A 50,692-nucleotide genomic window follows, 5' to 3' on the forward strand; every position below is an offset into this window, starting at 1 on the left:
TCATTTTACCCCTAACTCGCTGTAACGGTGGCTGATTGTTTTTCCGCAGGAGGCCTTTCCGCACCCCGAAAATTTCCATTCAATCGCCTATGGGAAACATTAATCATAACCCAAGGACAAGTTATGCCTTTAGTTAGGGTTTAGTTAGGGTTTGTTTAGGTTTAGTTTAGGTTTTCATTAGGTAAAGCTAAACTAAACCTAATGGATTGCTAACTTAAATCTAACTTATTGCTAAATTAAAATCGAACTTGTCCATAAATAAGGGTAAAAAAGGGGCGATCATAAACAGTATTTGTGATTTTAGGGCTTGTGATCTACCAGGATAAGCAATTAGATAAAGTATGATCAGCCATTATATCGACAGAGTCCAAGAATCAAAAGGAATATAACGGCGGCCAATCCTTGTTATACCCATCTATATTACTTGGGCATCTGAACGAAAATTCTTTTAAGAAAACAAATAGCTTTCCCTCCCGGGAGATAAATGGGATTCAATCAGAGGAAAACACTAAATATATGGAGAATGAATTTATTAAAAACAGAATAAACGTGGCGCAGCCATCGTCTTTTTCTCAAAAACGATGGCTGCGCCACGTGAATTAAATACTATATCAGAGACAACAACACGAAATCTTAAACAAAACATCATGTTGTTATCATCAATTTGAACAATATGATGTTCCCCTATTTGATTTGCATTCAGATTTAAGAAAATGCATTAAGCCCTGTGATATCCTGGCCAGTAATCAATAAATGAATATCGTGAGTTCCTTCATACGTAATAACAGACTCAAGATTCATCATATGTCTCATTATTGGAAAATCTCCAACAATGCCCATTCCTCCCAAGATCTGTCGGGATTCACGCGCAATCTGTAAAGCCATATGCACATTATTCCTTTTGGCCATCGAAATCTGTTGTGGAGTTGCCTTACCTTCGTTTTTCAAGACACCCAAGCGCCACGACAATAATTGCGCTTTCGTAATTTCTGTCAGAAATTCGGCTAATTTCTTCTGTTGTAATTGGAATCCACCAATTGGTCGGTCAAATTGCTCCCGTTCTAAAGCATATTGAACAGCAGTTTCATAACAGTCGATCGCTGCGCCTATCACGCCCCAAGATATTCCATACCGTGCTGAATTCAAACAAGACAGCGGCCCACGCATTGAGCTTACCTCAGGTAATACATTTTCCGCGGGAATAAAAACATCATGAAAAACTAACTCACCCGTTTTAGAGGCCCTTAACGACCACTTATGTAATGTTTCCGGCGTTTCGAAACCATCCATTCCACGCTCAACAATTACCCCCCGTACTTTTCCAGCCTCATCGCGTGCCCAGACCACGGCAAGATCGCATATCGGCGAATTTGTGATCCACATCTTTGCTCCATTTAATAGAAAACCACCGTTCTTAGCGGTCAGTCGTGTTTCCATACCTCCCGGATCAGATCCATGATTCGGCTCGGTCAAACCAAAGGATCCTATAAGCTCTCCCGAAGCAAGTCGCGGCAGATATTTCCGTCGTTGCTCCTCACTACCATAGGTATATATCGGATACATCACCAAAGAAGATTGCACCGAGGCAGCCGAACGGACAGCAGAATCACCAGCCTCCAATTCCTGCATGATCAAACCATAAGAAATCTGATCCAATCCGGCACCACCATACTCTACAGGAATATAAGGCCCTAAAGCCCCTATTGCACCAAGTTTAGGCATTAACCCCGGTATTGCCTGATGTGCCTGTGCCGCATCTTCTATGACAGGTTTTATTTCTGACCGGACAAAATCACGCACGGCACCACGAACAAGCTTTTGCTCCTCGGATAACAGGTCATCTACTTGAAAATAATCAACATTTATTTGTTTCATCATCGTATAGTCTACATTAGCTTATCTAAGATAATAAAATATTTTCAAACTGAACAATATTCATTCAAAACTTGTTTAACAGAATTTTATTCCTTACATTTAACGTAATACACGAATAAAATAAACCATTATGATAAAAAAGGAACTTAAAATACTTGGCATAACCTCCCTGAATTTAGGCTCGTCAACAGGCGAGAACTGGTTTTCTGGAGGCGAAGCATTCGAATCCTTATCTCCAGTCGACGGAAAACTCATTGCGAAAGTATCAGGGAGCAGCCAGAAAGATTATGAAACCATTATCCATACCGCCGAAAACACATTCAAAGAATGGCGACTTATCCCCGCTCCAAAGAGAGGAGACATTATCCGTCAATTAGGCGATAAATTACGAGAATTGAAACCGACACTCGGAAAATTAGTCTCCTATGAAATGGGTAAATCTTACCAGGAAGGCATGGGGGAAGTACAAGAAATGATCGACATTTGTGATTTTGCCCTTGGTTTATCCAGACAGCTCTACGGAAATACTATCCATTCCGAACGTCCGGGCCATCGCATGTATGACCAATATCATCCACTGGGCGTCGTCGGAATTATTACTGCATTTAATTTCCCCGTTGCCGTATGGGCATGGAATACGGCCATCGCTTTGGTTTGCGGAAACACAGTGGTATGGAAGCCCAGTGAGAAAACACCACTATGTGCGATCGCCTGTCAGAAAATATTAGCTGATATCCTTCACAATAACGGATTACCAGAAGGTATCTCCAATCTGGTCATGGGTGATAAAGAAGTCGGTGAATGGCTTGCTGCTGACAGCCGCATTGCCTTAATTTCAGCAACTGGATCAACAAGAATGGGAAAAGAGGTCGCTGTTACTGTTGCGCAGCGTTTAGGCAAAACGCTGCTGGAACTCGGCGGTAACAACGCAATTATTGTTACTCCCGATGCCGATCTCAACATGACGATCATCGGTGCCGTATTTGGTGCCGTAGGTACCGCGGGACAACGTTGCACCAGCACACGAAGACTTATTATCCATGAAAGCATATATGACAAAGTAAAGAAACAACTGACCAAAGCTTATGGACAACTAAAAATTGGTGACCCTCTGGACACCAAAAATCATGTAGGACCATTGATCGACAAAGCCGCCGTAAAATCATATTTAAACGCACTGGACAAAATTAAAACACAAGGAGGAAAACTTCTCATTAAGGGAAAAGTACTGGAGGGAAAAGGTTATGAAAGCGGCTGCTATGTGCAACCCGTTATTGCGGAAGTTGAAAATCACTATGAAATCGTACAGCATGAAACCTTCGCCCCAATTTTATACTTAATAAAATATCAGGGTAACATAAGAGATGCGATTGCCCTCCAAAATGGCGTTACTCAAGGGCTATCCTCGGCCGTCATGACAAACAACCTGAGAGAAGCTGAACTATTTCTCAGTGCTGCCGGATCGGATTGCGGCATCGCAAACGTCAATATCGGTACCTCAGGCGCAGAAATCGGTGGAGCATTTGGCGGAGAAAAAGATACTGGAGGAGGTAGAGAATCCGGCTCTGATGCATGGAAAGCATATATGCGTCGCCAGACGAATACCATTAATTATACGACAGACTTACCATTAGCACAGGGTATAAAATTCGATTTATAAACCATTCAGATTCGAAAATATGAGCAACGTACATGAAAGACTAAGTAAACATATATTGGCGGACGGATTTCCACTGGTCATGGATATGGAAAAATCGCACGGCTCTTATGTTGTCGATGAAAATGGAGATGAATATTTGGATATGTTTAGCATGTTTGCCTCCATGGCTGTTGGCTACAACCATCCTCATTTAATTAAACATCGCGATTTTCTCGGCAAAATGGCAGTCAACAAACCAGCAATGTCAGATATCTACCCAAAAGAATTTGCAGATTTTGTGGATACCTTCGACCGTGTGGCCATACCCAAAGAACTCGCTTACACATTCTTCATCTCGGGTGGAACATTGGCTGTGGAAAACGCCTTAAAAGCAGCATTTGACTGGAAAACAAGACTTAATTTCGCACGAGGGATACAAAAAGAAGCCAGTCAGGTCATCCATTTTAAACAGGCTTTTCATGGTCGATCAGGCTATACGCTTTCCCTAACAAACACACAGGATCCCAGAAAGTATATGTATTTTCCAAAGTTTAACTGGCCTCGGATAATTAATCCCAAGCTTACTTACCCTTTAACACCGGAGCGCATAAGCCAAACAGTAAACCTGGAAGAAAAAGCAATCGCCGAGATCAATCAAGCCATTGAGAACAATCCCAATGATATTGCATGCATTATCATTGAACCCATACAAGGTGAGGGGGGTGACAATCACTTCCGGAAAGAATTCTTTCAACAACTGCGTCAGATCTGCGATGAAAATGAAGTGCTGCTCATCTTTGACGAAGTACAGACAGGCTTGGGTATTACTGGAAAAATGTGGGCTTATCAACATTACGGCGTTATCCCTGATGTCCTGGCTTTTGGCAAAAAGGCTCAAGTCTGCGGGATATTGGCGAATAAGGAAAAATTTGATCAGGTCGAGCATCATGTATTCAAAGAATCCAGTCGGATCAACTCAACCTTCGGTGGAGATTTTGTAGACATGCTCCGTTTTAAATTAATTTTGGAAGTCATTGAACAGGAGAATCTATTGGCAAATGCCGCCGAGAAGGGAATATATCTTAAAAATAAGCTGCAGGAACTGATAAACGATAAACCGCAGCTCAGTAACTTAAGGGGGGAAGGCTTATTTGTTGCGCTGGATTTTGATACTGCAGATTCCCGTAACGAATTTATCAAACGGGCTTATGCCAATAAATTGATTATGTTGGGCTGTGGCGAGAAAAGCATCCGCTTCAGACCGCACCTTAATGTCAGTAAGCAAGATATCGACAAAACAATAGCGATCATTGAAAACAGCCTATAAGACAAAATGCAGTATTGCCGAGGATTATCCCCTAACAATACTGCATTTTTGAACGGAATGTCTCAGATCACTAGTTCCTACACACATTTGGACGATCTATGTCGACCAGTTCTGAGATCCCATATTCGTCAAAACGATCCAATAAAGCGTCTGTTCCTTCTTCCAGTTTGAAATCCATCTCTTCCTTGTAGACCGGAATCATCGCATAGAAATTGATGATATTACCATCCTTCGTTTGAAGTTCCAAAAATTCCTCATCAAAACTCAACATGGGAGGCAATAAAAGCATACAACCAAAACCGGTATTTGCTATTTCCTCAGCTTCCATCCCGTTAGGGATCGTGTGCCCATAACCTAACCAGGTTTTATACTCATGCGGAAAACGTGCGAGTCTCTTCAAAAAATAGACCGGCCAATAATTGTTATCATCCTGAAACTCCTCCTCACCTATCTTCCAGTCCGCAGGAAGGACAACCATCAATTCGGCACGTTCATAAGCTTGCTTATCATCTATTTCATCCGGAACACTCATCGGCAGGTCACTCATACCGGATGTTACCAAGATATTGTACGGATAATTCGCGCTAGGTTTGATCCAATGCACATCAATATGCACCAACTCAGATATAATTTCGTGAAAAACCCAATCCGGCTCAGCGATGTATTTCGCCAAATGCTCTTCAATCTCTTCCAAATAAACACATTGTACCTCGGGGAATAGGTCTTTTGGATCTTTTTCCTCAGGTTGATTTTCATAACGATACACAGTCGAACCCCCGGCGGTAATTTCAACATCTTTCTTTCCAGTGGAGGATTCATCCTCTTCCCCACTCATGATTTTTTTGACTTTATCCCAAAATGACATACTATGCGAATAAATGGTTAAATTTTCAGATTACAGCTTGTATTTTATTTATTCAATAACAGCAACTACAGGTTGCCTAAATCTTGTTTTGACCGGCTTTCCTTTGACTAAGGCTGGCATCCATTGCGGTGATTTGCGCATTGTTGACAGTACTGCTTTAGCAAATTCAGGACTTATCTTTTCTGGATTCTCAATTTCGATATTACAAATCGCGCCATCCTCACAAACGATAAAATTAAGAATCGCTGTTTGCTTGGAGCCATATTTTACATAGGCAATGCTATCCATAGCAACTGCTGTACGCGTTAGATCGAGGTTATTTTGTAAGAACTTTGACCATGCCGTTATCCCGCCCTTAAAATAAGGAAAATCATCCACATTTTGAACTAGACTATCTGTAGGAATGTTACGAACAACGCCAGTCTGTGCCTTTGAGGTCAAACAAACGATAAAAAATAGGACTGATAAAACAGTCATTTTAAAATTTGGTGAATACATACCTGATCCTATCCATAATCATACCATTTTAACGCGTATTTGGAACAACTTATTACACTACTTTCTTCAGATTTAATTTAGAGGCATATCAACATCCCCGATAAAAGCACCTTGATCATCCAGCAAAAAGCTAATTGGTTGTTCTGGATTTTTGATAATTTCAAATAAGGTCAGCCCCCAAGGCTTCCAGAAGTTTTCCAATACCTGCCCATACGTCTTGTTCTGCCAATGATCAAATATTGGTTTCATCGACATATCTGCTAAAGGCATTGGTTCAACATAAACTTTCTGCGGTGTATTTAAATAGGTATAATCGGGCAAACGATTGAATAAATAGGCTGAATAGAAATAGCGGGCACATAATTCTTCAAACTGTATCGGGTGAAGCTTTTTGCCAGCAATCACTTTCAGTATGTCTTCGTGATAGATATTGTTTGTCGCATTATCCTGAAGGCAAGCAATGACCGCAAAGTCTTTCATTCGAATCGAAAAAATCAGGGTATTTATTTCATCACGATACATGAAGGTATCCGGTGCATTTTCTACGGGTACAACAACGAGGGAAAATGGGAATGTATTTTCAAATTCCATTGGAACAACCAACGACTGCAACATGGCATGCAGGTTGGTAAAACGCTGCGCCAAAGCCTGTGAAAAATTCATGTCCTCACCTGAAGCTTTCTGTTGGCGGATTCCTGCAAGAATTTCGTTATAAACAACTCCATAAATGATCTTTGTCATCCATTGAAAAAGTAGCAAAGGATCCAATTGGCGGACCGCTTCATAGCCTTGCTCGAATGATTGCTCAACGGCACGTTCCATCTGCTCTATTGCTTCAGCAGCAAGGATAGAACATGGAAGTTTTAAGGACTTATAGGTCACTAAATTCTCATCTAACATTTTGAACGGCTTATCTTCCAATTGAAAAGATTTCATCATCCAGACAGGAAAGACATGGATACTCTCCTCCTCAGACTGAAGTTGATTGCCCGTTAAAAAACAAATAGCCGGATCAAACTGAAATTGTTTGAATGGATTATACAAAGTTGTTGCCATAATGCCAGCAAAGTTAATACAAATCAAAAAGGACACAAGAAAAGCAAAACCTTATTACGATATGGTGACTTGCAGGTCCAAGACTTTAAATTAATTTATGGAAACCGACAATGAAAAGAATCTTATTATAAACACTAAATTATGGAAACAACAAAAGAGGAAAAATTCCAAACACTTCTTGTCTTGTCCATCAGGATATTGTTAGCACTCATTTTTCTAAGTTACGGAATGAGCAAAATCTCTGGTGGACAATTTGGAGGTTTAACCCAAGCCGAACTCAATACCCCCATAAAAGATTTGAGCTTATTCAAAATCGGCTGGTACCTTTTTGACCACCAACCATTCAAAGCTTTCATTGGAATTTCACAGGTCATGGCCGCCGCATTCCTGTTGTTCAACCGTACAGTTATTTTGGGGCTACTGATGCTCATACCTATTATTTTCAATATTTTAGTAATCGATCTGACCATTATGGGTTATGGTCTCAAAGTGGGTTTCTTTTTCAGGTTGACAGGCTATCTATTTTATATAGCATTACTACTTTTTTATTACAAGCAATCCACTTTCCCCGCTCTTCGATCGATAACGCAGACACATTCCACGCCCACTAATCTCAAAAATAAATGGACTTATCTGTGGATTCTATTAATTATTCCTTTACTAGAGATTATTCCCGCAGCGCCCAAGATGCTATTTCTGATAGCAACGCATCCGAAAGAAGTTTGGGTACAAATCATGCACTGGTTTACGTGACAACTGCGATTCCAGTGTTGGCTGATTTCAGCTTACCCCACGTTGACTTTAAAGTTTTCAAATACAAGGGGAGCATTTACGATGGCGCCCTCGCTATTTTTAACACCTTTAAACTCCGAAGTTTTCCCTTTTTCCAACAGATTCTTCATCTCCTTTTCCTCCAGAAAAATACCATTCAAGGTTCGCCAAATCTTAAAATCACAACCGCGGGCGTAGTGATCACATTGTGCCACCCGATCATAGAGCAGGATTAAGCCCTTCTCACATTTGGGGCACTTGATTTTCCCCTTCTGCTGTGGTTTGACTTCCTCTTGCGCCAATGAAATACGCAATGTCAATAACTCTTTGGTAATTTTCGCCGTATAATCCTTAATATGCTTCATAAAAACATCATAAGAAACCTTATTAGCCCGCATTTCTTCCAACTTCTGCTCCCATTTTCCAGTCAGTGTTACTTTAGCGATCGAGCGATCTTTGACAAGGTTATATACGGCTAGCCCTTTTTCTGTTGGAATCAATTTTTTCTTATCCCGTTTAATATAATCCCGTTGAAAAAGCGTCTCTATCGTTGCCGCACGGGTAGCTGGTGTTCCCAGTCCACAGTCTTTCATCGCCTGACGCATTTCATCATCCTCAATTTCTTTACCTGAAGTTTCCATTGCTTTTAAGAGGGAAGCCTCGGTATGAATCGGACGTGCCTTGGTAAAACGCTCAGCAAGTTCCAAAGTCAATATTTGCAGAAATTCCTCGGCCAGCAGTTTAGGCAGCTGGGCATTTTCGTTATCTTGGTCATCGCTGTTCTTATCCTCATCCGGAGCTTCTATCTGCTCGGCAGAAAGGCGCCACCCGTACTGTTTGATGACCGTTCCCTTTGCGATCAGCTCTACCCCCTGTGCATCTATCGTGACCGTAGTGATATCCTTTATACAGACTTCAGAGAAACTCTCGACCATACGCTTGGCAATCATGTTGTAAATATTTTGCTGTTCTTTCAACATGTGGCCCGGCTTTTCATCAGTAACCAACAACGCATGGTGATCAGTTACCTTTTTGTCATCAACAGAACGCTTATTTAACTTTGCCCCAATTAAATTCTTCGCGATGGAAGCAATAGATTCCTCCGCATGATCCGAAAGATGCTGGAAAAGTTCCTCGATATGTTCGAAAACATCCTCACCGATATAACGGGATCCCGTACGTGGATAGGTAATAACCTTTTTCTCGTAAAGTGTCTGCGCAATACCCAGGGTTTGGTCGGCCGAGTAGCCGTATTTTTTGTTTGCATCCTGTTGCAGGGAAGTCAAGTCAAACAATAAAGGGGGTTGTTCCTTTGTCTCTTTGGCTTCAACCTTAGCAACGCGGGCATTTGTTCCAACAGTCAATCGGGCGATGGTCTGTTCGGCAACATCTTTTTTGTCTATTTTGTTTGAAGTGGCTTTAAAGCTAATATTATCTTTCTCAAAGCCCGCCTGAATTTTATAAAATGCCTGCGGCTTAAAATCTTTATTTTCGAGGTAACGCGAGCAGATCATCGCCAAGGTTGGCGTCTGAACTCTTCCCAAAGAAAGAAGCCCTTTGTTGCCTGCTGCCAAGGTGATCGCCTGTGTGGCATTGATCCCGATCAGCCAATCTGATTCCGATCTTGAGCGGGCAGACATGTATAAACTATCGTATTCAGTGCCTTCTTTTAAATTAGCAAAACCTTCTTTGATTGCTTTATCCGTCTGACTCGAAATCCACAGCCGTTTAAACGGCACCTTCGAACCCAGAAAGTAATAGATATTACGAAAGATGAGCTCACCTTCCCGTCCGGCATCCGTCGCTACAATAATTTCTTCGGCCTGTTCTAATAGTGATTTTATCGTATTGAGCTGTTTGACCGCACCTGTGTCATCCATCTGCTTTCCATCCCGCTTAACTTTTTTCGATTCCAGTTTAAAATTTGCAGGTATAATAGGAAGATTGGAAATGGTCCAGCTATTATAACCGTAAGCCTGAGGCGTGCATAGTTGAACCAAATGACCAAAAGCATAGGTAAAGGCATAGCCGTTTCCGGCGATATAGCCATCTTTGACTTCCTTCGCTCCCATCACACGGGCCAGATCACGAGCCACGGAGGGCTTTTCAGCTATTACAACCTTCATTTTAGAGTATTGAGATTTGAATATTGAGATTTGAAACGCAACATGTACATGCTCTTAGCTTATCGAGTACTTTCATTTTTGCTTTGACAAGATAGCTTACAAAAGTAAGCCTGATCTTAATAAATCGATCACTGGGATCACTCGCTAACAAAATAAATTGTTCGCAAACTTATTCGATACTCGGAATTGTTATTCCTTTAATCTTACGATAGAGTTCGATGGCATATACATCGGTCATTCCAGAAACAAAATCCAGTACACAACGGATTTTGGAATAGGAGTCCTGTTTGTCTGTATAAAACTGCTCCGGAATCAAAGCGACTAATTTCTTGTCGTAATTATTTTTGTTCTTTTTAAGGTATGCTGGTACAAACTCTTTCAACAGGGCATCCATAACACGATAGCCTGCAATCTCAATCTGGACTACAGTTGGCGCATTATAGATCTTCGCTATAGAAATTTTTGAGATCTTGTTCATTTGCTTTACAATACTGTCATCCAGTGCATCCATCAATGCGGATGAAAAAGTTCCAGATAAAAACTGTTCTTGCTCACGAACAAATACATCGACACAACCTTTGATCAGGGTATTAATTGCCTTAGCCCGTAAGAGCGCTACACGACTCGGTGTATCAAGCAAACCGTCCAATCGGTCACGAAGATTTTCGGAACCACATAATGGCAATAAAAGTTCCTCGACCTCTTGGTAAGATAATATTTTTAAATGATGTGCATCCTCCAGATCAATGATATTATAACAGATATCGTCGGCAGCTTCTACAAGATACACCAAGGGATGTCTCAAATAACCCTTGGGATTGGAAGGATCTCTTAATAGCCCCAATTCATTGGCTACTTTCTCGAATGCTTTTTGCTCTTCTGTAAAAAATCCATATTTTTTGCGATGGTGGCTTTTTTTGACATGCCCATCAATAGCTAAACACGGATATTTCACAATAGATGCCAATGAGGTATAGGTCAAAGCAAATCCTTTTGGATCTTTTCCTTGAAAAGCGTGGGTCAGAATCCGCAGGGCATTGGCATTACCTTCAAAATGGGTCAGATCTGCCCATTCTTCGGCAGTCACCTGTTCCTGATACTTACGCCCTTCTCCATCTGTGAAGTAGGTGGATATCGCAGACTCCCCGGAATGTCCAAATGCTGGATTACCTAAATCATGGGACAGACAGGCCGCTGAGATAATATTTCCGACTTCCTGAAGAAATGGGTATTCGGTATCTATATTGGAATTTTCCTCCTTTAACTGTGCATAAAACATACGGCCAAGTGAACGGCCTACGCTGGCAACCTCCAAGCTATGCGTTAGCCTATTGTGTACGAAAACAGCTCCCGGAAGCGGAAAAACCTGTGTTTTATTCTGTAATCTTCGAAATGGGGAAGAAAACATCAACCGGTCATAATCCCGTTGAAATTCCGACCTAGCCACAAGGTAGCTGTCAGCTGTTCTATCTTCATAGCCCCAGCGTTTTGCAGAAAGCAAATCTTTCCAGTTCATTTTTTCAGACATAGCGCAAATATATAAAAAATAAAAATTTAGGCACCTATTAGATCAACCCGAAAAAACCGCCTAACCGGAGTCTCCCCTCTCAATTCTCATATCTCACGACTTATATGTATCTTTAACCTAAATACCAATGGGAATCAATCATGACAAAATATCAAACACTTATTCCAAAACATTTTGAAACCAATATTGAGGGGAAAAACACCCATTTACTTTTATTAAAAAATGAGGGCGGTATGCAGGTGCTTTTAACGGATTACGGCGCCCGTATTGTCAGTATCCTAGTCCCCGACAACAAGGGCAACCTAGTTGATGTTGCTCTCGGCTTTGATTCCATTCAGGGTTACCTGGAATCCGATGAAAAATACCATGGCTGTACCGCTGGCCGATTTGCAAACCGCATCGCAAACGGAAAATTTGAAATAGACGGGAAACAGTATACACTTCCGCAGAACAATGGCACAAATTGTCTGCATGGTGGAATATCGGGCTTCCATGATAAAGTTTGGGACCGTAGAGTAACCTATCAGTCTCATGTAGAATTTTACTACGTTTCTAAAGATGGCGAGGAGGGTTTCCCGGGAAACTTAAAAATAATGGTTTCCTACACGCTAACGAGAAACAACGAAATCATTATCAAATACCACGCAGAGTCCGATGCTGACACGCATATTAATTTAACAAATCATACCTATTTCAATCTTGATGGCGAGGGAAGCGGAGATGTATTGCAACAAGTGCTTCAAATAAATTCAGACGAAGTGCTGTTTGTGGATGAGAATCAAGTACCCAATGCGATCGTACCGGTAGAAGGGACGGCTTTTGACTTCAGAACCCCTAAAAAAATTGTTCAGGACATCACGGAAAATGATGAGCAGCTCATTGCAGCCAAAGGCTATGACCATTGTTATGTCAATAATAAACCAATCTCCCAGCCCTGCGCAACAGCTTACTCAAAAAACACAGGCATTCAGCTGGATGTATTCACTACCGAGCCCGGAGTACAACTGTATACCGGAAATTGGATGACGGGAAATGATATCGGCAAAAGAGGGTATAAATATCTACCTTATGCCGGATTCTGTCTGGAGACACAACATTTTCCTGATAGCCCCAATCAAGCAGAATTTCCCTCCACGCTATTAAGGGCCGGTGAATCGTTTGATTCAGAGACACACTTTAAGTTTTCAATTAAGAAATAACAAAAAAGAGCTGTGATAACATAAATATATCACAGCTCTTTTTCTTCAAGCATGTCTCAATCAGCAACTATTGTTGCCAAGTGTTACGGACTGAGTAGGATAATTGGCCTTATTTCACCAATTCTTCCAAGGCCTTTTCTACTTGTTCAAATCCGAAAGTCGCTTTTACCTGCTGAAACATTCGTTGAATCTGATCGTTACAAAGATTTCCGATACTACCTTCATGTGTATGGTTAACCTCTTTCGATGGTTTGAAACGTCCTTCGTCAATATCAATACCAATAGTCCGGTAAGCCTCACGGAAAGGCACGCCTTTAAGCACCTCATTGTTTACCACCTCAACGGAGAAAAGGTAATCGTATTTTGGGTCATCAAGGATATTGTCTTTTACAGAAATATTTTCTAGCATGAAGGTCGCTATTTCAAGACATTCATTCAGCGATTTAAACGCTGGGAATAGATTTTCCTTTAACAATTGGAGATCCCTATGGTAACCCGAAGGAAGATTCGTTGTCATCAATGCAATTTCATTCGGCAATGCCTGAATTTTATTACAACGTGAACGGATCAATTCAAAAACGTCTGGATTTTTCTTGTGTGGCATAATACTCGAGCCTGTTGTCAAATGGGCCGGGAATGAAATAAAGCCAAAATTCTGATTGATATATAAGCACACGTCCATCGCGAACTTTGCTAATGTAGCCGCGATCGAACTCATCCCCTGTGCTAAAATCCGTTCGGTCTTACCCCTACCCATCTGCGCATAGACCACATTATAGTTCAGATCTTCAAATCCCAATAACTGTGTGGTCATTGTTCTATTTAACGGAAAAGAAGAACCATAACCTGCAGCCGAACCCAATGGATTTTTATTGCAGACCTTCCAGGCCGCTTTCATCATTTCCAGATCATCAACCAGACTTTCCGCATAAGCTCCAAACCATAAACCAAAAGATGATGGCATCGCAATCTGAAGATGTGTGTAGCCTGGGATCAAAATATGTTTATAACGTTCACTAAGCTGGATCAGTTCATTGAAGAAAGCTTCGGTATTCTGAATAATATGTTGGATCTCTGTACGGAAGTACAGTTTTAAGTCCACAAGCACTTGATCATTTCGGGATCGGCCTGAATGAATTTTTTTACCAGCCTCGCCGATGCGTTGTGTGAGTAACATCTCAACCTGTGAATGCACATCTTCTACCGAATCTTCAATCTGAAAATCCCCCGCTAAAATTTCCTTATAGATATTTTTCAGTTCCTTCTGTACCAAAGCAAGATCCTCATCAGTCATCAGGCTGATGCTATTTAGCATCCGTGTATGGGCCAAAGAGCCCAAAACATCCGCTGCAGCAAGCTGTAGGTCCATCACACGGTCATTACCTACGGTAAAAGATTCTACAAACGAATCAACATCTATATTTTTTTGCCAGATTTTCATTGATATATATTGTTTTATGGTAACGAAATTATGATGAGCCAATATTCATTTCGGTTTAGCAGCTGATCATAGCTCATCAGAATATTTATTTGTATGTCATTTTTTGTCTTAGGGCCATTCGCCTATCCTCAGCAAATAGTTATTTGTCAATTGGCGCAACCTCGCATTTACAACTCAGCTTTTTTACGCATAAAACGATCTCTGTTCATTATTTATGATCTCTCTTAAACAGATTGAAGTTATTGATCAAAATGCACCCGATTTTTTAACAATGCAAAAATACCAATTGCAAATGGTTATATCAATGCCAAGCTGTGCAAGGAGAAACAATAATCAAAAGAGGGGCAAAAAGGAGAATTTTGGAATCAAAAAATATATGTTACAAAAAAAAAAAATGTTAAAAGTTTGTTAAATCGCAATAAACACATTTTATAAGTAACCACTCACTTTATTTTTAAAAGTTATTTTGTCAGTTTTTTAAGTATTCCTATGTTTGTAGTGTAAGGGAGATGAAAAAATAAAAGCCGGTAAGGTTAGTAAATACTTACCACTTTAAATACACCGAGATTAAAAACCAAATATGATAGACCCCAACGTCTTAAAACTTGCAAGAAATTACCTAACCAATTGTGAATCGAAATTTAAAGGCACGTCAAACCAAGATGTGCCTTTTTTCGTATACACGGGTGTTAAAGCCAGTCAATAGGTATGCATGTGATTCTAGCCTAAAATACTTATCTTTGTGTATCATATTGAGCATATTCAACATAAAACGTATACGATGGGAACAGAAAGCAAGAGACAGCAACGTTTTGCTGGAGTCATTCAACAAGATTTAGCAGCATTATTTCAACGGGAAGGTAAAGCGTGGGCTCCGGGAGCATTCATTACAGTTACACGTGTTCGAGTTACTCCTGATTTGGCTATCGCACGTGTTTATTTGAGCTTTTTAAACACGAAGACTGCGCAGGAAGACATGAAAGCTATACGTACCAAAACATCCGAGATACGTTATAAGTTGGGATCAAAAATTAAAAACCAAGTCAAAATTGTCCCGCAATTGGAATTTTTCCTGGATGACACCAATGAGTACGTGGAGCACATGGAAAAATTGTTTGAAGAAATAAGTAAAGAGCCTCGTCAACCAGAAGAATAACGCAATTTAAATTGGCCTATCTAAAGGATCGATGGTATTTGAACTGGATAACAAAAAGCTGGAGTTTCCACATCCGAGCTACGCTGATGAAGATGGTTTATTGGCTGTCGGGGGTGACCTTTCGGCTGACCGATTGCTTTTGGCCTATAGCAATGGTATATTTCCCTGGTTTAGTGAGGATACACCGATATTATGGTACGCACCTCATCCACGCTTCGTCATCTATCCTTCCAAGATCAAGATCAGCAAAAGCATGGCTGCCTGTATCCGGAAAAAGACCTTTTCCATTTCGGTAGACCGCAGTTTTCATACGGTCATCCAGAATTGCTCCACTATCAATAGAAAGGATCAAGATGGAACATGGATCACAGAAGACATGATCCGGGCTTATACAGCATTGCATGAAATGGGATATGCACATTCAGTGGAAGTATGGCAAGATGGATTACTTGTAGGTGGGCTCTATGGTATGCTGATCAATGGTGTATTTTGTGGAGAGAGCATGTTTTCCAAAGTACCTAATGCTTCGAAAGCTGCACTGATTTACCTCGCGCAAGAAATAGACCTACAATTGATAGACTGTCAATTTCATACGTCCCATTTGGAAAGCATGGGCGGTGAATACCTTTCCTTACCTGATTATTTAGCAATATTAACAAAAGACCCAAGATATGAACAGTCCATATAGTAAATATTTTGACATTGATGAAGCGACAACTTACTTGACCACCCCCGGCTCAGGTCTACTTTCACGTGAAACAAAGCAATGGCGCACGCAACGCGATCAAGCGTTTCATGAGTCAAACACATCGCTTCGTGAACAACAGGGCGCCATGTTGGATTCTTGCAGAAATACACTTGGACAATTCTTCAATTGTCCGGGAACCAATGTATTTTTGTCAAGCTGCTTTTCTTTTGGATTCAATGCATTACTAGCGGGCCTTCCCAAACATTATAAGGTGCTGCTTTTGGACAATGATTATCCCTCGGTAAATTTCCCAACTATAGTTAGTGGGTTTGAGCATAGCTTTGTCAATATGGACGAACAGCTTGAGGCTAATATTCTGGATGCCATAGCAACTTTTAGACCTAACGTACTTATTCTATCCATTGTTCAGTACATCTCCGGTTTAAAAATAGACCTTTCTTTTATACAGGAATTAAAACATCAGCATCCTGATTTGTTAATCATTGGCGATGGAACGCAATTTTTAGGAACTGATTTATTTGACTTTAATACCTCGGGCTTTGACGCCGTATTGAGCAGCGGATACAAATGGCTAATGGCCGGATTCGGAAATGGCTTTATCCTGCTGAACGATCGACTTAAAGAAATCCTTTATGCTGATATCCAGAAAAACTACAGTTACCTCAACAACCAATGGATGAATAAATCCGTAGTACAGTTATGCTTTGAACCAGGGCATCTGGACACCCTAGCTCATGGAACCTTACAACAGTCTCTATTGCAGTTTGAACAATGGGGATATGCTGAAACAGTCTTGTATACACAGGATCTGGTGGCACAGGCCCGGGCTGAACTGGCTAGTAGAGGGCTACTCCTGGATCGTATTATAAATAGACGTCCGCAAAGCAATATTTTCAATATACAGATCGACCCCAAAAATTTTCAGCTTCTGATGGATGAAGGTATAAAATGTTTCCCCCGTGGTTCCGGTATTCGGGTCGGATTCCACCTCTACAATGACCATTCAGATCTTGAAAAACTATTATATATTATAGATACAAAAGTAAATTAATCATGAAATTTAGAATAGGCGACTTAGTCAGGTTTGTGGATGAGCCCATTGAAGGACATATCACTTCCATGCAAGCGAACAATATTGTCGGAGTAACAGATGAAACAGGATTTGAAATTCCTGTTCCCATGGACAAGATCACGCTCGTCTTTGGAAATATGCGCAGAGCAGATGACGAGCTTGATCAGCATGCCGCCCCATTGACGCCGCATCGATTTATCGAAAAAGGAATTTTACTGGCTATCTCCGGAGATCATAAAGATGGATTGGCCAAGCTTCATATCATCAATGAGACAAGTTATGAGCTCCTGGTATCAGTTTCCGAAGCTACGGCAAATAAAGTGAAAGGCCTTTTTAGCAATAAAATACCACCGCACGATTCTATCCAATTTTATACAGGAAACTTCGCCAATGTTGGAAAATGGCCGACATTCCGTTTTCAGATCATTAGACATAGCAGCAGTTTGCAGGAACTGACTAATCCAATCAATAGAGAGCAGCGTGTACGTCCTGTGGACCTCACCAATCCGAAAGTGCTGCATGAAATTTTGGATGAGAAAATCTGGTCTTATGAGTTAGACAAAATTGAAGAGGATCTCGGTCTGGATAAACTAAAGGCACATTTTATACCGCATCGTCCAAACAAAAAATAAGCTAGATAAAATATCTAGCTTATTTTTTTCGCATCACTCATTTGTTGACACAATCTTCTTTGTGCTCAACAGCAATAGCAGGATCCCGATCAAATAGACAATCCACCCCCAGCGCATGTGAAGCGATTTGGACAACAATTTGTCCGCAAACCCCCAGCCAAAATAATTGTTGATTTTAAACCATACGGCGGTAATACTGACTAGATACCAACATGCGGACAGTCTTGTCATCCATTGATAGGCGCGTACCGCACGAACAAAAAATAACAATGCTGTTATTCCCAGAATCAGCATTGTAATAAAAAATAGATAGGCGTCCACCTGATAAAGATTCCAGTTACCCTTGATAGGAACTTTTAAAAATGGAGTCATACTGGACAAAAAACAAATGATTAGTCCAACAATGGCAAAATACTTCCTGATGATGACCATGGCTCAAATTACTTTAAAATTGATACGAATATAAGTTGAATATCGCCACATATATAACTTGTATTTCATTTTTTGGAAATTTGTTCTAATTTTAAAACGAAGTTCTCGTATAGCATTCTGGACAAATAACAATAATCCAAAAGATCATTTGAAATTGAATAAAATTGATTCCTTCAAAATTGAGTTATAAAAAGTATTTGAAAAGAGTCTTTACCCAAAAGTTGATTTAAAATTTAAGCCCAATATTGAACATGAAAAGAGCATTTGAAGAACCTGAAACAGAACAGGCACCAAAACAAAAATCAAAGAAAAATATATATATCATTATTGGAATAGTCTTGCTATTGGCCATACTTGCCGGCGGAGGATATTATAATTTCGTCCTGCGGCAAGACCTTGATGCCATACCTCTAGATAGTGGAGCAACAGCCGTGGGCGGATTTGAGAATGCAGATCCAAAAGATCTCGAAGATGCTGATGGCTGGAGCTCCATTGATGAATACGCCCATTGGAACAATGCCATCTTTACAATCCCCGAATATGACAATATTCCATTACGTTACCGCAGAGGCATTACAAAAATCTTTATGGGAAATAGTTACCTGGAACCCTCCGGGGATAAACCCATCTATAAATTCACCCGGATAAAGGACCGTGCAAAATCGGTATTCTGTTACGGTAATTTTACTGATCGTCATGATGCGGACAATTGGAATAAAGAAATGGCTTTTTTAGTGGAAAAAAATGACTATCAAAGTAGTGCCATCTGGATTATATCAGCAAAAGGAGATATCTTGTTTTGGAAAGAATATTCCAGTGAACTTCCTTTGATCAATAGTTTTAAAAAAGGACAGAAGATTTTTATGGATGAGATGAAATTAGTTCCCGCTCCAGCTGATGGAATTATTGTCAAAAACAAAAGTTCCAAGTATGCATTGATTTACAATAAAGGGACTAAAACATTTGATACTTATTATCAATATAGTGACAGTGAAATAGCGGAGGCGACCGCCGCTGAAGAAGTCCCCTATGTAGAGGAACTTGAAGATATCACCATCGATTCAGCACAAACAAATACAGGCGATAATGAATAGTTTAACGCCTTCAAGAGGTTGAAATTTTCATCACACATCTGTGTGATGAAAATCATTCAATTTTATAACGATATTTAAAACACTAAAAATCAAACACTTAATCACAAAATAAAGCTATTTAAAATCTTTCTAAATTAATGCGTTTGACAGATTTTTGACACAAGCACAAAGCATTTAAGCTACATTTGTACCGTTAAATATAAGCGAGGGATTAGAGCTTTGAAAAATCTTAAAGTATTAGCGTTTACTCATAAACATGTCGAATTAAAAGATCTAGGTAATCTAGTGATCTGCAATGAGGATTTAGAAAGTCGCCTCATTAGCTTAAAACACAGCCTAGATATTCCGGAGATCTTTTACATTGGTACTTGTAACCGGGTAGAGTTTGTATTTTATGGAGCTCACGAATTGACCAACGAATTTATTGCGGAGTTTATGGGAAAATTGAATTTCTGTGTTCCGCAGGAGCGACTCCAATGTTATTTGGGTCAGGTCAACAAATATGAAGGAATGGATGCTTTACATCATTTGCTTCGGATGTCCTGCTCACTTGAAAGCTTGGTTGTTGGCGAGAAAGAAATCTTAGCGCAGGTACGTAGAGCGTATGACCGCTGTAGAGAAGCCGGTTTTACAGGTGATTTCCTTCGTTTAATGATGGATCGTCTTGTAAAAACAGCAAAAGAAGTTTATACCTATACCAAAATTTCCAGAAACCCAATTTCTGTTGTTTCTCTTGCCTACCGCAAATTACGTGAATTAAAACTCGTTGAAAACCCGAGAATCCTTATTATCGGATCAGGCGAAACAAATCAGAACTTAGCAAAATATTTCCAAAAAAATCAAAAGGCCAAATTTGTCGTTTTTAACCGCACGCTTGAAAACGCAAAAGCATTAGCTGCGGAGTTAAATGCTGAGGCTTATCCGCTTGCTAGCATTGACGAATACAAAGAAGGTTTTGATATTCTGATTACATGTACCGGCGCTCCAACATCAATCATTGATAACACGTTGTACCAATCGCTACTAAATGGTGAAACTGACAAGAAAATTATCATTGATTTAGCTGTTCCAAATGATATCGATGCCGAAGTAATCAAAAACAACCCGATTCATTACATTGAAGTCAGTAGCTTACAAGCTATTGCGGAGAAAAATATCCAGGAACGTTATAATGAACTGGACAGTGCTGAAAAAATCATTCAGGACAATATTCAGGAATTTTTACCACTGATCAAACAAAGACGCGTAGAGGTTGCTATGCGTGAAGTTCCTGAGAAGATCAAAGAAATCAAGTCATTTGCCTTAAACGAGGTCTTTGCCCAAGAAGTACAGGCGCTGACACCGGAAGCGAGGGAGGTTCTTGAAAAAGTCATCAACTATATGGAAAAGAAATACATCAAAGTTCCGATGGTTATGGCGAAAGAGATCCTGGTTAAAACGCCAGAGATTGAGAAAAATTAATTGCAATCCTATCGCTGCAATCATTTCTGACAAAATACATTTATCCTTTTCTGAATTGCGCCCAATAATGGCGACCGTATGCAATTGATTTTTTTGTCAAAAGAGCTCCTACTGCTATTCTAATTTTCGGTTTATCAATCATTTCCTTCTAGATAATGACAGTAACGTGTCAACATATTCCACCTATTTATTTATTTTTGCTTCGATAAATGGTATTAAACACATTTTAATAGGTAAAGTAAAATAACGTGAATAGAAAACTAATTATTGGCACCAGGGGAAGTGTTCTTGCAATGTGGCAGGCAAATTTTGTGAAAGACCGATTACAGGAAATCGGTATAGAAGCAGAGTTAAAAGTCATCAAAACTCAAGGCGATATTATTCAGCATCTCCGTTTGGATAAATTGGAAGGTAAAGGATTTTTCACCAAAGAACTTGAAGAAGAACTTTTGAACGGGACCATTGATTTAGCTGTACACTCACACAAAGATTTACCTACGATTAATCCTCCGGGATTGATTATTGCAGCTGTTTCCGAACGGGAGGATCCTTCCGAATTATTGATTATCCACAAGGATTGTGTAGATATCAAGAAGCGGCTGTCCCTAAAACATAACGCAACTGTCGGAACATCTTCCAACCGTAGAAAAGCACAAATATCGGCTTTACGCCCAGACCTGGAATTCGACGATCTAAGAGGGAATCTGCAGACAAGAATGCAAAAACTGCGGGATGAACAATACGATGCAATTATACTGGCAAAAGCTGGTATCAGCCGTATCGAAATGGATATCTCTGATTTTCATGTCGAAGAAATCCCACCGGTCGAAATTATTCCTGCTCCGGCACAGGGTGTATTAGCTATTCAGATCCGTGAAGTCGACAAGGAACTCTTTGCCGCATTGCAACCGCTAAATAATGATGGGGTAGCTAAAACCATTGCTGTGGAACGTTTGGTATTGAACAAATTTGATGCAGGATGTCATGCTCCACTCGGATGTTATTGTCGTAAAAGTGGTGACGAGTATGAGGCTTGGGCTTCCATTGCTGATACGAGTGAAGACTTTCCTGATCGTGTGTACCTCAGAGATGCTGATCCAAACCGGTTGGCAGAGCGTATTTTCAGCAAGTACGCAAAAGACCGTAAGTTGCCTCAATCTGTCTTTATTTCCAGAGAGGTGGACGAAAATTCCTACTTCGCGCGCGCAATGGCCAAACATAATATTTCCATCGAAGGGCGTTCATTGATCAAAATATTTCCGATCATTAACAAATTGGATCCTTTTATCCTGAAACATGTGGATTGGATTATATTTTCAAGTAAGAACGGGATTGAGCATTTCTTCAATCTGGAACCCCGATTGAGTAAAAAGACCAAAATAGGCGTTATTGGCCGTGGCTCAGAAGAAGTATTGCGTAAGTACGATCGTGTAGCTGATTTTTCTGGTGACAGCGAAGGTATTAACATGGATGAAATCGCTAAGAAATTTGCCGAATTGGCAAATGGTGGAACAGTACTTATTCCGCGCGCAAAGGAATCGCTTGAGACCATTCAGAAAGCGCTAAGTCCAGAGACAAAAATCATAAATATTCCTGTCTATGAGACTGTATTGGAAGAGGACGTCGATCCATCCAATGCAGAAGTACTCGTATTTACAAGCCCTAGTAACGTAGAAGCCTACTTTGCGGATAATCTATTAGAGCCGGGACAAAAAGTTATCTGCATTGGTCGTTCAACCGGGGCGAAGTTTGATGAGATGAATGTTCCTTACACCCTTCCGTATTCACCAGACGAAATTGGTCTCTCAGAGGCTGTTTTTGGTCTGGACTATTAAATCGTATCAAGTAATTAGTATTGCGTATGGAAAGGTTAGCAAACAGATTTATCGCTGTTGCAATTGAACGACACAAAATCACTGGATCATAATAAATAAATAAAAAATAATGTTACAACGTCCGAGAAGAAATCGTAAATCTGCCGTGATTCGCGACATGATTCAAGAGACACGTTTAGACGCGTCAAATTTGATTTTTCCACTTTTTATCGTAGATGGCCAAAATCAAAAAACCGAAGTTAAATCAATGCCGGGTATTTACCGCTATTCCATTGATAATTTATTGAAAGAAGTGGAAAGCTGCCTCAAATTAGGCTTACGTTCATTTGACTTATTTCCCAATATCGAAGAGTCATTGAAGGACAAATATGCGACGGAGAGTTACCGTGACGGAAGTTTGTATTTACGGGCTATTGAGGCCGTAAAGAAAAATTTTCCCGAAGCTTGTATCGTTACGGATGTAGCAATGGATCCTTACAGTAGCGATGGTCATGATGGAATTGTCGAAAATGGCGAAATCCTAAACGACGAAACATTGGAAGTATTGGGCAAGATGGCACTCGCACACGCTCAATCCGGTGCAGATATTATCGCACCTTCCGATATGATGGACGGACGTATCGGGTATATTCGTGAGCTATTAGACCACAATGGTTTCACTAACGTGTCTTTAATGTCGTATACAGCGAAGTATGCATCAGCCTATTACGGTCCATTCAGAGACGCTTTAGGTTCGGCTCCAAAACATGGTGACAAGAAAACCTATCAAATGAATCCTGCAAATGCGAAGGAAGCGCTTATCGAGGCTCAACTCGATGCACAAGAAGGCGCAGATTTCCTAATGGTCAAACCGGGGCTTCCCTATTTAGATATTGTTAAACTCCTCGCTGATAATTTTGATCTTCCGATCGCGGTGTATAACGTCAGTGGTGAATATGCGATGTTAAAAGCTGCTATTCAAAATGGATGGTTAGATGAACGCGTCATCTTGGAAACTTTATTAAGTTTCAGACGTGCAGGCGCAACAGCAATTTTGTCCTACCATTCCAAAGAAGTTTTGGAAAAAGGTTTTATTTAGTATTTAGTATTGAGATAAGAGTATTTAGATTATGGTCGTGGAAGCCTGCGGCTCACAAGTGTCTCTTTTTTCTACTTTTTAACGAGCGATAGCGAGCTCATCATTAGATAATTTTTACTTTTCAATTTGACAATGCAAACACCTGATATTTCAAGAGCAAAATCTGCTGAATTATTCGAAAAGGCAAAACAATATTTCCCGGGCGGTGTAAACTCGCCAGTTCGGGCTTTTAAATCCGTATTTGGCACCCCTTTATTTATTGAACGTGGCGATAAAGCGCATCTTTGGGATGCCGATGGCAATGAGTTCATCGATTTCTGCTGTTCGTGGGGTCCTTTGATTTTGGGACACAATAACGATCAAGTTCGCGAGGCCGTTGCCGCACAATTAGGTAAAGGATTGAGTTTTGGTGCACCTACTGCTCTGGAAAATCAACTCGCCGAATTGATTATTGAAAAAAATAAATATATCGAGAAAATCCGCTTCGTCAGTTCAGGAACCGAGGCTGTGATGTCTGCAATCCGCTTGGCAAGAGGATATACCAAACGCGATAAGATCATCAAATTTGACGGATGTTACCATGGTCATTCGGATTCGCTTTTAGTGAAGGCTGGTTCTGGATTAGTTACTTTCGGAGAAACTTCTTCGGCGGGCGTTCCCAAAGCTTTTGCAGATGAAACAATCGTCATCGAGTTAAATGACAAAGACGCGCTGAGAGCTGCTTTTACAGAATTTAAAGATCAAATTGCTGCAGTGATCATTGAAGGTATTCCAGCCAACAATGGTCTATTAATGCAATCCAGAGAATACATGCATTTCCTACGTGATATCACAAAAGAACATGGCAGCATGCTAATCATGGATGAGGTCATCACCGGATTCCGGATCGGTTTTGAAGGAGCCTCTGCTTACTACGAAATACAGCCTGATATTATCACCTATGGTAAGATCATAGGCGGCGGAATGCCAGTGGGAGCCTATGGAGCATCCAAAGAGCTTATGGCTTGTATATCACCTGATGGTGCCGTTTATCAAGCCGGGACATTATCAGGAAATCCTGTAGCCATGGCAGCAGGTATAGCAGCCTTGACTGTATTGGCACAAAAGGATTTTTATACAAATTTAAATGCCAAAACTGCAGCATTTGTTCAGGATCTTCGTCAATATATCGCTGAAAAAGGTTATCAAGTACAGTTATTCCATGTTGCATCTATCTTTTGGTTTGCATTTACCGAGCAAGAAGATATCAAGAAAGCAAGTGAAATTGACCCCGCGTCAATGGAATCATACAAAATTATGCACCGCGAACTCTTGAATAGAGGTGTATATTTCGGCCCTTCGGGCTATGAAGTTGGTTTTGTTTCCGCTGCGCATACCGACGCGGATTTAAATACCGCCAAGAAGCATATTTTCGATGCCTTGGACATCGTATTTCAGTCATAAAAGGAAAGTATAATACAACAATGCCCCAAAAACTATTTTAGTTCTTGGGGCATTTATATGCTGTTTAATCAAGAATCGCTGTCTCAGCTAAAGTTCCTGTTGAACTACAGTATGGGTATCAGCCAATTTGGTGGACAGCTTTTTATCCTTCGATTTTATCTTATTCAATCCCTGAATAAGTTCATCCAATGAAAATTTGCCTTTAATATCCATAAATACGCTTTCATCGCCTTCGTCGTGTACCAAAAGTGAAACCCTACTGATCACATTATCTTTGTCAATACGTGCATTAATTGATATCTCTTCCCCCTCGCTGTTGATCACCAGCAGTTCCTCAAATTTGTTCTTTTTTAGATATTTGTGGTAATCCTCCAAAATCAGCGCATTTTTTTCCTGGTCATTGTTTGATAATGTCATCATCCTGAATTTTTTCAGTTTTTTGACGATTGCAGTCATCGCTCGTGATTCCTCGTCGTTATCATCCTTTAACGCTTTTTTGATAAACGGTTTCGTTAACCACATCGGCAAATTTATGGCAACAATTTCTGCTTTATTTGAGATATTTGCCCCCCTGACGTAATCCATATTGGATCCTTTTTTAATGATGCAGGACTGCAATGAAGAAAGTACTCCAATTAGGCATAACAATGTTAGTAATCTTTTCATAATATCTACTTTTTATTGTTATTTTCGTTCACCAAACCAGTCACTTCCTTCAACGGTATAGCTCCATCCAAAATCATAAACAAGTTTTGGCCATCACCATTGATTGTCAAAAGCAAATTATTGAGAATATCAGAATTTGCGGATATATTTTCAACCAGAAAACGGATATCCTCACCATCACTATTAAGAGTCATCAATTCCTCATACTTGAGATTGGAGACTGCACTCCGAATGACTGAAGTCAAATTTTTGTCCTCGCCATCCTCGACGATCAGCATCCGCAAGGATTTTACGTTTTTGAGTAAAGGCGTAATTTTCTGCATATCCTCGTCATCAATTTTTAAATTCCCTAACAACTTGAACATAGGGGCTCCAATTTTAAGTGTAGTCACTCCCTTTTTCCCCTGATATTGCTCGAAGAGTTTATCTAACTTGGAAATTTGTGCGTTTGCCATACTTGCTACAAGTAATAGGCAAGCTATTAATAATCCTTTCATATTATTTTAGTTAATCGATATTGACATTTGTTTTATATTCATTGCTTTATCTACTCCATTTTCCAGATTATTCGCCAGCAATCCCAATGACCTCAGGGTCAATTCCACAGCTTCCTCTTCGTTGGCAACGGGTTTACCATTTAATACAACATAATCTGCTTGATAAGTCTGTCCTGTGGTTGATTCCAAATTTTCAGTCACGACTTCCTTCTTCGCTGTCCTATCTTTGGCTTGTTTTTTAATTTTTGGACGTTTGAAAGTTTCTGCTGTTTGCATTGCCGTCCGACTTCCATCTGACAATATCCTATCATTAGAATTGGGATTCGCTGCTTCCGAATTTTGATGTTCGATAGGCCTATTTTTCGCAGGTTTTAAATCTTTCATGTTCTTTTCTACGAGCACCGGCTCCTCGATCGTGGGCTTCTGATTCAGGAATAGTGCGATTCCAATGGTCATTAAAAGAACCGCTGCTGCCGCATATTTCACCCAGCTATATTTCCACCGTACAATAAGCTTTTTATCCGCATTGATCTGACTTTCGAAGTCATCAAAGGACCAGTCCATTTTAACATTCTTTTCTTGATTCAAAGTTTGAAAAAAAACATGACCCGAGTTTTTCAACTCACCTTCTTCCTCTAACGACGACTGGCCATTAAAGTACTTCTCTTCTAATTCCTTTAATTTTTTATCTTTCATCACCACCTATCTTATTTTGTCTAATTATGAAACTACAGGATCTATTTTTTATCTGAATAAACTCGCGTTCTTTCATAATCGAATAACTTTGTCAACTGCTCTTTTACCTTCTGTCTTGCACGCATTAAATTGACTCTAACTGCCGACTCACCCATATCCAATACTTCAACGATTTCATCAATATCATAATCTTCCACATCCCGCAGATGCATAACCAGACGTTGTTTTTCAGGAAGGGAATTGATCATCTCCAGAATAATTTCTTTGGTATTTCCGACCTTATTCTCCGTCATCGAAACTACTTGATATTGATCAACGTAGTCTGCTCTCACTTTATCTCTTTTAATCCGGTTCAACGCTTCATTTTTTACACTTTGCATACAGAAAGCTTCGACATTTTTATACTGATGTAGCTGATCTTTCAATTTCCACAACCGCATCATGACATTCTGCACAGCATCGAAGGCCTCATCGTCATCAACCAAGATCCGTTTCGCAAAGCGAAATAGCTTATCCTTATGGACGAAAACGGTATTTTTAAATTGTTCTTGGTTCATTTTTAGTATTTAGTAGTAACTAGCCTGCACCCCTTCCATACCTTCGTCACATAATCAAGACATTTCAACTTGATAATTCATTACATCTAATATGAATATTTTTTTAAAATATTCATTTATTCAAATAACAGGTCATTAAACACGTTACTCTTTCGTGTTGAGAAAGCAAATAAACAGGGATTATTCTTGTTTATATACCGCTTGCTCACAAACTGGTTAGTTGTTTTAGCATTATTACAAACAAAATACGCTTAGCTATTGTTATTTAAGATGCTGAACAATAAAATTTAAATAAAAAAATTATGAAGTACTACAGAATTACAGCCATTCCCGCTGCATTAGTATTGTTAATGGGAGCCGTCGGATGTAATAACTCATCCAATAAGGGTGCTGACCATACTGATTCCATGGGTGACACCGATACGACTACTGCACAGAAAATGGATTCCATTTCAGTTAATCCAATTGCAGATTCAAAACAATTTCCCGGAGCAAATCTCGAAATCGCTTCTATAACTGCAGAAAAAGTAGGTGCAGACTCTGCAAAAGTCACCGTGAAATACACGGTTAAAAACTTCAAGCTGACAGAAATGACAGAAGATGCGCATGCTGCTCACATGGCCAACTCGCATGATGGACAACATATTCACTTTATTCTGGATAATAAGCCCTATACAGCATTATATAAACCTGAACACTCCGTTACTTTGGCTTTAAATTCGGAGCACTATTTACTTTCATTTTTGTCACGGTCTTACCACGAATCCATTAAAACAAGTGAAGCTTCAAAATTGACTAAATTCAAGATAGATGCCACAGGAAAATTGACACAGGAGCCAACCCCCAAAGAACCATCTCTATTTTACTCCCGTCCAAAAGGGGAATACAAAGGCGATGAAACAAAAAATTTACTCCTGGATTTCTATCTAGTCAACACCAGTATTGCCCCAGACGGAAATAAGGTTACCGCAGATATCAATGGACAGACATTTACTTTGGATAAATGGGGCCCTTACGAAATCAAAGGTTTGCCAATGGGAAATAATAAGATAAAATTAACGTTGGTCGATAAAGAAGGCAATGCGATTACGGGAGATAATATATCTATAGAACGAGATATTAAACTCTCTGCGCAATAAATAGGTCATAACATACCGAAAAGAGTCGCACTTCAATGCGACTCTTTCGTTTTTTATGCTACATATCCTGCTTTCAGGGACAGATTTAGCCATTAAGGCAATTTATCAAAATCAATTTTTGGGGCTGTGTTTTTATTGACAACCTCAAACTTACTTCCAGGTTTGACAATTTCATTAAAGAAACCGCCATTTCTAAGAAAATAGCCATTTTTAGTTGTACCGCCGATGGCATCAATACGCTGATTGGCGCGATAGGTATTATCAACACTGAATGAAGCAGATTGGACAGGGCGCCATTGGCCGTCATAAACCCATTGGTTTTTAAATTCTACCTGTCTTTCTAAATATCCCTGATTCGGGCTAAAATTCTCCAGAAAACTATGAAATCTCTTTAAATAAGTATTTGTTTGCGGACGTTTGAAACTGGCGATTACATTCCATGCGTTTTCCTCAGGTACTAAAAACCAGGCGGTATAGTCTGTATTTCCTTTTCCATCCGGGGTACCTTTCAACAAGAATTTATAGGTTTCATCCGCTTTCCAGAAATATTTCCGGTAACTCTGTCCACCAGACCCTTCATTGCCAAATTCGCCCGTTTGCACGTCTTTTCCTTTCTTCAACAAATGGATTTTTTGCTCGTCCGGAATACTTTTCGGATCATCTGTATGAAAGGGGCTCCAAACTGAAAAAAGAATACGGCGTTCCGTCTCCGAATTCACCTGTATACCAAAATAGCCTTCGCCAAAACCGTTGGCCATAAAATATGAACCGATTTTATCTTCTCCTTTGGGGACGGTTACCTCATTGTAATAATAGCTGACATTTCCTTCACTAGGTACCGTATAATTTAAATGACAGGAAGGACCACGACGCGACCAATAGTAATAATCAGGATCATTTGAATAGATAAGGCCTTCAGATGCTGCTTCTCCACTGACAATTAATTCCGTTACGTCGGCAAAGTTACTCCCCGACTTACTTAATCCTTTTAAGTTGACCTGTATATAGCCCGGGACTTTGACATCAATTGACAAGGCTGCTGTTTCGGATAACTCAGTTTCTTTTATATCTAAGGAGCTCCTTTTTCCCAAGGCAGAAATCTCTATTTTGGAGGTATTTCCAGCATCAACTTTTGCTTTGAGCTTTAATTCAAGATTTCCGGTTTTCTCAGTTCTGAAATACACCGATGCGATGCTCTGATCGCTTGACCATTTCACCAGTCCATTGCGTCCCGAAATTTCTGCACCGCCATTTTGTCCGGTAGTAATGAAAGCATTGCCCGCAAGTGGAACAGAATAGGATTTTATAGAAGTCTGCGCATTACCACCTAATGAAAGGCAAGATAAGGCACCTACGAAGAGGAGCCTGATAAAGAGTTTTCTTTTCATTTTTTATTTTTATTATATCTTTTGTCTGTTACCTTAGCCATTTATGTCGCCTCAGCTGAGGTTTTATAGGCGCCAAGTTAGCTCATATCTATTACGCTGATATGAACGCTCGTTTAAATCGGTCTTTGGAAATAGTATTACTTTAATGAAGATAAGGGTTAGATTGACAGAAAAAGAAAGGAAATGTATATCAATCGATTGTGTAAAAAAGCAGCGATAATCAACCCGCTATTCAACCTATTAAAAAGATTTATGAAAGATATTAGCGTAGCTCCGTTTGAATCTCAAATAAAATAAAAAACCATTCGCCCAGCTCATCTGAAGTTCCGGCTGCATTTGGAATGGTCTTGAAGCTGATTACACCCAAAATAACAACACTAATAAATTTCAGATACCGCATCATACGACTTGCATTGGCATATTGCCGAAACGCATTTTCTTTCGTTATCTTAACCGGATAGTTGAAAAGATGTGGAAATCTATTCACGATGGTCATGCCTATTACGCCAGCATTAGCTTCATACAAATGGCGTCGGGCATAAAAAAAGTGAAGCGGTTGCCCGCTTCACTTTTCCACACAGCGTTAATAACTATGTTGATAACTGTATTTTATCAAGATTTACTGTTTCGATTATTCACAGTCTGTTAATACAGCTGTTGAATAAGCTCTAAACAATTAAAAACAAACACTTTTCAAATTTAATCCCATACGCTCATTCAATCCGAACATGAGGTTCATATTTTGTACGGCTTGACCAGATGCTCCTTTCAACAAATTATCGGTAGCATTTAAGATCAGTAACTTATTCCCATGTTTCTCCAAGTGGATAATACTTTTATTGGTATTTACCACTTGTTTGAGGTCAATATTGCTCCGGCTAACGTGCGTAAATGGATGTGTGGCATAATAGCCTTCGTACAATTCGTAAGCTTGCTCCTCCGTCAAATCGGAATCAACATAAATCGCTGAGAAAATTCCCCGAGTAAAGTCACCACGCTGTGGTACGAAATTTATTCTTTCTGCCGCACGTGCTAATAATGAATCATCAGACGCTGGCAAAAATCCATTTTGCAATTGATCCAATGACTCCGAAATTTCCTGTAGGTGTTGATGCTCGAAAGACTTGTATGCAGAAAGATTGTTGTTACGCCAAGAGAAATGTGTGGTCGCCCCGGGCTTCTGTCCGGCACCGGTAGATCCCGTTGTCGCATTAACGTGAATCTGATCTGGCAACAAGCCCTTACTTGCCAACGGCAATAATGCCAATTGAATGTTTGTTGCAAAGCAACCCGGATTAGCAATATACTGCGCAGATTTGATCGCTTCCTTGTTTAGCTCCGGAAGTCCATAAACAAATTGCTGTCCTTGATAAGCGGTATTTGCCCGAAGACGATAATCTTGCGAAAGATCAATAATCTTTACAGATGCCGCAACTGGATTCGCATCCAAAAATTTGCGTGCATCGCCATGCCCAACACATAAGAACAATACATCAATATCGGAATGAAAATCAGAAGAGAAGGTCAGCTCAGTATCTCCGAATAAATCATTGTGTACTTCATATAATTTGTTTCCAGCGTTGGAAGCACTATTGGCGAATATAATCTCCACCTCAGGATGGTAGATCAAAACGCGCAATAATTCGCCACCTGTATACCCTGCCGAACCAACGATTCCTACTTTTATCATTTTTTAGTATTTAGATGTGAGATATGAGTCTTTGGCGGTTCAGGTCAAAGACTTACCAACTATCTCCCTTTTTTAATTTTGACTTTTTACTTATTGTTTACTTTATGCCAGATTATAGTTTGGTTTCCAAAAATTTTGGAGAAGCCTTTCACATCATCACCAGTATAACCTTTATTCATCTCCCCGTAACTACCGAATTTATTGGACATTAAATCATGCTCCGACTCAATACCAATCACAACAAAACGATAAGGGTGGAATTCAACGATCACACGGCCCGTTACAGTGTCCTGTGAAGACTGTAAGAATGCTTCAATATCGCGCATGACAGGATCGTGCATTTGTCCTTCGTGCATATAATTTCCGTAGAAAGCAGCGATTTGATCTTTCCAGGATAATTGCCATTTGGTCAAAGTATGTTTTTCCAGGGTGTGGTGTGCCTTAATCAAAATGACTGAAGCGGCTGCTTCAAAGCCTACACGACCTTTGATACCGATAATTGTATCACCTACGTGAATATCGCGACCGATGCCATAAGGTTGAGCAATCGCCTGCAATTCCTGAATGACTTTAACAGATGACATGTTCTCACCGTTTAAAGCAACTGGCTCGCCCTTTTCAAAATCTATTGTGATTTGTTGGGGTTCTGAAGATGTCACTGGCGTAGGCCAAGCTGATTCGGGTAGATATTGGTTGGATGTCAATGTTTCCGCCCCACCTACAGACGTACCCCAAAGGCCTTTATTGATCGAATATTTAGCTTTTTCGGCAGAATATTCAACACCATGTTTATTCAAGTATTCTATTTCCGCTTCGCGGGATAACTGCAGATCACGGATAGGTGTGATAATTTCAACCCCTGGGATCAAGGTCTGGAAAATCATGTCAAAACGTACCTGATCATTTCCGGCCCCTGTAGAACCATGTGCAACACATTCAGCACCGATTTTCTTTGCATAGTTTGCAATGGCAGTGGCCTGACATACGCGTTCAGCGGACACTGACAGCGGGTAAGTCGCATTTTTCAGCACATTACCAAAGATCAAGTATTTAATAGTTTCGCGGTAATAGTCTGCTGTTTCGTCAATCGCCGTATGTGATTTTACGCCTAATGCATATGCACGTGCTTCAATCGTCTTCAATTCTTCATCCGAAAAACCACCTGTATTTACGACTACGGAATGAACCTCCAAACCTAAATCTTGCGTAAGATAAATACAACAAAACGAAGTATCTAATCCTCCGCTAAATGCTAAAACTACTTTTTTCATTGAGATAAATTGTTTTTTATTGCAGTGAAACTATTATCAACCAATCCGGTTCTATTTGAGCCTTAGGCTGACCGTTTCATCGCTGTTCATTATTTATTTTCAATGGCTGCTACGCCAGTTGACATGCTATGTATGATTTTTGCGGAGAAAGATGGGTGACACCCGGTTTCTCCTGTTAAAGTTATTAAAATCCTTTTGCAACTTTATTATGCTTTGGCAAATTGACCGCAATGAATTTATTGGCCGATTTCCAGAACTTTGCCTGAATACGTTTTAACAAGGATTGTTTTTGTGTGATTCGCTCCAAACGCTCCTTTGCTTCATGTTTACGCTGGATCTTTTCTTTCAGCTCACGTTCTTTTTCCTCCGGATCCCAGAGCATGGCCGTACACATACAATTCTTACGGTCTTTGCTCATTAAAATTTCATAATTCACACAACTCTGACAGCCTTTCCAAAATTCATCATCGTTCGTCAATTCTGAATAAGGTACGGGTTCATATCCAAGTTCTGAATTAATTTTCATGACGGCAAAACCTGTGGTCAAACCAAATATCTTTGCTTTGGGATATTTTTCACGGGACAGATCAAATACCCTTTTCTTAATGGCTTTTGCCAAACCTACCTTTCGAAATTCGGGATTGACTATAAGTCCAGAATTTGCAACGTAATCGCCATGGCCCCAAGTTTCAATATAACAAAAGCCTGCCCATCGACCGTCCCTATGTAAAGCAATCACTGCTTTACCTTCATTCATTTTGTTGGCAACATACTCTGGTTTACGACGTGCAATACCAGTACCACGAGCCTTTGCAGACTCGAACATTTCGTTGCAAATAACCTCTGCATAATGTGCATGCTCAGGTTTAGCCGGAATAATTAAAAAATCTGATATAGTCATTGACTTACGACCCTAATAATAAAACAACAACTACTGTCGTGTTTTGTTACTGAATAAATTAAAATAATGGATTCAAAACCATCGGACAATCATGGCCTTGTTTGGAAGATTCACTACCTCAAATCAAGCCCGAGGTAGTATGGGTCGTCGGAAGCGTAAAACAGGTATTTCTACGAAAATGAAAGCACAAAACACCTTCCTCATAAACTTCTCAAAAGTTTGAGTATAAGAATAGTCGTTCTTTTTGCTCTGTTTCATTTTATTTCTCTGTCAATTTGTTTCTGACGTTGCAAATGTATAAAAATATTTTTTTCTTTTCCACAATATTATCATGGATTTTTTGCAAAAATCAAAAAATTACAATCAGGCATCAAAACAGGCCTGTACCCTTCATTTTCAAGCAATTAATTATTAACAACCCCAGTCTATCCCTTAGCTTCAGACGATATTAATTTGACAATAAAATCGATAAAGGTTTAAGGCTTTATCAATTGATAAGGGGAGTTTTTTCCACGGGTTCGTTATTTTTGGACAAAAACGATACTTTTGTATACATCATTTAGAGGAAAATAGCATGTCACCGAGTTTAATTTTCTATATTATTTTTGCTGTACCTTATATCGTCTTTATGTATTGGCTTGTCAAACAGGACAAACGTAAATATGCCTGGGGACTCGCAATCATTACTGTGGTTGCTATACTTGCCATCTATGTGTCGCAAAAAGCGAGCAAAGTTGCGATGGACAACTATCAACAACATCAGATCGATTCCAGAGAAATCGAACGTGAAGAACGTTTACAAAAACAGCAGGACAGCATCAATCATGCTCAACAATAAAAAAGCGGCAATGCCGCTTTTTTATTGTTGTCGTACTCTATCAGTTTAGTGGTCGATCCCTTCCAGTTTAAACAAAAAAGCATATTCTAGCGCGATCTCCTTCAAATAGTCAAATCTTCCCGAAGCGCCGCCATGTCCATAATCCATATCTGTCTTCAAGAACAGAACAGACTTACCCGTTTTGACTGTCCGTAATTTTGCCACCCATTTGGCGGGCTCAAAATATTGAACTTGGCTATCATGTAGTCCAGTGGTAACCAACATATTTGGATATTCTTTCGGTTCAATATTCTCATAGGGCGAATAACTTTTCATATAAAAATAAGCATCCGACTCATTGGGATTGCCCCATTCATCATACTCATTCGTCGTTAATGGTATTGTCTCATCCAACATGGTATTCACAACATCCACAAAAGGGACTTGAGCTATGATACCATGATATTGCGCTGCAGCAATATTCGCAACAACACCCATCAATAATCCACCTGCGCTTCCTCCTTGTGCATAAAGGTGGTTTGGAGAAGTGTAGCCCTGTTCAATAAGATGCCTTCCACAATCCACAAAATCATTAAAAGTATTCATTTTACGCATCATTTTCCCATCCTCATACCACTGACGTCCCATTTCTTCGCCACCACGGATATGTGCCAGTGCATAAATAAATCCACGGTCCAATAAACTCAAGCGATTGCTGGAAAAACTAGGATCCATCGATGCACCATAGGAACCATAAGCATACTGTAATAACGGCGCTGTGCCATCTAATTTGGTCCCTTCCTTATAAACTAGAGAAATAGGCACTTTTACACCATCCCTCGCGGGGGCATAGATACGCTCAGTCTTATAAGCTGCCCGGTCATAGCCGCCCAGAACTTCCTGCTGCTTTAGCAATACTTTGCTCCGATCCCGCATGTTATATTCGTAGACGGAACTTGGCGTCACCAAAGAGGTATATCCATAACGCAGACTTTCCGTATTGTATTCGACATTTATCCCCGGATATACCGTATAGGCTACCTCTCCAAAATCCAAATAATGCTGTTCCAGACTGCTCAAATTATAGATCGCCAACTGGGTCAATCCATCTTTTCGTTCGGCTATTGCCAAAAAAGACTTAAACTCTTCAATGTCACTCACCAGCACATCTGGACGATGTGCCAAGAAAGTAGTCCAATGTTCGCGCCCCGTTTTGTCTAACGGACATTGCATCACCCGGAAGTTAATAGCGTCATCATTGGTCAGTATCAAAAAACGATCTTCCAAAGGGACTATGGTATAAAGCACATCCTTCAGGCGTGGTTGAAAGACCTTAAAATCATTATTGGGAAGATCGGCATCCAACAACCATATCTCGGAGGATAGGGTACTTTCGGAACTGATGATAATGTATTTACCATTTTTTGATTTACCGACCGCGATGTAATTTGTATTATCTCTTTCTTCATAAACACATACATCTGCTGAAACGTCCGTGCCCAGTGAATGCCGCATAATTTTTTCACTCAGTAGTGTCACTGGATTCTTCGCTGTATAAAACAATGTCTGGTTATCATTCCCCCAGATTGCAGTACCTTCGGTATTAACAATCCGATCAGGGTAAATCTCACCTGTCTCCAGATTCTTAATGTATATGGTATATTCCCTTCTGGAAACTGTATCCACACTAAAAGCCAGCAAACGATTGTCCGGACTAATTGAAAACCCCTTCGCAGTGTAATAAGCATATCCTTCCGCTAGGTTGTCAATATCCAATAATAATTCTTCATCGGCATCCAAACATCCCTTCTTGCGGCAAAACTTAAAATATTGATACCCCTCCTCAGTTCTACTGTAATAATAATAACCGTTCTTAAAGTAAGGTACGGACTCGTCTTTTTCCTTGATCCGGGATTTCATTTCCAGAAATAAGTCTTCCTGAAAAGATTCCGTATCTTTTAGCATTGCAGTGGTATAGGCGTTTTCTTCGTTCAGATAATTGATCACTGCCTCCGATCTGGGCCCCTTTTTAAAATAGTCAATCATCCAGTAATAGTTATCCACGACGGTATCACCATGAATCTGTCTTTTATATGGATGTGTTGCAGCTATCGGCGCTGAAACTTCCGGCCATTGTACATTATTGTTATGTTGCATAAACGCTATAAATTCGCTAAATATCGTCTTTCTAATTAAAAAAACCGCTTATTATATTTTCGTTCCTCATAATCGCACGATCTCCCAAAGGGACTCAATTTAACGCATTTATTTAAACATATCAAAACGATATTTTAAATACGTCCGACTGGTTTTAGGCCGTCCTATGATTTTTCAGATTTCGCAATACACATCTTTGCGGTCTATCCCGTTAAGGGCACGAAAAGTCACTTTTAATAAAAATTAACAATTCATCAGAGGCATTAATACTATCTTTGCTACAATGCTAGGAGAAAATTTCATGAATTTAAAGAAATCATTATATCTGATTGCCTTGGGTGTGTTGCCGGTAATCTCGTTTGCTCAAAGTGAATCTGTACCTCCAAATTGGTACAACCTGGATTACCAAACGGATGGTGTCATGGGAATTAGTACGGAGAAAGCCTATAAAACTTTATTAAAGGGAAAAAAATCAACACCTATCATTGTTGGGGTTTTGGACGGTGGCGTGGATGTCTTTCACGAGGATCTGAAGGATGTCGTTTGGATCAACCCAAAGGACAGTCTTACCAATGGGAAAGATAATGATCGTAATGGCTATATCAATGACAAGTACGGCTGGAACTTTATTGGCAATGCCGATGGGAAGGATGTTCAATTTGACAACCTGGAACTTACGAGGCAATTAAGGATTTTAGATAAAAAATTTGCGGGTGTCACCCCTACGACAGAACTGAATGAAGCCGACAGGAAAGCTTTTTTGGTCTATCAAAAGATGGTCGTTAAGTACAAGAACAAGCTAGAAGAAGCCAAAATGGGGCAGTTTTCCTATGATGCCCTTAAACGCAACCTAGACGCCGTGGTCCGTGAAATAGGTAAAAAACCAGCAGAAATTACCTTGACCGATCTAGAGAATTTCAACCCAAAATCGAATAATCAACGTATCGCACTTAGTTATGCGAAAGATGAGATTCAAACCAACGGTTTTGTCAAGTTTTTTGATGATATCACGGAGGGTGCAAAATATTTCAACAATCAGGTGGAATACCATTTGAACAAGGAATACGATTCCCGTCCCATTGTTGGCGACAATTACGAGGATGCCTCCGAACGTTATTACGGAAATGCCGATGTGAAGGGGCCTGATGCACTTCATGGCAGCCATGTGGCCGGTATTATTGGCGCCAGTCGCAACAACAACATTGGCATCAATGGCGTTGCAGACAATGTCAAAATTTTAGCTGTACGTTTGGTTCCGGACGGTGATGAACGCGATAAAGATGTCGCAAATGCAATCCGTTATGCAGTAGACAACGGTGCAAAAGTGCTCAATATGAGTTTCGGAAAAAGCTATGCACACAACAAGCAGACCGTGGATGAGGCCGTTAAATATGCCGAGTCCAAGGATGTCTTATTGGTACATGCAGCAGGGAATGACAGTGAGGATAATGACGTGGAACCAAATTTTCCGATGAAATACTACACCGATGCAAAGGGAGATACAACCGGTATCGCAAACAACTGGATCACCGTGGGTGCAACGGGCTTATATCCGGACAACGCGCTTTTAGCCGATTTTTCCAATTATGGCAAAAATTCAGTTGATGTATTTGCTCCCGGTGTGCAGATCAATTCCACTATTCCAGATTCGCAGTATAAAGAAGAACAAGGAACAAGTATGGCTGCTCCTGTAGTCGCCGGACTGGCAGCTATGATACGCTCCTACTATCCGAATCTCTCAGCTGTGGAAACCAAGCAGGTCATTTTGGAATCTGTGGAAAAACCGGTGGGAATGGTTCAGGTCAAGGTAGGTGAAGATGCAACAAGAATGGTCAAATTAGCAGATATCTCTGTCACTGGAGGAATCGTTAATGCATATAATGCGATTCTTAAGGCTGAAGAATTTAGTAGTAAAAAGAAAAAATAAATATTATTCTCGTTTTTTGTATACCAAAATCATCTTTTGTCCGTTTAATTAATTAACTTACAGGGACAAAACTCAAGATGCTTATGGTAGAAAACTTTACCCAATCAGAAAACGAAGTTCAAAATTTGCTAACCCAAAACGAGAAGGTAATGACTGACGAGGATATAGAAAATGAATTGAAACTTCAATTACCCAAAATGTTGCTTAATCCAAGCAAAAAATGTATTGCGAATATCATGGAATATTCCAAACAAATGGAAAAAAGAAAGGCCTAATCCAGAGATTAGGCCTTATTTATTGAAATAATATCAGTTTATCTCATTCCTATTATCTAAGCAGATAAGTACCACACCGTATTCCTAAAATACCCGATAGACTTTAGTGCGCATGCCTATTATCGCAATCCATTTGTATTCCTAATTAATCCGCTCGATGAGCCGTGTGTAAGCGTTAAGTTTTCTTTTTTGATAGAAATTTTGGCTAGTTTTGGAGTGATGTTAAAACAAGAACGATACAAAGCTTTTGTGGAATATTTTTCCAAAAATAATCCGGATGCGCAGACAGAACTCAACTATAGTAATCCGTATGAATTGCTTGTCGCTGTTATTCTATCGGCCCAATGTACCGACAAGAGAATTAATCAGATCACGCCGAAGCTATTCGAACGTTACCCCGATGCACATACTTTAGCCGCTTCAAGCGTCGATGAAGTATTTACTTATATCCGCTCGGTAAGCTATCCAAATAACAAAGCCAAGCATCTTGTCGGAATGGCACAAATGCTTATTGAAAAATTTAACAATATCGTGCCTGAGCAGATTGAGGATTTGGTCAAGTTGCCCGGGGTAGGTAGAAAAACCGCCAATGTCATTTCGTCTGTTGTCTATCATAATCCTGCAATGGCAGTCGATACGCATGTATTCCGTGTGGCTAATCGGCTTGGCTTAACCTACCGTGCAACAACTCCATTGGCGGTAGAGAAACAATTAGTCAAAAATCTCCCGAAAGAGACCATTGCTGTTGCGCACCATTGGTTGATCTTGCATGGACGATATATTTGTCTGGCCCGAAAACCACTTTGCGAAAAATGCCCGATTACTTATATGTGTAAATACTTTGAGAAAACCCATCACATAAAAAGTGCTCCAAGCGCGATAGAAATAAAAAACTAATTTTTTTAGTGGAAATATTTGGTTTATTCTTTTTTATTTTTAATTTTGATAAATATATACTAAAAATATGAGCAACACAGATAAATTAAAAGCGTTACAGCTGACGTTAGATAAATTGGAAAAGAGCTTTGGAAAAGGTTCGATTATGAAATTAGGAGATACAGCTGTTGAGCCTATCGAGGCGATTTCTACAGGGTCCTTAGGATTGGATATCGCTTTGGGAATTGGCGGTGTTCCAAAAGGACGTATCATTGAAATATATGGACCTGAATCTTCGGGTAAAACGACATTAGCGACGCACATTGTTGCTGAAGCACAGAAAAAAGGCGGTATTGCAGCAATTATTGATGCTGAACACGCTTTTGACAAATATTACGCACAAAAGCTTGGTGTTGATGTTGAGAACTTATTAATTTCTCAACCTGATAATGGTGAGCAGGGGTTAGAAATTGCAGACAATTTAATCCGTTCAGGTGCCATCGACGTCATTGTTATTGACTCTGTAGCCGCATTAGTACCTAAAGGTGAGATTGAAGGTGAAATGGGTGATTCAAAAATGGGCCTTCAAGCCCGTTTAATGTCTCAAGCTTTACGTAAGTTGACGGGAACAATTTCCAAAACCAACTGTTGCTGTATTTTCATCAACCAATTGCGTGAAAAAATTGGTGTGATGTTCGGTAACCCTGAAACAACAACAGGTGGTAACGCATTGAAGTTCTATGCTTCTGTACGTTTGGATATCCGTCGTACATCGCAGATTAAAGATTCTGACGAGGTATCCGGTAACCGTGTTAAAGTTAAAATTGTAAAAAATAAAGTCGCACCTCCTTTCCGTATTGCGGAGTTTGATATCATCTTCGGGGAGGGTATCTCAAAAGTCGGTGAAATCATTGACTTAGGTGTTGAATATGGTATCATCAAAAAAGCGGGCTCTTGGTTTAGCTACGGTGAAACCAAATTAGGACAAGGTAGAGATGCCGTAAAAGCCCTATTGTTTGACAATCCAGATCTAATGGACGAACTTGAGGCAAAAATCCGTACGGAAGTAACAGGAGAAGATCCTATGCTTCATGTAGAGGAAAATGAAGACTAGCTGCTGTAAAAATTAGTATAATGTAGGTGGCCATCTTTAGGGATGGCTATTTTTTTATCCGCTCCCCTCACATAGTCACGATTAAGTTTAAATGATTATTTTGTTACATGTCCAAACTTTTGAGTTTGTACTGTAAGATTTTAGTATTTTTAGCACAGCGAACATAAATCGCTGACTTCATTCTAAACTTAATTTTGAAAAATGAATCATAAGCTCATTGTATTTATATTGGTCCTTTTCGGATCAATATTTCATCTCAGTGCACAAAAAATCCGTGTGCTTTCCTTTAATATTCATCATGGAAATCCCCCCTCAGAAAAGGAATCTGTTGTCAATCTCGATACCATCGCTCAAATTATTAAAAACAGTAATGCGGACCTAGTCGGTTTGCAAGAAATTGACGTCAATCTGGCGCGATCCTACAATGAGGATCAAGCGAAAAAATTGGCTGAACTAACGGGAATGCACTACATTTTCTCAAAAGGAATAGATCTCGAGAAAGGTGAATATGGTACTGCGATATTGTCAAAACATCCGATAGAACATGTAGAAAAGCATTTTCTTCCTTCTCCGGTCGAAAGTGAACAACGAAGCTTATCCATTGTTGAAGTGCGTATCAACAAAAAGAAAATCCTATTTGCAAACACGCACCTGGATCTAAAAGACAAGAACAAGATCGCACAGGCAAAGTTCATTACATCTCGTTTTAAAAATGAAAAACGACCTATTATCCTGGTCGGCGATTTAAACTCCGAACCCACTGATCCTGCAATTAAAGAGCTCGGCACCTTATTCACAAAAACAACGAGCCAAAATGGTTTTACTTTTCCGCAAGATAAGCCAAGTACCGAAATAGACTATATTATGGTCAACAGCGCCTCACATCCCAAGTTCGCCAACCACCGCGTTCTAGAAGAAAAATATGCGAGTGACCATCGACCATTATATGTTGAAATCGACATTAAATAACCCCTATGAATTTTAATAGAAGAAGATTTTTAGAAGCGCTAGCACTCGCGGGAATTACACTACCCAACATTAGCGTCGCTAAAGAAAAAGCAACAGAAAATCCGGAAGGAGATTTTAATTTTATAGTGCCTGCTTATTTACAGAATCAGACGGCAACCGGCATCAGCATTTTTACGATTCTGAGTAAACCCGCCTTGGCCTGGCTGGAAATCCTTGACAGTGCCGGTAATGTACAGCAAACGATCCACCAATCCGAAGATGGTATGATCAATGCAAATACAGATTTCTTTCGCTTCACTATCGATGAAGCTCCCCGATCTTTCCGCTATCGTATCCGGGCAAAGGAAATCCAAAAATTTGATCCGTATAAGATTGTCTATGCGCAAGAAATCCGAACACCAATCTTTGAGGCTAAACTAGCAAAAAACGATCAAGAGCAAATCCGTTGCCTGGTCTACAACGATGTTCATGAAGAAAAAAGTAGCTATCGTGATCTTGTACCAAATCAAGATAGCTCAATCTATGATTTCTTTGTCCTGAATGGAGACTCCTTTCACTATGTGAGCAATCAGGAAGATATTACGGAAAAATTATTGAAACCCATCGAATTCTTCGCCATGGAGAAACCTTTTATTATGAACCGTGGCAACCATGAAACGAGGGGTTCTTTCGCCCGTCATTTCAAACGGTACTTTGGTTATCCCAATAATAAATACTATCAAGCTTTTAAAAGAGGTCCTATTTTCTGGATCATGCTGGACAGTGGTGAAGATAAACCTGATAACCATGAAGTATATGCCGGTACCGTAGATTACGACAATTACAGGAAAGAGCAGGCAAAGTGGCTCGAAACTGTCTTACAGTCCAAGGAAAGAAGATCCGCACAACATACCGTGGTTATCAGCCATATTCCTATATTCCATTCAGACGATTGGCATGGCACATTACATAATCGGGAATGCTTCCATCCTTTATTTCAGAAATACAAAATAGATGCGATGGTCTCAGGGCATACACATCAATACGGATACTACCCCGCAGATAAAGATCATAATTATCCAGTATTTATCGGTGGTGGGCCAAAAGCCGGCAAAAGAACAATTATTGATATTTCGGGATCTGCGAAATCATTAGCCATCCGGATGACGCGTGACGATGGAACCGAACTGGGGCAGTTTAAAAAATAAGAAGGCAGTCCATTACTGGACTGCCTTCTTTGGATATACCCGTTCTGATTGGCATCAGCTTTATACAAAACCTTACCCATTCGTAGCGGATAATCTTTTAGGAATTTTTATTCGCCTTTTTCTAAGAAAGGATATCTATAATCCGTATCCGGATTGAATGTTTCTTTGATTGTACGCGGAGATACCCAACGCAACAGGTTGATCATAGATCCAGCTTTGTCGTTTGTACCTGAACCTCTCGCACCGCCAAATGGCTGTTGCCCTACCACAGCACCGGTACACTTATCATTCACATAGAAGTTACCGGCAGCATGTCTTAATTTATCCGTAGCTAAATTAATGGCATAGCGGTCTTGTGCGATAATAGAACCGGTCAATGCATAGATCGAGGTTTTATCAACGATATCTAATGTTTCCTCGAACTTAGCGTCCTCATAAACGTATACGGTCAATACCGGCCCAAACAATTCTTCAACCATTGTTTCATAATCTGGCTTTGAAGCTTCAATGATCGTTGGATGAATGAAGTAGCCTTTGGACTTATCATAAGTACCGCCAACCACGATCTCTGCCTCAGTAGACTCTTTCGCACGATCGATGTATTTCGCTAATTTATCAAATGACTTCTCATCGATAACGGCATTGATAAAATTTGTAAAATCTTCTGTTCCACCAATTGTAAATGACTTCACGTCGTTAGCCATTGACTCTTTTAATGCTGGCCACAATGATTTAGGAATATATGCACGTGATGCTGCTGAACATTTCTGACCTTGATATTCAAATGCGCCACGAACCAAAGCTGTATTTGCTGCTTTTAGATCTGCTGAAGGGTGCACAACGATAAAGTCTTTACCACCTGTCTCACCGACAATACGTGGATAAGTTTTGTAACGGTGAATATTGTCACCGATTGTTTTCCAGATATCCTGGAATACACCTGTTGAACCAGTAAAGTGGATACCGGCGAAATCAGGATGTTGGAAAATCACATCACCGGCATCTGGTCCTGATACGTATACTAAATTGATGACACCATCAGGAAGCCCCGCTTCACGGAAGATTTTCATCAACACGTTTGCTGAGTAGATCTGCGTATTGGATGGTTTCCATACAACAACATTTCCCATCATGGCAACACATGATGGCAAGTTACCGGCGATAGCTGTAAAATTGAATGGAGTCAATGCAAACACGAAGCCTTCAAGCGGACGTTGTTCCACACGGTTCCATACACCTTTGCCAGATACAGGAGGCTGTTGCTTATAGATTTCACTCATGTATTGCACATTGAAACGCAAGAAATCTATGATCTCACAGGCAGAGTCAATTTCTGCTTGATATGGGTTCTTCGATTGCCCCAACATTGTTGCCGCATTTAACTCATAACGGTATTTCCCTGAAATCAATTCAGCTGCTTTCAAGAATACTGCCGCACGGTCTTCCCATGCTAGATTTTCCCAATCCTTTTTAGCCGCCAAAGCAGCATTGATTGCATCTGTTACATGAGATTTCTCACCTTGATTGTATTGACCTAAGATATGTTGGTGGTCATGTGGAGGAGCTATTGTTACTTTTTTAGAAGTAGTCACTTCTTTACCGCCAATATACATTGGGATATCAATTTGTTTCGAACGTGCCTCATCAATTGCTGCTTTCAACAACTTACGTTCTTTCGTTCCAACAGCGTAAGTATACACCGGTTCATTTGCAGGAACAGGAACTGTAAAAAATCCTTTAGACATATTACAATTATTTATTATTCAACTTTTTAGCACCATACTAAATGGCGCCAACAGAAGTAAAATTACCTTAAATTTTATGAATACCCAAAGTTACTCTCCTCCTTTGAGCACCTTGGAAAAGATACGTTTAAATTTTTCCAATTTCGGTTTAATGACTAATTGCAATAAGGTTCCTTCCCATTTAACCTATAATAATCTTGATGACAGTCTTCTGCGGGGTAAAATTATACTTGCGGGAACGACTTCCATTACAATGGGTTCTTGGTAAACTTGCTCCTTAGTCAGCGTCCCAATATAAAACTGTACTTTATGCAGTTGCTTCTTACTATGGACAAATATAGCCGAACGATATTGTGTCCGGCAACAAATCACAAAAACTCATGCCGTCTTAACCCTGTATCCCTTAAAGTAAAGAAGCGACAATAATAATCTTATTGTCGCTTCTTCTTGTACCTATCTAAATGATCAATTATTTTGCTGCAGCATAATTCTGTGCTACGGCATCCCAATTGATAACATTAAAAATTTCTTCCAAATAAGCCGGACGTTTATTTTGGAATTTCAAGTAATACGCGTGTTCCCAAACGTCAATACCTAAAACTGGTGTTCCTTTTACCTCTGCGACATCCATCAATGGATTGTCTTGATTCGGAGTCGAAGTCACCGCCAATTTGCCATCAGCACCAACGATCAACCATGCCCAACCTGATCCAAAACGTGTAGCACCAGCAGCCTGAAGTTGTTTTTTCAATTCGTCAAATGAACCGAAAGTAGCATTGATCGCTTCTGCCAATTCACCTGTAGGAGCTCCGCCAGCATTTGGACCTAAAACTTTCCAAAACAAAGAGTGGTTGAAATGACCACCACCATTGTTGCGAACAGCTGCTGAATATTTGCTCACATTCTTGATGATATCTAATAAAGATAAGTTCTCTGCATCTGTTCCTGCGATTGCTTTATTTAAGTTGTCCACGTATGCCTGATGGTGTCTGTCATGGTGGATTTCCATTGTAGTCTTGTCAATATGTGGTTCTAATGCGTCGGCTGCGTATGGTAACGCTTCTAATTCAAATGCCATATCTATTTTAATTTAAATGTTTATTACTTCGTTTTTATATACAAATATAACACAATATAGCCTGTTATGTTTTTATGTATTACAATAAATTCGATATTTTGTTAGCGTTTTTGACGAAAAAATGATTTTACCAAATCGGCACATTCTTCCTGCAAAACACCTTGGGTAACGACGGTCTTCGGATGTAAAATCTTATCATGAAAATGGGAATAACCACGCTTTTCATCCTTCGCACCGTAGACAATTTTACTGATATGTGTCCAATATGCCGCCCCGGCACACATGATACATGGTTCTATGGTCACATATAATGTACAATCGTCCAGATATTTTCCACCAAGATAATTTGCTGCTGCTGTAAAAGCCTGCATTTCGGCATGAGCTGTGACATCATTCAAGCGTTGTGTAAGATTATGTCCTTTACCAATAATGCGTCCCTTATGCACGATAACTGCACCAATAGGAACCTCCCCTTCTTCAAAAGCTCTTTTTGCTTCATTTAATGCCATCCGCATAAATGATTCATCGCTATCCATTAACTGTGTTCCTTCAAAATCTATAAATGTCATGCCACAAACTTAGCTAAGTTTCGATCCATTTGGTAATTTCCTGTCCACAGAAGTCAAAATAATATCTCCACGCTCATCAGCAAATCCTGTCACCAAACATTCGGAGAAAAAATTGGCAATCTGTTTCTTTGGGAAATTCACGACTGCAACAATCTGCTTTCCGATCAATTCTTCCTTCTTATAATGTACTGTTATCTGGGCGCTACTTTGTAATATTCCGATTTCGTTTCCAAAATCAATTTTCAGCTGATAAGCTGGTTTTTTTGCTTTCGGAAAATCCTTTGCATCCAAAATGGTCCCGACCCGTAAATCTACTTTTTCAAAATCTGTCCAGCTGATGCTGTCACTCATAACCTATTGCTATTAATGTCCTGAATTTCCTTACCAATTGTGAATATAATATAAGAGGGTTTGCGTTTTAAACGCGAAGAGAGTTTATGAATCAATTTATCCTCTTCACCTGCTTGAAAAGCTAAATCTTCGTCGCTTAAATGATTGTACTTGCGACGGAGTTTTTCTTTGGCAACTTGCCATTGTTCTTCGTTAATTTTCAGCATAACTATGATTTAGGTACAAAATTTGTATATCTTTATCAAACTTGTGAAAGTTTGTTTAAAGATACAATATATACATAAATAAAAGATTATGAAAAAGATTTTACCAGCATTACTCTTGATTTGTGGTAGCGTAGCAACGGCACAGGCCCAGCTTTTGCCTGGATTTGAGGTCGGTTTAAAAGGAGGATTGAACTTCTCCAAGCTTAAAAGCGACGGCAAATATTTCAATTCAGACAATAAAGCGGGTTATCAGGCAGGTCTTTATGGACGTGTTGGTGTCTTGGGATTCCACATTCAACCTGAAGTTTATATAACAGGTAAAAACACAACAGTAAAAGGTCAAGGGGAAGACGGTTCTTCTACGACTACCGATGTTAAATTTACAACGGTCGATGTTCCTGTATTATTGGGTAAACGTTTTGGTTTAGGTCCAATTGGAGCGAGAATCCAGACTGGTCCGATATTTTCATTCAAAGTTGACGATAATCAACCTAAGGTGATTGACCAATTGAACCCAAGTAACTACAAAAAAAGCGGTACTTCTTGGGCATTTGGTGTAGGTGCTGATATCTCAAGCCTACGTGTAGATGTACGTTACGAAATGGGTTTGAATAAAGTTAACAATGAAAGCCAGGCAAATCCAAAAATCAATATGTGGAGTATTGGTTTAGGCTATAGATTATTCAGTATTCTGTAGTTTATAAACCACTGTTCATATTATATCAAAAAGTCCGTTTTTATCCAAAACGGACTTTTTATTTTAAGAAAATTTAGAACCGTTCTAAATTATTCCTTTTTCTTGTCAAAATGGTATCATATTTAATAGCAAATAGTAGATTTGCCTAATTAAAATTAAATTACAAGCATAATGAGTAAATCAAAGCCAGTTTTCAGTTCTTCGATTGGGAAGAAGCTAATCATGAGCTTAACAGGAATTTTCCTATGTTTATTCCTAGTTGTTCACTTGGTTGGTAACTTGCAATTATTTAAAGATGATGCGGGTCTAGCGTTCAACAAATACGCTTATTTCATGACTCACTTTACACCAATCAAAGTTGTTTCTTACTTATTGTACGCTTCGGTAATTGTTCACGTCATCTACGCCATTACGCTGTCGATGAAAAACAAATCCGCTCGTCCTATTGGCTACGCCAAATACGATGGCCAAGCAAACAGTAAATGGAATTCACGCAACATGGGTATCTTAGGTACTGTCATTTTAGTATTTTTAGCTACACACATGTCTAATTTTTGGTGGAAGTTTCACAATGATCAGGTACCTTACATCGAATACCGTACTGATTTGGCAACTGGACAGACAACAGCTAGAGAACTTCAAGCTTCTGAATTCCACGACTACCAAGAAACGGTAGAAAACAATGTTCAAATCTTAAAAGCAAGAGATTTGTACAAACAAGTTGACTTTGCCTTCAAAAATGTGGCTTTAGTTGCTTTGTACGTTATTGCTATGGCGGCTTTGGCATTCCACTTAATTCATGGTTTCCAATCTGCATTCCAAACTTTAGGTTTTAACCACAGAAGATATATTGGAATTATCAGAGCAATCGGAGTTTGGGTATTTGGGGTATTAATTCCAATTGGCTTTGCAATAATGCCATTGTTTTTCTTCTTTAAATAATTCAGAATCTTTTAAGATAAGACCTTAGGCCTTATCGTTCAATATAAAATTAAGAGATATGTTAGATTCAAAAGTACCAGCGGGCCCATTAGCCCAAAAGTGGTCAAATCATAAATTTAATCTTAAGTTGGTTAACCCTGCTAACAAACGTAAATTTACCGTTATCGTTGTTGGTACAGGTCTTGCTGGTGCATCTGCAGCAGCATCTTTAGCTGAATTAGGATACAACGTAATTACCTTCTGTTACCAAGATTCACCTCGTCGTGCGCACTCAATTGCAGCGCAAGGTGGTATTAATGCGGCAAAGAGCTACCAAAATGATGGTGACTCCGTGTTCCGTTTATTCTATGATACAATCAAAGGTGGTGACTACCGTTCACGTGAAGCAAACGTTTACCGTTTGGCCGAAGTATCTGTAAACATCATCGACCAATGTGTCGCGCAAGGTGTTCCTTTTGCACGTGAATATGGTGGTTTATTGGACAACCGTTCTTTCGGTGGAGCTCAGGTAAGCCGTACCTTCTATGCCCGTGGTCAAACTGGACAACAATTGTTGTTAGGTGCGTATTCGGCGTTGAACCGTCAAATCAAAAAAGGAAAAGTGAAATCATATACACGTCACGAGATGCTGGATCTGGTTATGATCGATGGTCATGCCAAAGGTATCGTCACACGTGACTTGGTATCAGGTAAAGTTGAAACACATGCAGCACATGCGGTATTAATGTGTACTGGTGGTTACGGTAACGTATTCTTCTTGTCTACAAACGCAATGGGATGTAACGTTACAGCAGCTTGGAGAGCACACAAACGTGGCGCTTACTTCGCTAACCCTTGTTATACACAGATTCACCCTACTTGTATTCCTGTAACTGGAGATCACCAGTCTAAATTGACGCTGATGTCCGAGTCTTTACGTAACGACGGCCGTGTATGGGTTCCTAAGACGCAAGAAATGGCTGAAAGATTACGCAAAGGTGAAATCAAAGCCAACGACATCAAAGAGGATGACAGAGATTACTTCTTGGAACGTAAATATCCTTCATTTGGTAACTTAGTACCTCGTGACGTAGCATCACGTAATGCGAAGGAAGCCGTTGATGATGGTCGTGGTGTTGGTAAAACTGGTTTCGCAGTATTCTTGGATTTCAAAGAAGCGATCGGCCGTCTAGGCGAAGATGCTGTACGTGCTAAATACGGCAACTTATTTGACATGTACTATCAAATCACTGACGAAAACCCTTACAAACAACCAATGCGTATCTACCCTGCTGTGCACTACACAATGGGTGGTGTATGGGTAGACTACAACTTGATGACGACAATCCCAGGTTTGTACGCATTAGGGGAATGTAACTTCTCAGACCACGGTGCAAACCGCTTAGGTGCTTCGGCATTGATGCAAGGTCTTGCTGATGGTTATTTCGTTATTCCTTACACTGTCGGTGATTACCTAGCTAAACTAGGTTCTTTCGCACCAGTAGATCACAGCCATCCTGCTTTCGAAGCTACACGTAAAGAGGTTGAAGAGAAAATCAATAAATTGCTATCCCTAAACGGTACGCAAACTGTTGATGATATCCACAAAAAATTAGGTCACATCATGTGGGAATACTGTGGAATGGCACGTACTGCTGAAGGATTACAAAAAGCACAAGGTTTGATCCAGGAGTTGAAAAAAGAATTCTGGACCAACGTTAAAGTTCTTGGAGAGAACGAAGAATTAAATCTTTCTTTAGA

48 protein-coding genes are annotated in these 50,692 nt (G+C 39.9%); 24 read left to right on the forward strand and 24 right to left on the reverse strand.

Annotated elements, in window-relative coordinates; translation table 11 throughout:
- Nucleotides 1–705: 705 nt before the first annotated feature.
- A complete protein-coding gene (locus tag B4G94_RS03595) occupies nt 706–1,878 on the reverse strand; it encodes an acyl-CoA dehydrogenase family protein (RefSeq protein WP_376786672.1) in 1,173 nt (390 codons plus the stop codon).
- A 127-nt stretch (nt 1,879–2,005) separates the two neighbouring features.
- Between B4G94_RS03595 and B4G94_RS03600 the strand changes: the two genes are divergently transcribed.
- Nucleotides 2,006–3,535, forward strand: a complete 1,530-nt coding sequence (locus B4G94_RS03600; protein ID WP_286857211.1) for an aldehyde dehydrogenase family protein — start codon at nt 2,006–2,008, stop codon at nt 3,533–3,535.
- A 19-nt stretch (nt 3,536–3,554) separates the two neighbouring features.
- A complete protein-coding gene (lat, locus tag B4G94_RS03605) occupies nt 3,555–4,841 on the forward strand; it encodes an L-lysine 6-transaminase (RefSeq protein WP_286857212.1) in 1,287 nt (428 codons plus the stop codon).
- 70 nt (nt 4,842–4,911) lie between these two features.
- Here the strand turns inward: lat and B4G94_RS03610 are convergent, their stop codons facing one another.
- The 3 genes from B4G94_RS03610 to B4G94_RS03620 form a co-directional block, all read right to left on the reverse strand.
- Nucleotides 4,912–5,676: a suppressor of fused domain protein gene (locus tag B4G94_RS03610; RefSeq protein WP_206531860.1), complete on the reverse strand. Its 765-nt coding sequence runs from the start codon at nt 5,674–5,676 to the stop codon at nt 4,912–4,914.
- A 78-nt stretch (nt 5,677–5,754) separates the two neighbouring features.
- Nucleotides 5,755–6,183, reverse strand: a complete 429-nt coding sequence (locus B4G94_RS03615; protein ID WP_286857213.1) for an energy transducer TonB — start codon at nt 6,181–6,183, stop codon at nt 5,755–5,757.
- Between the two features lie 93 nt (nt 6,184–6,276).
- Nucleotides 6,277–7,260, reverse strand: coding sequence for a hypothetical protein (locus B4G94_RS03620; RefSeq protein ID WP_108636123.1), 984 nt, complete (start codon nt 7,258–7,260; stop codon nt 6,277–6,279).
- Nucleotides 7,261–7,401: 141 nt separating this feature from the next.
- Between B4G94_RS03620 and B4G94_RS03625 the strand changes: the two genes are divergently transcribed.
- Nucleotides 7,402–8,013, forward strand: coding sequence for a DoxX family protein (locus tag B4G94_RS03625; protein ID WP_165305532.1), 612 nt, complete (start codon nt 7,402–7,404; stop codon nt 8,011–8,013).
- Between the two features lie 32 nt (nt 8,014–8,045).
- Here the strand turns inward: B4G94_RS03625 and B4G94_RS03630 are convergent, their stop codons facing one another.
- Nucleotides 8,046–10,157 carry a type IA DNA topoisomerase gene (locus tag B4G94_RS03630; protein WP_108636125.1) on the reverse strand — a complete coding sequence of 704 codons (2,112 nt, stop codon included), beginning with the start codon at nt 10,155–10,157 and terminating at the stop codon, nt 8,046–8,048.
- Nucleotides 10,158–10,326: 169 nt separating this feature from the next.
- Nucleotides 10,327–11,685 carry a deoxyguanosinetriphosphate triphosphohydrolase gene (locus tag B4G94_RS03635; protein ID WP_286857215.1) on the reverse strand — a complete coding sequence of 453 codons (1,359 nt, stop codon included), beginning with the start codon at nt 11,683–11,685 and terminating at the stop codon, nt 10,327–10,329.
- Between the two features lie 140 nt (nt 11,686–11,825).
- On the opposite strand from B4G94_RS03635, the gene B4G94_RS03640 reads away from it, so the two are divergent.
- Nucleotides 11,826–12,884: an aldose epimerase family protein gene (locus tag B4G94_RS03640; RefSeq protein ID WP_108636127.1), complete on the forward strand. Its 1,059-nt coding sequence runs from the start codon at nt 11,826–11,828 to the stop codon at nt 12,882–12,884.
- Nucleotides 12,885–12,993: 109 nt separating this feature from the next.
- On the opposite strand, the gene argH is transcribed toward B4G94_RS03640, so the two are convergent.
- On the reverse strand, nt 12,994–14,325 hold the full coding sequence (argH, locus tag B4G94_RS03645; RefSeq protein WP_108636128.1) for an argininosuccinate lyase: 1,332 nt from the start codon (nt 14,323–14,325) through the stop codon (nt 12,994–12,996).
- Between the two features lie 781 nt (nt 14,326–15,106).
- Between argH and rbfA the strand changes: the two genes are divergently transcribed.
- From rbfA to B4G94_RS03665, 4 genes are read left to right on the forward strand one after another with little or no spacing between them, the layout of a single operon-like run.
- Nucleotides 15,107–15,481, forward strand: a complete 375-nt coding sequence (gene rbfA, locus B4G94_RS03650; protein ID WP_108636130.1) for a 30S ribosome-binding factor RbfA — start codon at nt 15,107–15,109, stop codon at nt 15,479–15,481.
- 31 nt (nt 15,482–15,512) lie between these two features.
- Nucleotides 15,513–16,169, forward strand: coding sequence for a leucyl/phenylalanyl-tRNA--protein transferase (gene aat / locus B4G94_RS03655; RefSeq protein WP_108636131.1), 657 nt, complete (start codon nt 15,513–15,515; stop codon nt 16,167–16,169).
- Nucleotides 16,153–17,241, forward strand: coding sequence for an aminotransferase class V-fold PLP-dependent enzyme (locus B4G94_RS03660; RefSeq protein ID WP_286857218.1), 1,089 nt, complete (start codon nt 16,153–16,155; stop codon nt 17,239–17,241). Before aat ends, B4G94_RS03660 begins: the two co-directional genes overlap by 17 nt.
- Nucleotides 17,242–17,243: 2 nt before the next feature.
- Nucleotides 17,244–17,894 carry a hypothetical protein gene (locus tag B4G94_RS03665; RefSeq protein WP_108636133.1) on the forward strand — a complete coding sequence of 217 codons (651 nt, stop codon included), beginning with the start codon at nt 17,244–17,246 and terminating at the stop codon, nt 17,892–17,894.
- 33 nt (nt 17,895–17,927) lie between these two features.
- Here B4G94_RS03665 and B4G94_RS03670 read toward each other — a convergent pair whose 3' ends face one another.
- The gene (locus B4G94_RS03670; RefSeq protein WP_245971330.1) at nt 17,928–18,266 is read right to left on the reverse strand and encodes a hypothetical protein; all 339 of its coding nucleotides are present in this window, start codon (nt 18,264–18,266) and stop codon (nt 17,928–17,930) included.
- Nucleotides 18,267–18,577: 311 nt separating this feature from the next.
- Here B4G94_RS03670 and B4G94_RS03675 point away from each other — a divergent pair, with 311 nt between their 5' ends.
- From B4G94_RS03675 to hemL, 5 genes are all read left to right on the forward strand, one after another.
- Complete coding sequence (locus tag B4G94_RS03675; RefSeq protein ID WP_165305527.1) at nt 18,578–19,420, forward strand: hypothetical protein; 843 nt, start codon at nt 18,578–18,580, stop codon at nt 19,418–19,420.
- 219 nt (nt 19,421–19,639) lie between these two features.
- Nucleotides 19,640–20,881, forward strand: coding sequence for a glutamyl-tRNA reductase (hemA, locus tag B4G94_RS03680; protein WP_286857219.1), 1,242 nt, complete (start codon nt 19,640–19,642; stop codon nt 20,879–20,881).
- Nucleotides 20,882–21,129: 248 nt separating this feature from the next.
- Nucleotides 21,130–22,716, forward strand: a complete 1,587-nt coding sequence (gene hemC / locus B4G94_RS03685) for a hydroxymethylbilane synthase (RefSeq protein WP_286857221.1) — start codon at nt 21,130–21,132, stop codon at nt 22,714–22,716.
- A gap of 109 nt (nt 22,717–22,825) precedes the next feature.
- The gene (hemB, locus tag B4G94_RS03690) at nt 22,826–23,794 is read left to right on the forward strand and encodes a porphobilinogen synthase (RefSeq protein ID WP_108636138.1); all 969 of its coding nucleotides are present in this window, start codon (nt 22,826–22,828) and stop codon (nt 23,792–23,794) included.
- Between the two features lie 132 nt (nt 23,795–23,926).
- Nucleotides 23,927–25,237 carry a glutamate-1-semialdehyde 2,1-aminomutase gene (gene hemL / locus B4G94_RS03695; RefSeq protein WP_286857223.1) on the forward strand — a complete coding sequence of 437 codons (1,311 nt, stop codon included), beginning with the start codon at nt 23,927–23,929 and terminating at the stop codon, nt 25,235–25,237.
- Between the two features lie 87 nt (nt 25,238–25,324).
- On the opposite strand, the gene B4G94_RS03700 is transcribed toward hemL, so the two are convergent.
- Genes B4G94_RS03700 through B4G94_RS03715 form a run of 4 tightly spaced genes read right to left on the reverse strand, consistent with a single transcriptional unit; the run spans nt 25,325 to nt 27,653 of the window.
- Entirely contained in the window at nt 25,325–25,903 is a 579-nt protein-coding gene (locus B4G94_RS03700) for a DUF4252 domain-containing protein (protein ID WP_286857225.1), read from the reverse strand.
- A gap of 5 nt (nt 25,904–25,908) precedes the next feature.
- A complete protein-coding gene (locus B4G94_RS03705; RefSeq protein WP_108636142.1) occupies nt 25,909–26,400 on the reverse strand; it encodes a DUF4252 domain-containing protein in 492 nt (163 codons plus the stop codon).
- Nucleotides 26,401–26,406: 6 nt separating this feature from the next.
- The gene (locus tag B4G94_RS03710; protein ID WP_286857227.1) at nt 26,407–27,096 is read right to left on the reverse strand and encodes a hypothetical protein; all 690 of its coding nucleotides are present in this window, start codon (nt 27,094–27,096) and stop codon (nt 26,407–26,409) included.
- Nucleotides 27,097–27,137: 41 nt separating this feature from the next.
- Entirely contained in the window at nt 27,138–27,653 is a 516-nt protein-coding gene (locus tag B4G94_RS03715) for an RNA polymerase sigma factor (protein ID WP_286857229.1), read from the reverse strand.
- Nucleotides 27,654–27,955: 302 nt separating this feature from the next.
- On the opposite strand from B4G94_RS03715, the gene B4G94_RS03720 reads away from it, so the two are divergent.
- Entirely contained in the window at nt 27,956–28,792 is an 837-nt protein-coding gene (locus B4G94_RS03720; RefSeq protein WP_286857230.1) for a hypothetical protein, read from the forward strand.
- Nucleotides 28,793–28,884: 92 nt separating this feature from the next.
- Here the strand turns inward: B4G94_RS03720 and B4G94_RS03725 are convergent, their stop codons facing one another.
- The 5 genes from B4G94_RS03725 to B4G94_RS03745 form a co-directional block, all read right to left on the reverse strand.
- On the reverse strand, nt 28,885–30,180 hold the full coding sequence (locus B4G94_RS03725; protein ID WP_286857232.1) for a DUF3472 domain-containing protein: 1,296 nt from the start codon (nt 30,178–30,180) through the stop codon (nt 28,885–28,887).
- Nucleotides 30,181–30,442: 262 nt separating this feature from the next.
- On the reverse strand, nt 30,443–30,667 hold the full coding sequence (locus tag B4G94_RS03730; protein ID WP_286857233.1) for a hypothetical protein: 225 nt from the start codon (nt 30,665–30,667) through the stop codon (nt 30,443–30,445).
- Nucleotides 30,668–30,856: 189 nt separating this feature from the next.
- Complete coding sequence (argC, locus tag B4G94_RS03735) at nt 30,857–31,870, reverse strand: N-acetyl-gamma-glutamyl-phosphate reductase (protein ID WP_286857234.1); 1,014 nt, start codon at nt 31,868–31,870, stop codon at nt 30,857–30,859.
- 86 nt (nt 31,871–31,956) lie between these two features.
- On the reverse strand, nt 31,957–33,141 hold the full coding sequence (gene argG / locus B4G94_RS03740; protein ID WP_286857235.1) for an argininosuccinate synthase: 1,185 nt from the start codon (nt 33,139–33,141) through the stop codon (nt 31,957–31,959).
- Between the two features lie 184 nt (nt 33,142–33,325).
- Nucleotides 33,326–34,042, reverse strand: coding sequence for a GNAT family N-acetyltransferase (locus tag B4G94_RS03745; protein WP_286857237.1), 717 nt, complete (start codon nt 34,040–34,042; stop codon nt 33,326–33,328).
- 574 nt (nt 34,043–34,616) lie between these two features.
- Here B4G94_RS03745 and B4G94_RS03750 point away from each other — a divergent pair.
- The gene (locus tag B4G94_RS03750; RefSeq protein WP_108636160.1) at nt 34,617–34,880 is read left to right on the forward strand and encodes a hypothetical protein; all 264 of its coding nucleotides are present in this window, start codon (nt 34,617–34,619) and stop codon (nt 34,878–34,880) included.
- Nucleotides 34,881–34,925: 45 nt separating this feature from the next.
- Here the strand turns inward: B4G94_RS03750 and B4G94_RS03755 are convergent, their stop codons facing one another.
- Nucleotides 34,926–37,016: a S9 family peptidase gene (locus B4G94_RS03755; protein WP_286857238.1), complete on the reverse strand. Its 2,091-nt coding sequence runs from the start codon at nt 37,014–37,016 to the stop codon at nt 34,926–34,928.
- A gap of 301 nt (nt 37,017–37,317) precedes the next feature.
- Here B4G94_RS03755 and B4G94_RS03760 point away from each other — a divergent pair, with 301 nt between their 5' ends.
- The 6 genes from B4G94_RS03760 (at nt 37,318) to B4G94_RS03785 (ending at nt 43,364) form a co-directional block, all read left to right on the forward strand.
- The gene (locus B4G94_RS03760; protein ID WP_286857239.1) at nt 37,318–38,943 is read left to right on the forward strand and encodes a S8 family peptidase; all 1,626 of its coding nucleotides are present in this window, start codon (nt 37,318–37,320) and stop codon (nt 38,941–38,943) included.
- Between the two features lie 83 nt (nt 38,944–39,026).
- Entirely contained in the window at nt 39,027–39,218 is a 192-nt protein-coding gene (locus B4G94_RS03765; RefSeq protein ID WP_146191123.1) for a hypothetical protein, read from the forward strand.
- Nucleotides 39,219–39,437: 219 nt separating this feature from the next.
- On the forward strand, nt 39,438–40,115 hold the full coding sequence (nth, locus tag B4G94_RS03770; protein WP_286857240.1) for an endonuclease III: 678 nt from the start codon (nt 39,438–39,440) through the stop codon (nt 40,113–40,115).
- Nucleotides 40,116–40,182: 67 nt separating this feature from the next.
- Nucleotides 40,183–41,208 (forward strand): recombinase RecA, encoded by a 1,026-nt coding sequence (gene recA / locus B4G94_RS03775; protein WP_108636164.1) that lies wholly within the window; start codon nt 40,183–40,185, stop codon nt 41,206–41,208.
- A gap of 201 nt (nt 41,209–41,409) precedes the next feature.
- Nucleotides 41,410–42,177 carry an endonuclease/exonuclease/phosphatase family protein gene (locus B4G94_RS03780; RefSeq protein WP_286857242.1) on the forward strand — a complete coding sequence of 256 codons (768 nt, stop codon included), beginning with the start codon at nt 41,410–41,412 and terminating at the stop codon, nt 42,175–42,177.
- A gap of 5 nt (nt 42,178–42,182) precedes the next feature.
- Entirely contained in the window at nt 42,183–43,364 is a 1,182-nt protein-coding gene (locus B4G94_RS03785) for a metallophosphoesterase family protein (RefSeq protein ID WP_286857243.1), read from the forward strand.
- Between the two features lie 107 nt (nt 43,365–43,471).
- On the opposite strand, the gene pruA is transcribed toward B4G94_RS03785, so the two are convergent.
- The 6 genes from pruA to B4G94_RS03815 all read right to left on the reverse strand — a co-directional run bounded on the left by pruA (nt 43,472) and on the right by B4G94_RS03815 (nt 47,313).
- Nucleotides 43,472–45,109 (reverse strand): L-glutamate gamma-semialdehyde dehydrogenase, encoded by a 1,638-nt coding sequence (gene pruA, locus B4G94_RS03790; protein ID WP_286857245.1) that lies wholly within the window; start codon nt 45,107–45,109, stop codon nt 43,472–43,474.
- A 186-nt stretch (nt 45,110–45,295) separates the two neighbouring features.
- On the reverse strand, nt 45,296–45,481 hold the full coding sequence (locus B4G94_RS03795) for a peptide-methionine (S)-S-oxide reductase (protein ID WP_245935908.1): 186 nt from the start codon (nt 45,479–45,481) through the stop codon (nt 45,296–45,298).
- A gap of 97 nt (nt 45,482–45,578) precedes the next feature.
- The gene (locus B4G94_RS03800) at nt 45,579–46,187 is read right to left on the reverse strand and encodes a superoxide dismutase (RefSeq protein ID WP_120261702.1); all 609 of its coding nucleotides are present in this window, start codon (nt 46,185–46,187) and stop codon (nt 45,579–45,581) included.
- A gap of 101 nt (nt 46,188–46,288) precedes the next feature.
- Nucleotides 46,289–46,756, reverse strand: coding sequence for a nucleoside deaminase (locus tag B4G94_RS03805; RefSeq protein WP_286857246.1), 468 nt, complete (start codon nt 46,754–46,756; stop codon nt 46,289–46,291).
- Nucleotides 46,757–46,765: 9 nt separating this feature from the next.
- A complete protein-coding gene (locus tag B4G94_RS03810; protein ID WP_286857247.1) occupies nt 46,766–47,107 on the reverse strand; it encodes a tRNA-binding protein in 342 nt (113 codons plus the stop codon).
- Entirely contained in the window at nt 47,104–47,313 is a 210-nt protein-coding gene (locus tag B4G94_RS03815) for a hypothetical protein (protein ID WP_286857248.1), read from the reverse strand. The genes B4G94_RS03810 and B4G94_RS03815 overlap by 4 nt, the downstream gene beginning before the upstream one ends.
- Before the next feature lie 88 nt (nt 47,314–47,401).
- Between B4G94_RS03815 and B4G94_RS03820 the strand changes: the two genes are divergently transcribed.
- From B4G94_RS03820 to B4G94_RS03830, 3 genes are all read left to right on the forward strand, one after another.
- Nucleotides 47,402–48,010 (forward strand): porin family protein, encoded by a 609-nt coding sequence (locus B4G94_RS03820; RefSeq protein ID WP_286857249.1) that lies wholly within the window; start codon nt 47,402–47,404, stop codon nt 48,008–48,010.
- 171 nt (nt 48,011–48,181) lie between these two features.
- Nucleotides 48,182–48,952 (forward strand): succinate dehydrogenase cytochrome b subunit, encoded by a 771-nt coding sequence (locus tag B4G94_RS03825; protein ID WP_108636173.1) that lies wholly within the window; start codon nt 48,182–48,184, stop codon nt 48,950–48,952.
- Nucleotides 48,953–49,010: 58 nt separating this feature from the next.
- On the forward strand, nt 49,011–50,692 hold a 1,682-nt coding region (locus B4G94_RS03830; protein ID WP_286857251.1), incomplete at its 3' end, for a fumarate reductase/succinate dehydrogenase flavoprotein subunit.

The organism is Sphingobacterium sp. UBA7625 (assembly GCF_002484085.1).
Classification (GTDB): domain Bacteria; phylum Bacteroidota; class Bacteroidia; order Sphingobacteriales; family Sphingobacteriaceae; genus Sphingobacterium; species Sphingobacterium athyrii.

Coding starts and splice junctions, on each gene's coding strand:
- argG (WP_286857235.1), bottom strand. CDS start 33,141: ATGAAAAAAGTAGTTTTAGCATTTAGCGGAGGATTAGATACTTCGTTT.
- rbfA (WP_108636130.1), top strand. CDS start 15,107: ATGGGAACAGAAAGCAAGAGACAGCAACGTTTTGCTGGAGTCATTCAA.
- hemL (WP_286857223.1), top strand. CDS start 23,927: ATGCAAACACCTGATATTTCAAGAGCAAAATCTGCTGAATTATTCGAA.
- argH (WP_108636128.1), bottom strand. CDS start 14,325: ATGAAAATCTGGCAAAAAAATATAGATGTTGATTCGTTTGTAGAATCT.
- B4G94_RS03665 (WP_108636133.1), top strand. CDS start 17,244: ATGAAATTTAGAATAGGCGACTTAGTCAGGTTTGTGGATGAGCCCATT.
- B4G94_RS03805 (WP_286857246.1), bottom strand. CDS start 46,756: ATGACATTTATAGATTTTGAAGGAACACAGTTAATGGATAGCGATGAA.
- B4G94_RS03610 (WP_206531860.1), bottom strand. CDS start 5,676: ATGAGTGGGGAAGAGGATGAATCCTCCACTGGAAAGAAAGATGTTGAA.
- B4G94_RS03600 (WP_286857211.1), top strand. CDS start 2,006: ATGATAAAAAAGGAACTTAAAATACTTGGCATAACCTCCCTGAATTTA.
- B4G94_RS03725 (WP_286857232.1), bottom strand. CDS start 30,180: ATGAAAAGAAAACTCTTTATCAGGCTCCTCTTCGTAGGTGCCTTATCT.
- B4G94_RS03675 (WP_165305527.1), top strand. CDS start 18,578: ATGAAAAGAGCATTTGAAGAACCTGAAACAGAACAGGCACCAAAACAA.
- B4G94_RS03640 (WP_108636127.1), top strand. CDS start 11,826: ATGACAAAATATCAAACACTTATTCCAAAACATTTTGAAACCAATATT.
- B4G94_RS03705 (WP_108636142.1), bottom strand. CDS start 26,400: ATGAAAGGATTATTAATAGCTTGCCTATTACTTGTAGCAAGTATGGCA.
- B4G94_RS03630 (WP_108636125.1), bottom strand. CDS start 10,157: ATGAAGGTTGTAATAGCTGAAAAGCCCTCCGTGGCTCGTGATCTGGCC.
- lat (WP_286857212.1), top strand. CDS start 3,555: ATGAGCAACGTACATGAAAGACTAAGTAAACATATATTGGCGGACGGA.
- B4G94_RS03810 (WP_286857247.1), bottom strand. CDS start 47,107: ATGAGTGACAGCATCAGCTGGACAGATTTTGAAAAAGTAGATTTACGG.
- B4G94_RS03635 (WP_286857215.1), bottom strand. CDS start 11,685: ATGTCTGAAAAAATGAACTGGAAAGATTTGCTTTCTGCAAAACGCTGG.
- nth (WP_286857240.1), top strand. CDS start 39,438: ATGTTAAAACAAGAACGATACAAAGCTTTTGTGGAATATTTTTCCAAA.
- pruA (WP_286857245.1), bottom strand. CDS start 45,109: ATGTCTAAAGGATTTTTTACAGTTCCTGTTCCTGCAAATGAACCGGTG.
- aat (WP_108636131.1), top strand. CDS start 15,513: ATGGTATTTGAACTGGATAACAAAAAGCTGGAGTTTCCACATCCGAGC.
- B4G94_RS03615 (WP_286857213.1), bottom strand. CDS start 6,183: ATGACTGTTTTATCAGTCCTATTTTTTATCGTTTGTTTGACCTCAAAG.
- B4G94_RS03660 (WP_286857218.1), top strand. CDS start 16,153: ATGAACAGTCCATATAGTAAATATTTTGACATTGATGAAGCGACAACT.
- B4G94_RS03780 (WP_286857242.1), top strand. CDS start 41,410: ATGAATCATAAGCTCATTGTATTTATATTGGTCCTTTTCGGATCAATA.
- B4G94_RS03750 (WP_108636160.1), top strand. CDS start 34,617: ATGTCACCGAGTTTAATTTTCTATATTATTTTTGCTGTACCTTATATC.
- B4G94_RS03620 (WP_108636123.1), bottom strand. CDS start 7,260: ATGGCAACAACTTTGTATAATCCATTCAAACAATTTCAGTTTGATCCG.
- B4G94_RS03820 (WP_286857249.1), top strand. CDS start 47,402: ATGAAAAAGATTTTACCAGCATTACTCTTGATTTGTGGTAGCGTAGCA.
- B4G94_RS03825 (WP_108636173.1), top strand. CDS start 48,182: ATGAGTAAATCAAAGCCAGTTTTCAGTTCTTCGATTGGGAAGAAGCTA.
- B4G94_RS03715 (WP_286857229.1), bottom strand. CDS start 27,653: ATGAACCAAGAACAATTTAAAAATACCGTTTTCGTCCATAAGGATAAG.
- B4G94_RS03595 (WP_376786672.1), bottom strand. CDS start 1,878: ATGATGAAACAAATAAATGTTGATTATTTTCAAGTAGATGACCTGTTA.
- B4G94_RS03745 (WP_286857237.1), bottom strand. CDS start 34,042: ATGACTATATCAGATTTTTTAATTATTCCGGCTAAACCTGAGCATGCA.
- recA (WP_108636164.1), top strand. CDS start 40,183: ATGAGCAACACAGATAAATTAAAAGCGTTACAGCTGACGTTAGATAAA.
- B4G94_RS03815 (WP_286857248.1), bottom strand. CDS start 47,313: ATGCTGAAAATTAACGAAGAACAATGGCAAGTTGCCAAAGAAAAACTC.
- B4G94_RS03710 (WP_286857227.1), bottom strand. CDS start 27,096: ATGAAAGATAAAAAATTAAAGGAATTAGAAGAGAAGTACTTTAATGGC.
- B4G94_RS03700 (WP_286857225.1), bottom strand. CDS start 25,903: ATGAAAAGATTACTAACATTGTTATGCCTAATTGGAGTACTTTCTTCA.
- hemB (WP_108636138.1), top strand. CDS start 22,826: ATGTTACAACGTCCGAGAAGAAATCGTAAATCTGCCGTGATTCGCGAC.
- B4G94_RS03755 (WP_286857238.1), bottom strand. CDS start 37,016: ATGCAACATAACAATAATGTACAATGGCCGGAAGTTTCAGCGCCGATA.
- B4G94_RS03720 (WP_286857230.1), top strand. CDS start 27,956: ATGAAGTACTACAGAATTACAGCCATTCCCGCTGCATTAGTATTGTTA.
- B4G94_RS03670 (WP_245971330.1), bottom strand. CDS start 18,266: ATGACTCCATTTTTAAAAGTTCCTATCAAGGGTAACTGGAATCTTTAT.
- B4G94_RS03760 (WP_286857239.1), top strand. CDS start 37,318: ATGAATTTAAAGAAATCATTATATCTGATTGCCTTGGGTGTGTTGCCG.
- B4G94_RS03625 (WP_165305532.1), top strand. CDS start 7,402: ATGGAAACAACAAAAGAGGAAAAATTCCAAACACTTCTTGTCTTGTCC.
- B4G94_RS03785 (WP_286857243.1), top strand. CDS start 42,183: ATGAATTTTAATAGAAGAAGATTTTTAGAAGCGCTAGCACTCGCGGGA.
- B4G94_RS03800 (WP_120261702.1), bottom strand. CDS start 46,187: ATGGCATTTGAATTAGAAGCGTTACCATACGCAGCCGACGCATTAGAA.
- B4G94_RS03765 (WP_146191123.1), top strand. CDS start 39,027: ATGGTAGAAAACTTTACCCAATCAGAAAACGAAGTTCAAAATTTGCTA.
- argC (WP_286857234.1), bottom strand. CDS start 31,870: ATGATAAAAGTAGGAATCGTTGGTTCGGCAGGGTATACAGGTGGCGAA.